A 56391-nucleotide genomic window follows, 5' to 3' on the forward strand; every position below is an offset into this window, starting at 1 on the left:
ACGCGCTTGACCGCTACCAGCACTTTCACGTTCTCTCTCCTTGCTTCGTTACGCCAGAACCGATCGCGCGATCACCGTGCGCTGAATCTCCGACGACCCTTCATAGATGCGCAGGATTCGCGCGTCGCGCACCAGCCGCTCGATCCGCAGCTCGCGGGTGAAGCCGTAGCCGCCGTGCATCTGCAGCGCGGCATCGGTGACGAACCCGACCATCTCCGACGCATAGAGCTTGGCGATCGAAGCGGCGTCCGTGAACGGCTCGCCTGCCGCACGCCGCGCGGCCGCCTGCAAGGTCAGGAGCCATGCCGCCTCGAGTTGCGTTTTCATGTCGGCGAATTTCCATTGCAAGCCCTGCCTGGCCGCGAGCGGCTCATTGCCGACCTGGCGCGTCTTCGCCCATTCCACCGCATCGGCCAGCGCGGCTTCGGCCAGACCGAGACTCGTCGCCGCCACGTCGAGGCGGCTGTTGTCGAGCACTTTCATGGCCGTGCGAAAACCCGTGCCCTCTTCGCCCAGGCGGTTCTCAGCGGGCACGAAGCAGTCGAGCGCGACTTCATGCGCCGGCGCGCCGCGAATCCCCATCAGCATTTCGGCGGACGACACCGACACACCGGGCGTATCGCGGTCCACCACGAAGGCGCTGATGCCGCGCGTCCCGAGTTCGGGCGCGGTCTTCGCATAGACCACGATGAATTGCGCAGCCGCCGCGTTCGAGATGAAATGCTTCACGCCACGCAGCCGATAGCCGTCGCCTTCGCGCACTGCCTGGGTCGTCATTCCCGCCGGGTTCGAGCCGGCTTGCGGTTCCGTTAGCGCGAATGCGCCGAGTTTCGCGCCGGCTGCCGCGTCAGGCAGATAGCGCGATCGCAGCGCGTCGTCGCCGCCGATCAGGATCGAATCGGTCGCGAGATAGTGGGCGCCGATCATCGACGAAGTCGACGCGCACGCGGCCGCAATCTCGGCCAGCGCAAGAATGATGGCGGCAGGCGACGCGCCGATGCCCCCCCAACGCTCCGGCAGATTCATGCCCATCACACCCAGCTCCGCGAGCGCCGGAAGATAGCGTGTCGTGGAAATTTCCTCGCGGTCGGTTTGTGCCGCGTGCGGGGCCAGCTCCGCTTGCGCGTAGCGCCGGATGGCTTCCGCGATCTCGACATCGGCGTCGGTAACACCCATTCGTTTAAGCATGCTTCGTCTCCTCAATCAGTGTGTTTCGCGTGGCGCGGCTTCGTGCTCGCCCAGCACGCCGCCCGCACGCAGCTCGGCGATGCGCGCGACATCCAGCCCGGCGAGTTTTTGCAGCACGCTCTGCGTATGTTCGCCAAGCGCGGGCGCACGCGTGGTTCGCGTGGCGGGCCACGCCGAGAACCGAACCGGCTGCCTTGGCAGGCGCACGGTGCTGCCGTCTGCGGCAGGCGTTTCGACCAGCAGGCCACGCTCGCGCGCCTGCTCGCTCTCCAGCGCTTCGCCGATGTTCCGGATCGGCGCGACCGGAATTCCCGCGTCGCTCAAGCGCGTATTGACTTCTGAAACGCTAAGCATGACTGACCATGATTCGATGCGGGCGCGCAACGCGGCTTCATGCTCGCTGCGCGTCGCGTCGTCGGTAAAGCGCGGGTCGTCGACGAGTTCGGGCTGGCCGATTGTCTGCGCGAAGCGCTCGAACAGGCGGTTGTTGAGCACGGCTAGCACGAAATGGCCGTCCTTCGCCCGAAACGCCCCGAATGGCGCCGACGACGCATGCCGGTTGCCCACGCGCCGCGGCGCGACGCCACTCGTGGCATAGCGCGCGACCAGACCCGCGGTGAGGCTGAGCGTGGCGTCGAACATCGCCACGTCCACGTGCGTACCCTTGCCGGTGCGCTCGCGCGCGAGCAGCGCGGCCAGCACGCCCCACGAGGCGAAAAGGCCGCTGACCGCGTCCGAGATCGAATCGCCCACCAGCGTCGGCGCGCCATCGGGCGATCCCGTTGCATCCATGAGACCGCACATGGCTTGCAGGATGATGTCGTACGCGGGCCGATGCGATTCGGGGCCGGTCTGGCCGAAACCCGACACGCTCGCGTAGACGAGCTCCGGATGCTGCGCGGAGAGTTGCGCGTAGCCGATGCCAAGACGCTCGGCAACGCCTGGCCGGAAGTTCTCCACGACCACATCCGCCTGCGCGCAGAGCGCCTGCGCGAGCGCACGGCCTTCGTCGCGCTTCAGGTCGATCACGACGCTTTGCTTGTTGCGGTTCATCGCATTGAACAGTCCGCTTTCGCCTGCGGAAAACGGGCCGATTGCGCGATAGTCGTCGCCGCTGGGCGGTTCGATCTTGACTACCTCGGCGCCCAGGTCGCCGAGCAGCGCGGAGCACAGCGGCCCCGCGAGCACACGGGAAAAGTCGATCACACGAATGCCGTCGAGCGGCAGCGCGGGCAGTGTCACAGCGTTGTCCTCCAGAACAGCCAGCCCATTCGACTGGTGGACTGATTCTGGGCCGCTCAGCCAATAAGATAAAATACTGGAATAAATTAACTGTTATACGAAAATCCTATGGCTTTGTCGCTCAGGCTGCTGCGCTACTTCGTCACCGCGGCCGAAACGGGCAGCACGACCACCGCCGCGAAACAGCTCAACGTCTCGCAGCCTTCGATCTCCGTGGCCGTTCGCGAACTGGAAGCGCTATTCGACGCGCCGCTTTTCACGCGCGGCGCCGGCACGCGTATGACGCTCACGCAGTTCGGCCAGCGCAAGCTGAATGAGGCGCGCCACCTGCTCGCCTCGGCCTCCGCGTTCGCAACCGACGATGTCGGCGAAGGCGATGGCGGCCTCGTGCAGATCGGCATCTTTCACACGATCGCGCCCGTCTATTTGCCACGCGTGCTCAAGCTCGCGCAGACGCGCTTTCCCGGTCTCACCGTCCAGTTCCGCGAAGGCGATCTCGCGCAACTCGAAGCATGGCTGCGCAAGCGTCAGATCGATCTCGCCCTCATGTATGACGTCGGCCTGCCCGGCGATATCGAGCGCGAATGCCTCGCCGAACTCAAGCCCTATGCGCTCGTGCCCAGCGACTCGCCGCTCGCGAAGCGGCGACGCGCCGTCTCGCTGCACGAACTCGCCGCGCAGCCTTTTATCCAGATCGATCTGCCGCAGAGCCGCGACTTTCTGATGGCGCCGTTCTGGCAGCATGGCCTCTCGCCCGACGTGCGCTATCGGGCGGCCTCCATCGAACTCGTGCGTGCGATGGTAGCGAACGGGCTAGGCGTGTCGTTGCTGATCACGCAGAGTTCGACGGCGGCGCAGACCGCGCTCGTTGTCGAGCGGCCAATCCGTGAGGCCACCGTGATCCAGCCGCTCGTCATTGCGCGCCCGGCTCGCGTGCCGCATTCGCGCGCTTCGGAGTTGCTGACCGCGTGCGTGCGCGACGCCGTGGCCGAAGCGATGCGTGAGCGCGTGGGTAAGTGACGGGAATGTAGACGACGCGGCAGAGCGTCATCCGCTAGTCCGCGGCTCCATGAACGTATGGCGGAAATACTCGCGCACCGCGTGCATCGCGGGGCTCAGCTCCTTGTTCTTGTGCCACGCGAGGCCCACGCTCATCGCGGGCACCGGGTCAACGAGCATGATCGTTTCGATGCGCCGGCCTTCAAGAGACCACGGCCGGTAGACCATATCGGACAGAATCGCGACGCCGGAGCCATTGGCAACCATGCTGCGCACCGCTTCGACCGACGAGGTCCGCAGGATCACGTTAGGCTGCCAGGGTGTGTCGTTCCAGTAGCGCATCGCGGTTTGCGCGGCTTCGTCCACCGTCAACATGACGAACGGCTCCTGCGCGACTTCGGCGAAGGTCACGCGCTCGCGTTTGAGCAGCGGGTGATGCGCGCCGACCCATAGCCGCCGCACGGAATGAATCACAGGCTCCAGCGCGAGCTCGGGGTTCGAGACGTTCGACGTGAGCAGGACTGCCATGTCGTACTGTCCGCTGAGCAAACCTTCTTCGATCGCGTCCCGGTTCAACTCGTGCAATTGAATCGTGAGGCGTGGATACAGCGCATTCAGCCGCTGGATGTGATGCGGGAGGAAATACCCCAGCACGGTGTAGCTCGCCGCAATGGCGAGTGTGCCGGTAAGCGTGCTTTCCAGGTTGGGAATCCGCATCGCCTCGTCCACCGACGCGAGAATGGTGTAGGCGTGATTGAGGAACCGGCGCCCCGTGTCGGTCAGCGTGACGCCCGAGGCGGCACGCACGAAGAGCTGCGTGCCGAGGCTATCCTCCAGTTCCCGGATTGCGCTTGTCACCGCCGACTGCGAAATGGTCAGATGAATAGCGGCTTGTGAGAGCTGCCCGAGTTCGGCGGTCGCCACGAAGTACTTGAGCTGCCTGAGAGTCAGTGCCATTTCGATGAAGAACGGACGAGTGCAGCCCGTAGCGTACCGGGCAATATCGAAAAAATCGATATCAAGGCATATAAAAATAGAACTTTTTTGTTCACCCCCCTCCGTATAACCTCCGTTTCAACACTGGCTTGCGTGTGTTTTCAGACACGCAACCGCGCGAACCTGGAGGGGAACGGTATGAAGAAGCAGTGCGTGGACCTGAATTCCGATATGGGAGAAGGGTTCGGTCCGTGGCGGATCGGAGATGGCGTCGACGAGCAGATCATGCCGCTCATCAGTTCGGCCAATATTGCCACCGGATTTCATGCCGGCGATCCGAACATCATGGCGCGGACCGTTCAAGTTGCGAGGGAGGCCGGCGTTGGGATCGGTGCACATCCGGGTTTTCGCGATCTCGTCGGATTCGGCCGCCGCAACATCGCCGAAACGCCTCAGGCGCTGGTCAACGACATCCTCTATCAACTCGGCGCACTGCGTGAGTTCGCGCGACTGCACGGCATCAGGCTGCAGCACGTGAAGCCGCACGGCGCGCTCTATATGCACGCCGCGCGCGACGAAACGTTCTCGAGGCTGCTCGTCGAAACGCTGCAACAGATCGATCCCAACCTGCTGCTCTTCTGCATGGAGTCGTCCGCGACCTGCCGTATCGCGCGCGAGGTCGGGCAGCCGGTCGTGCGGGAGTTCTACGCCGATCGCGACTACGACCGCAGCGGCTCGATCGTATTCACCCGCCGCGTGGGTCGTCTCGATCCCGAACAGGTCGCCGAGAAGGTGCTGCGAGCGTGCGTCGATGGAAAGGTACGGACCGTCGATGGCGACGACATCGAGATCGGCTTCGACTCCGTCTGCATCCACAGCGACACGCCCGGCGCACTGGAGCTCGTGCAGCAGACGCGCGCTCGCCTCGTTCGGGAAGGGATACGCATTGCCGGGCCGCAGGCATCGACGACAAAGAACTGAATCCATTCAAGGAGAGACATGATGGCACTACACGATATCGTCAGCCCCCTGCCGGGCACGTTCTACCGGCGTCCCTCGCCCGAGGCGGAGTTTTATGTCGGCATCGACTCTGCCGTTCAGATCGGCGCAATCATCGGCCTCGTCGAAGTGATGAAGCAATTCACCGAAATCGAGGCCAGCGTGTCGGGCCGCGTGACGGAGCTCCTCGTCGAGGATGGGGAACCCGTGGATGCAGGCCAGGTGCTGCTGCGTATCGAGGAGTGAAGCGATGAACGTGGAAAATTCAGCAGCGGCGTTCTACCGCCCGGCGCGCATTCGAACCGTGCTCGTCGCGAATCGCGGCGAAATCGCGGTGCGCGTGATTCGCGCGGCGCAGGAGCTCGGCATGCGCGCCGCGGTGGTGGTGAGCGACGCGGACCGCGACAGCCTGGCCGCCCGCATGGCGGACGAAGTCGTGCATATCGGTTCGTCGCACGCGGTGAAGAGCTATTTGAATCCCGCGGCCGTTCTCGCGGCCGCACGGCAATGCGGTGCGGACGCGGTTCATCCCGGCTATGGCTTCCTGTCCGAAAACGCGGATTTCGCGGCACAGGTGGAAGCGGCGGGCTTGATTTTCGTCGGGCCCACGTCGCAGGTGATTGCGACGATGGGCGACAAGGCGCGGGCCCGCGAGACGGCGCAGCGCGCCGACGTGCCCACTGTGCCGGGCAGCACCGGCATCGTGAGTTCGCTCGACGAAGCAAGGGAGGTTGCCGCGCGCATCGGCTACCCAATCATGATCAAGGCGGCCGCGGGCGGTGGCGGACGCGGCATTCGCGTTGCGCACGATGCCGCCCAGCTCGACACCGAACTCCCGCTGGCCCAGCGTGAAGCCCAGGCGGCGTTCGGCGATGGCGGCGTCTATCTCGAGCGCTTCATCGCACGCGCACGGCACATCGAGGTCCAGGTCCTGGGCGACGGCAACGACGTCGTCCACCTGTTCGAGCGCGAGTGCTCCCTGCAGCGGCGACGTCAAAAGATTCTGGAAGAAGCGCCCTCGCCGTCGCTCACGCCGAAGCTGCGTGCAGAGCTGTGCGCGTCGGCCGCGCGCCTGGCGAGGCAAGTTGGGTATCGCAGCGCCGGCACGCTGGAGTATCTCTTCGACGAAACGCGTGGCGAGTTTTACTTCATCGAAATGAACACGCGCATTCAGGTCGAGCACCCCGTTACCGAGGCGATCACCGGCGTCGATCTCGTGCGCGAAATGCTGCGCATTGCTGATGGCGAGCCGTTGCGCTTCAGCCAGAGCGACATCGTGCTGCGCGGCGCGGCGCTCGAATGCCGCATCAACGCGGAAGATCCGATGCAGGATTTCCGCCCGAATCCGGGGCGCGTAGGCGAACTGGTCTGGCCGACAGGCCCCGGTGTGCGGGTCGATTCGCTGCTGTACCCCGGCTACGTCGTGCCGCCGTTCTACGATTCGCTGCTCGCCAAGCTGATCGTGCACGACGAAAGCCGCGCGGCGGGCATCGAACGCCTCGCACGCGCGCTGAAGGAGTTGCATATTGGCGGCCTGAAGACCACCGCGCCGCTGCACCGCGCGCTCGTTGCCGACGACGACGTGCGCGCGGGCCGCTATCACACTAATTATCTCGAGACCTGGATGACGGCGTGGCGCGCAAGCAGCGAAGCCGCATCGACCGCGGCGCGCGGGCACGCGGTGGCGGGTTTGGCGAACGCTCGGGAGGCATCGTGAGCATACGTTATACCTTTGGCGGCGACGAATTCATCTTCGCCGAGATCAGCGAGGAGATGTCGCTCGACGCGTTCTTCAAGGGCACGGCGATCACGCGCGAACTCCAGCGGCGCAACGTGGCTGGGGTGACGGAGATCTGCCCGGCGAACGCATCGTACCAGGTGCGCTATGACCCGGACGTCATCGCCCCGGACGCGCTCGTTGCGTTACTCCGGAGCATCGAGGCCGAAGCGGGCGAAACGGCGCTCAACATCGACACGCGCATTGTCGAAGTCCCGGTGCTCTACAACGATCCCTGGACGCACGAGACGCTCATGCGTTTTCGCGAGCGTCACCAGGACCCCTCTTCGACGGACCTCGAGTACGCGGCGCGCATCAACGGCAAGCGTGACGTCGACGAATTCATTGCAGCCCATGCGGGCTCGCCGTGGTTCGTTTCGATGGTGGGGTTTGTCGCCGGGTTGCCGTTCATGTACCAGATGGTCGAGCGCGGCCGCCAGCTTCAGGTGCCCAAGTACCTGCGGCCACGCACCGACACGCCGAAATTGACGGTCGGCCATGGCGGGTGTTTCGGCTGCATCTATTCGGTGCGTGGCGCGGGTGGGTACCAGATGTTCGGCGTGACGCCCGCGCCGATTTTCGACCCCGCGCAGCGGCTCGACTATTTGCGCGATTTCATGGTGTTTTTCCAGCCCGGCGACATCGTGAAGTTCAAACCCATCGACCGTGCAACCTACGACGAGGCCGTCGCCGCCGTCGAAGCGGGCACCTTCTCGCTACGCGTACGGCCCGTGAAATTCTCGCTCGATGACTTCCTTCGCAATCCAGACGAATATAATCGTTCCCTCGTCGAGGTGCTGTATGCCAACTGATACGCTCAATCTGATCGAGGTCCTGAAGCCGGGACTGGCCACCTCGGTGCAGGACACGGGACGTCAGGGCTACTACCACGTCGGCATTCCGCCTTCTGGATCGCTCGACCAATATTCGTCCCGTGCGGCAAACCTGCTCGTGGGCAATGCCGAAGACGCGGCCGTGCTCGAATTCACGCTGCTGGGCCCCGAGTTGCTATTCCACTCGGATGCGCTTATCGCACTGACCGGTGCCGAAATGACGCCGAAAATCGACGGCGTCGGCTATTCATGCAATACGGCGCTGCGCATTCGCGCCGGGAGCAAATTGACGTTCGACTATGTGAAGCGTGGCGCACGCGCGTATCTGGCGATCGCTGGCGGGATCGACGTGCCGGCGGTGCTGGGAAGCCGGTCGACCTACACGCTCGGCGCGATTGGCGGCTTCGGGGGGCGTCGGCTGCAAAAGGGAGACCGCATCGCGACGGGCGCGCCCCGCGCAAAGCCGCGTGAGGGTGTCGAACTGCCGGCGGCCTTGTGTGCAAAGCTCGACACGACGGTCGAACTGCGCGTGCTGACGGGCCTTTATCACTACCGCCTCACCAGCGAGTCGGCGCAAACGTTCTTCGAGGACGAATGGACCGTCGCGCCCGAAGCGGACCGCATCGGCTATAGATACAAGAACGGGCGTCCGTTGCACTTCAAGGATCGCGAACAACCTTTCGGTGCGGGCGCGGATCCGTCGAATATCGTCGATGCCTGCTATCCGATCGGCTCGATTCAGGTGCCGGCCGGGCTGGAGCCGATCATACTGCATCGCGATGCGGTGTCGGGCGGCGGATACGCCACGATCGGCACGGTGATCAGCGCGGATATGGATCTCATCGGGCAGATGCAGCCCAACCATCGCGCACGCTTCGTGAGCGTCACGATGAACGAGGCACTCGCGGCACGCCGCGAATATCAGCATCGCCTCGCCCTGCTGCGTGAAGCCCTGACGTACTAGCCCCCCTCTTTCTTCGCAACATTGGCTGCCCGTAACGGCGTCGAGGCAGCCCCGCGGCCATATTGCGCCGCGGCTCGGACGCCGTTAGCCAAACGCAGACTCGAGGAGCACGATCATGGCCAATCTGGCTCAGGAAAGCACGGAGGCAGACGTCGATCTTTCGACAGCCGCCATCCCCGATAGCGCGCGAATGCCTCCCTTTGCGCTGACGATGGCGTGGTGGGCGGTATGCAGCGCGGTGTTCTACATCGTGGTCGGCGCGACGCTTGCGCTGAACTATGGTGCGCGCAACGCGTTGATCGGCATGGCGCTATCGGTCGTTTCCTATGGTGCCGTCAACACGATCATCAGCCGATACGCCATACGCACGGGTTTATCCGTAGCGCTCTTCTCGCGTGTGCTGTTTGGCAGCGCGGGCGCTGCGCTCGCCACGCTGATCTTCTTCGCGACAGCGATTTACTACGCGGTGTTCGAGGGCTCGGTCATCGCGGTCGCGGCCAATCATCTGTTTCCCGCGCTCGCGTACAAGTGGGCCGCGCTGATCGTGGTTTGCTATAGCGTGCCGCTCGTATTCGGCAGCGTGCAGCACTGGCTGGACAAGTTCAACGGCGTGCTGCTGCCTTTCTATCTGCTGGGACTGCTGGCCGCCGTGGGACTCGCGACCTGGGAATATGGCTACAACGCATCGTGGCTGGATTTCGGCCCCAAGGGCGCGGTACCGGCCGACGGCTGGTGGCACTGCTTCGTCTATTACATGGGCGTGTGGGTGCTGATGATGTTCACGTTCGACTATGCCCGCTTCGGGCGCAAGGAAAACGCGCGATATCACGGCCGGTACAATTTCGGCATGCCGTTCTATCTCGTCACGTTCCTGGTCAACGGCGCAGCGGGCATTTACCTCGTCAGCACGATCCCCGGACTCGGTACGTTATCCGAAGTTTCTGTCGTGCTCGCATTGCTCAAGTTGATGGGCATCTGGGGGCTGATGTTCGTCTGGGTCACGCAGTCACGCATCAATACGGCGAACTACTATCTCGCGACCATCAACATGCAGGCGTTCTTTCAGAAGGTCGCGGGGCTGCGCGCGCCAAAGTTTGTCTGGGCACTGGTGGTCGGTGCTGTCGTCTACGCGCTGATGATGGCCGACATCTTCTCGAAGATCCTGCTGGCGCTCGCCTGGCAGGGGATCTTCGTTGTCGCGTGGGTGGGCGTCGCGCTTGCGCACATCATGTCGGCGCGCTATGTCGAGCTGATTGGCAACGATATCGAATGCCGCGATACCCACGTGCCGCAGTTCAATCCAGGCGGCTTGATGGCCTGGTTCGCCGGTGCATTCGTGGGGCTCGCGCTGAACAATGCCTCGGGTTTTCTCGCTTCGCTTTCCGCTCCGGCCACCCTCGTCATTTCATGGCTCGTTTATAGCGGCCTGCTGGCCAGTGCGAAGCGGACATGGTTCGTGCGGAACAACATCAGCGGATCGATCGAGTGACGGCTGGCCTCATGCCGGGCCGGCATGCCGTGACGACCTGAACGGCCGGGCTCCGGTGCAAACCGGAGCCGCCGGCCGGTCAATTTTGGTGTAGTGAACGGGTTCGGCACGAACGCAGCCACAAGAACTGCAACATCGATCCCAACACAAAAATACCTAGCCACGCGGCGAGTGAGCTGCGCACGATTGGGGATTCAGGGCCATTCGCGAGCGGATGACCCGCCGGCAGGCGTGTCAGCGTTTCGTTGATCCCTGGGACCAACAGCAGAAAGAAGCTGAGCGTGAATGCGAACTGGGTCAGGGACAGCCGCGCACGCCCCAAGACTTCGATTCGCGGGATGAATACGCCGCCCAAGGTTGCGAGCAACGCCACGATGCCGAGTGCGTGGCCAACATTGAAGCCGCCGGTGCTGGACAAACCAAACGATGTGAGCACCGATGCTACCATCCCTGCCAGGTAAATCCTGGCGGACCGGGTAGTGCTATCGATCTTTTGATATCGGGCGAAGCTATAGAGACCTGCGGCGACCGTCAGCAAACTGATAACGGTGTGAGCCGCGCCCAAAGAGGAAATGGGATGAGGCATAGGACGATAACTCCTTCTGAAGGTGGGGCGCCGGTCTGCAGCGGACTGGCTCGCGGCTAGCTGGCGAACACCAGCACATTCGACAAAATCTTCGGTCATCCCGTCTCCGGGTGATCGAGGAATGTCGTCGTAGCGCAGAGACGCAGGCCGGTCCGCGTCAGGAAGTGATCATAGGCAGGGGGACATGACCGCGCGGCTCTTTGGAACGAAAAGTACATTCCGCACAGCGATCGACGGCGAACATTGAACTCAAGTTGCTGTTTAATATGATGCACGGTGACCAGACAAGAACGCCATGGACAAGATTTCCGCAATGAAGGTGTACGTGAAGGTAGTCGAAGCGACAAGCTTCACCGGGGCCGCCGAAGTCCTGCATACATCAACCACTCACGTGACCCGTATGGTTCAGGCGCTTGAGCAGGACCTCGGCGTGAAACTGCTTAACCGCACCACTCGTCGAAGCAGGCCGACCGATGCGGGCCTTCGCTACTACGAGCGGTGCGTCGCGCTTCTTCGGGATCTGGACGAAATGGATGCCGATGTTCAGGCTTCCAGGGGAAGCCAGAGCGGAATAGTCCGCGTCAGCATGCCAGCGCTAATCGCGAAGTCGAGCGTTATTCCGGAGCTACCGAAATTCTTCGCCAGCCATCCAGATATTCGACTGGACATCAGCATTGCCGATCAGCACCCCGATCTGCTTGAAGAAGGACTGGACTGCGCGCTACGTGTGGGACCCGTGAGCGAGCCTGGACTGGTCGCGAAAACGGTGGGGTCTTACAAAACGCTCACGTTCGCATCGCCCGACTATATCCTGCAACATGGCGAGCCCGTCACGCTGGAGGACCTCAGCGATCACATCGGCGTCAGCTATGTCACGAAGTCGGGCCGCATCCGAAGTTGGGAGTTTCTCGAGGGCAATGTGGTCCGTTCAGTTTCGCTGAAGAGCACGGTCCTGGTGAACGACCAGGATACGTATGTGGCATGCGGACTTGCGGGTATCGGTTTAATACAGGGAAGCACCTTGATACTCGACGCTCATGTGCGAGCCGGCCGATTGCGCAAAGTTCTGAGAGACTATCCATTGAGTCCCCGCAGTCTGTCCGTCGTGTATTTGCCGAATCGGAGCAAGCCGAAGCGAGTAGACATTTTTATCGACTGGTTGGCCAGTTTGTATTCGGTTCAGCTGTCCGACTGAAGCGGGCTCGCGCGAGCCGCCCGATGTCCTGTAAACGAAAATCGGCTCCGCAATGGAGCCGGTCATGCGGGCGCAGCGCGTTTCGTCAGTCCTTGCCGGACTGCCTCGCGGCCTGCTCAATCAGCTTCGCCACTTCGGCCGGATGCGACATATAAGCCACGTGGCTCGAATCGATCTCAACCGTCTTGCTGCCTGCGCGCTGGGTCATGAAGCGCTCCAGATCGGGATTGATCGCGCGGTCCGCCGTCGCCACGACCGCCCAGCTCGGCTTCGTCCGCCACGCGGCATGTGTGATTGGCACACCGAATGATTGCGCGGCGGGCGTCACCTGCGAGATGGCCATGAAGCGCGTCTCGGCCGCGGGCAAGTCGGCGGCGAAATCCTCATGGAAATTGGCCTGATCGATATACAGGTGGCCGTCGGCGGTCGCCTTGATGGCCTTGGTGGCGGGCGGCATCTTCTTGGTCAGCTCGAGCGGGCTTTCTCCCGTGTCCGGCTGGAACGCGGCCACGTAGACGAGCCCCGCGACCTTGTCGTCGTTGCCGGCCTCGGTCACCACTGCGCCGCCGTAGCTGTGGCCGACGAGGATGCTCGGGCCGTCCTGTGCATCGATCACGCGGGTGGTGGCCTGCACGTCGTCGCCGAACGAGGTTTCCGGCTCCTGCACGACGGCGACCTTGTAGCCGTCGTGCGCGAGGATCTTCGACACGGCCTGCCAGCCCGAGCCGTCGGCGAAATAGCCGTGTACGAGAACGATGTTCTTCACGGGCGCAGCGATGGCCGCGTGTGTCCCGAGAGCGGCGACAAAAAAGGCGACTGCTGCTGCGGCACGGCTTATCTGCGAGGGTTTCTTCATTTTCATGCTCCTCAGGGTGGGTAGTGCGAAAGCATCGTCCTGTGTCTGCGGCGCTTCGGGCCGAGGCGGTCGACGGCCACGGCTCAGGTCCGCTCAAAATAACCGCACAGGCGGCCGCGCGCGATGATCTTCCCGTCGAGCGCCGGCACCATCTCCTCGCGCTTCGCACCGGGCCGAATGCCGGAGGGCTGAGCCAGCGCGTAGAGTTGAAACAGGTAACGATGCGGACCATGCGCCACCAACGCGCGCGGACCGCTATAGCCAGGCTTGCGGAATGTGGAGAGCCCGTAGGTGATGCCAGGCGCGCCCCCTTCCGCCGACAGCGCCCCTTCGCCCAGGCCGCCGGGGACGGGCTGCGGGATCGACGCGATCAAATGGACGAATGGGCGGCGCAGAGGCGCATCGGGGTCTTCCATCACCATGACCAGCTCGGCCGCATGAGCGGGAACGCCGCTCCATGAAAAGGCCGGCGACACGTTATCCCCCACGCCTTTGCCAGCAAATCTGCGGGGCATCGGCATGCCGTCCTCGAACGCCGGGCTCGCCAGCCGAAGCGTGGCTTCACCGGGAGACGGCGGCAACTCATTCCATAGAAGATGTCGATCACCTGCGCGGCGACCGCGCAATAGCTTGCCAATGATGCGGGAGATCATTATTCGTCACTCGCGACAGCGTCCGAACCTGTCCGGCACGGGGGCGTGCCGTCCCAAACGATAAAACCGGCCTCAATGCCTGCTCAGCCGTCGATACTGCGCACCCGCAGGTCGTTTTTCACCGACGTAACGCCTTCAACACCGTTCGCTACCCGGCCAGCCAGATCGACCTGCTGGGCATCCGGCACGGCCCCTTGAAGCGTCACGACGCCGCCGCGCGCACGAACCGTGACATTGGTGATGTCGAGACCTTTGGCCTTCGCGAGTACGCGGCGCACCTTCTTTTGCAGCGCGCGGTCGGCTGCCTTGACGGTCTTCGCACTGGCCGGGGCTTCCGGTACCTGCGCAGCGACGGTCCCGTCCTGCGCGAACGCGCCCAGCATTGCCGACAACAGCAAAAAGGTGCAGGCGATCTTCGCAACGGCAAATGGCTTCATTGATACCTCCTTGCATACGATGTTGTCATGTCATTATATCAACTAAATCCTGTTTGCCAACACCGTCTTCAGCATTGCCAGGGGCTTCGGGCAGCCTCCGCGTAAACCCCGCTGATCACGTCATGTTGTCATGGTAATAATACAACTGAAGACGGGGTCGCGCGGTGTCGCTGGGTGGGGCTCGCTGTTCAGCCAGCGACTTCCGGATCGATTCATCCTTTCAGATTAATTCGTATAACTAATCAGGAGGCAGGAATGAGAATCCGTGTGGTGAAGTCCAGCTTGAAGACGATTGCAACAGCGCTGATGCTGGCTTCGGCCAACGCAAGCTGGGCGCAGAGCAGCGTCACGTTGTATGGAACGGTCGATGGCGGATTGCTGTATCTGAACAAAACCGGGAGCGAGGCCAATCAGCGCAACAACGGCAGCCTCTTCGGCTTTACCAGCAGCGGGCTGTCGCCCAGCATATTCGGGCTGCTGGGACACGAGGACCTGGGCGGCGGCTACAAGGCCAACTTCAATCTCGTGAGCGGGATCAGCATCGCCAATGGCGGATTCGACAACACGAACGGCAACCTCTTCGGCCGCCAGGCGTGGGTGTCGATATCCAGCCCGTACGGCGAGGCCGCGTTCGGCCTGCAATACTCGCCCTTCGAGGTCGCCCTGTTCGAATCCGACCCGCGCAGCTTCTCCCAATTCGGCAGCTCGATCGTCGTCTATGCGGACAATGTGGGCACCGGCACGTTCGTCTCGAATGCCATTACCTGGTCCAGTCCGACGGTTGCCGGATTCACAGCCCGGGCGCTGGTCGCGCTCGGTGGCGTGGCCGGCGATTTCCGCGCGGGCTTTCAGTATTCCGGCAGCCTCAAGTATCAGTTCGGCGGACTCATGCTGAACGCCGCCATCCTGGACGAATCGCAAAGCGACGACAAGGCGCTGAACCTTTCCGCCTTCACGATGCCGGTCGTAGCGAAGACGTTCGGCGCGGCGTACAACTTCTCCAGCGTCACCGTGAAGGCATCGTTCACGACTTACGACGCCCCGCGTCTGCTCGTGGGCGGCGCGCGCTTTGGCGGCGCCAACCATGTCTACAACGCGGGGCTGATCTGGCACGCGCTCCCGCAACTCGATGTCGACGCCGGCGCCTGGTACATTCGTGACCCGCACGAATCCGCCAATCACGCGATCACGTCCACGCTGGGAACGACCTACTACCTCTCCAAAAACACCAGCCTCTACGCCCAGTTCGGCGTAACCGACAATCACGGCAACGAAAGCATCGGACTCACGGTCGAAAACGGCGGCCTCGTTGGCGCCAAGGGAACCACGGTGGGCTTGAACACCGGCATCAAGCATACGTTCTGAGGCGCGCGAGAGCGGCCGTCCCGGTGGCAGACGTTTTCTTGTAATATCTACATGACGCCTGCGCCGGTGTGCGGCGCGCCCCAGACCAACCCCCGCTCCTTTCCCGATGCCCACTACCGACCAGGCCCTCCCTCGTGCACGCGGCACGCCCCTCCATCGGCAGATGTTTCTCGTCTTGCGCGAGCGGATCATTGCTGGCGAGTATCCGGCCGGCAGCCTGATCCCCAAGGAAGAAGACCTCTGCACGATGTTCGGTGTCTCGCGCATCACCGTGCGCCGCACGCTGGCCGACCTCGAAGCCCAAGGCTTCGTGCAGCGCCGCCAGGGGCTGGGAACTTTCGTGCCCGCGGATCTGCCGGTGCCGCGCCAGGCCGCCACGCTCGGTTATGTGGACGCCCTGCACAAGACGGCGCTGGAAACCCGCGTCGAAGTCATCGGCGTCAAGCTCGAAGCCGTCCCCGCCCTCGTCGCCGCGCAATTGCAGCTCGAGCCGCAGGCGCAGGCCATCCACGCAGTCCGTCTGCGCAAAAGCGGCAACACGGTGTTGATGGTGTCCGACGCGTGGGTGCCCGAGCGCTACAGCAAGTGGATCACGGCAGCCAGCCTGAAGAAGCAGGCGCTCTACGAGATTCTGATGAGCCAGGGTGTGGCCTTCGGCCGGGTGATCCAGGAAGTCACGGCCGTCTCCGCCACGCCCATGCTGGCACAGTGGCTCGACGTGGAGGTCGGCATGCCGCTCATGCGCGTCACGCGGATCGTCTACGACACCGACCAGACGCCGGTCCAGCATCTGACGATTACCGTCTCGCCCGAGCGCAGCCGCATCGTGACCGACATGGCGGCCGACGCCATGAATACGCTGCGCACCGGGCAGATCGTGCACGATGTCGCGCATGGGAATGCCAAGCCGGCTGCCAGCGGCAGCCGGCGGCGCGGCGCGGGCTGAGCACGGGCGCAGCGCGTCGCCGGCAGCGTCCGCGCACGGCCGCTAGGGCGCGAGCGACTCGAGCGAGCGACCCTTCGTGGCGGGACCGAGCAGTGCGATCACGCAGGCGTCGATGATCATGCACGATGCGATCAGCCACAACGCCGCGGCGACGCCGCCGTGGCCCAGCGCCCAGGCCACCAGAAAGCCGCTGAAGACGCCCGAGAGCCGGCTCCACGAGTAGACGAAGCGACGGCGCGCGCCCGGATGCGCGTGGGGTAGAGCTCGGACTGATAGGCGTGGAATCCATACGAAAGCGTCGTGGCGCCCAGCGTGACACACGCGCCCGCAAGCACGATCATGAGCGGTTCGCGCGCCTGCGCAAAGCATAGCCCCGCGCCCGCGACGAACAGTGACGAGACGACGATCTGCCATTTGCGCTCGAAGCGGTCCCCGTATGCCATCGCGAGCAGCGGCCCAAGCGGCATCACAAGCGTCATGCCGAGCGTGTAGCCCAGGCTCGCTGCCACCTCCATGCCGCGATGGATCAGGAACGTCGGCACCCAGTTCGAAAATCCGTACAGCCCCACGGTCTGGAAAAGATGGAACACGCACAGCATCAAGGTTCTGGACCGATAAGCAGGACTGAATATTTCCCGGAACCGCCCTGCTTCAACGCGTTCGCCCTCCTGCGCCTCCGGTTCCGGCAACGCGCCGCCCGCTTCGCGCGCCACGCGCGCCTCGAACGCGGCCAGAACGGCCTCGGCCTCCTCGTGGCGGCCATGCGCGGCGAGCCAGCGAGGACTCTCGGGCAAACGCCGGCGGATGACCCAGATAAACAACGCACCGACCGAACCGGACAGCACGACCCAGCGCCAGCCGTCGAGGCCGAACGGTGCGCGCGGCACGAGCTGCCAAGAAAGGCCGGCGATCACAGGCACCGCGAGATAGGTAATGAGCTGATTCAGCGCGAAGGCGCGGCCGCGAATCCGTCTGGGCACGATCTCGCCCAGATAGCTGTCGATCGTCACCAGCTCTACGCCAAGGCCGATCCCGACCATCAACCGCCAGAAGTTCAGCCCGGCAGCGCCATGCTGAAACGCCATGATCGCCGCCGACACGGTGTACCACAGCAGCGCGAACGTGAACACCGCGCGCCGCCCCAGCCGGTCCGCCACCGTACCGAACAGCAAGGTGCCGATGAGCAGCCCGGCGAATGCCGCGGCGATGAAACTGGCGAGTCCGTCGAAGCTGAAGAAACCGCTCGTCGTCGCGCGCAGCACACCCGAGCGGATGATGCCCGGCGCGATATAGGCAGTCGAGAACAGTTCGTAGAACTCAAAAAATCCGCCCGTTGAAAGCAGCACCACGGTCCACCAGACCGAACGCGTGGCAGGCAGTCGGTCCAGCCGCGCGCCGATGCGGCCCGTCGTTTCCTGCACGGCGGCAAGGTCCAGCACGGCGGCGTCTCGCAACGCGCCCGATGTCGAAGCCATCGTCTCCTCCAGTCTTTTATCGTTTGGCCAGCGTGCTTCAGGCAAGGGCGTTCGCGACCGGCTGCGCGAGCAGCGCCAGCAGTTCGCGGGCGTCGTCGAGCCGCTCGAGGTTCAGCACCATCGATTCGATCTGCTTCTGGCGCGCCGTGTCGATCACGCCACCGGTCAACGCCCGGAACTTCGCCACGATCGCCTCGTTCGTCATCGGTTCGAGCGGTTCGCCGCGCGGATGCCGCAGCAGCATTTGCTCGTGGCTTCCATCGCTGAACGTCACACGCATGCGGACGGCGCCGCGCGCCAGCGGACCATCCTGGTCGAACGACGCATCGTGCGTCACCGTGATCTTGCGCATGAAGGCCCAGACGTCGTCGGCATCGATACGCGCCGGGCTGAACTGCTGCATCAGCGCGGCGCCGTCGAGTGCGGCCACTGCCACCGCATAGGCCATGTTCATCTGCGCGCCGATGGGCGTGAGCGGGCGCTCGGCCTGCCAGCCGCCATGATGAAAGGCTGCACTTGCGCACTCGAGCTCGATCGCCTCGATGTCATCTGCCGTCACGCCGCGGCGCGTCCGGATGTCGAGCATCGCGCCTATGGGGGCAAGCAGCGCGCCCATGGCGGAGAACGGCTTGATGACGTAGCGCGGCGTTTCCCACCGCGCGCCCAGTTCGGCCGCGATCTGCGACGCGTCCGGGGCATGCCCTTCGCCGAAGGTCGAAAGAAAGCCGCCGTATTCGCGCTCGAACACGCGCTTGATGCCCGTGTAGCCGCTGGCCGCCAGCGCGGCGGCGTAGAGGCCCGCGCGCGCCGCAAAGCCGTGGTGCATGCGCTTCGACATGGCCTCGAACTGCGCGGCCATGAGCCCGCCCGACTGCGTGGCGGCCAGCCCGAGCGCATCTTCGAATTGCGACGCGTCGAGGCCGCGCAGCTTGGCCGCCGCCGCGGCGCTCGCGTGCGTGCCGAACACGGCGCCCGAATGCCATCCCCGCGTCAACATCTCCGAGCCGTGGAGCGCCAGTCCCACGCGCGGCCCGACTTCGTAGCCCGCGATCGCCGCGAGCAGGAAGCGCTCGCCGCTCACGCCGCCCAACAGTTCGGTCGTTGCAAAGAGCGATGGCAGGACGACCGAAGCCGCGTGCAACGGCGCAAGCGGGTGGAAATCGTCGAGTTCGAATCCCTGAATGAAGGTGCCGTTGAGCAGCGCGGCGGCCGGCGCGGGCGCGCTGCGTCCCCGGCCGATCAGCACGGATGCGCCGCTGCCTTCCATCTCGCACACGCTGTCGACCGCGCGCGTGGACCACGGCAGTTGCGCGCCCACCAGCGCACAGCCGATGCCGTCGAGTGTCAGGTGCTTTGCGCGTTCGCTGACCGCCGGCGGGATGTCACCCGCCTGCAGCCCTGCCAGCCAGCTTGCGAGCGCGCCGGTCGGGCCCTGGGGATCGGTGGGGCCCGCAGTCTCGTTCACCGTATGCTCCACTTGATCTGCTACTCTCATTTGTCTCACTCCATTTGCGACGGTGCGCGTTCGACTATGTTCGTCATCCTGAGTATTGATTCATGCACGAGGCAAGGTCCCCGTCCGGGCCGTTTCCATCGTGCTCCAGATCCATGGACGCGCCTCACGATCGGCGCGCTGCCACGCGCGAATCGCCTCGCGCAATTGCAGCGTCTGGCTGATCTCATCGAGGCCCTGAAGCAGTGCGTCGCGCCGCAGCCCTTCGATCTCGAACGGCATGGTCAGATCGTCTGCGGTGATCTGCTGCGCGACCAGATCGACCTTCACGCTCGCGCCCGTCTGCGCCAGATCCGCCAGCGTCTGAAGCTGCGCTTTCGCGAGCCGCACCGGTAACAGCCCGTTCTGGAAGCAGTTGTTGTAGAAGATTTCGCCGAAGCTCTCGGCAATCACACAGCGAATCCCCATGCTCATCAGCGCCCACACGGCCCCTTCGCGCGATGAACCGCAGCCGAAATTCGCGCCGGCGAGCAACACGGGCGCCCCTCGCCACGGCGCGCGGTTCAGGACGAACGCCGGATTTTCGGTGCCGTCCTCGTGGTAACGCCAAGCTTCGAACGCGTAGTGCCCGAGCGCCTCGCGCGTCTGCTGGGTGAGTCGCTCGATCCTGATCACGATGTCCGTATCGACGTTGTCGCGCAACAGGGGCGCGACGATGCCAGCGACCGCCGTCACCTTATCCATGTACGAGACTCCTGATATCCGTTATGACGCCGGTGACAGCGGCAGCCGCGGCGCTTTGCGGACTGGCCAGATGCGTGCGTGCGCCCGGGCCTTGCCGCCCCACGAAATTGCGGTTCGAGGTGGAAATCGCCCGCTTGCCCGGCGGCACGACCTCGCCGTTTGCCGCCACGCACATGCTGCAGCCTGGCTCGCGCCATTCGAAACCCGCTTCGAGAAAGACGCGGTCGAGCCCTTCCGCCTGCGCTTCGCGCTTCACGTTTTCCGACCCGGGTACGACCCATGCCTTGACACCCGCCGCCACGCGGCGGCCGCGTACGATCTGCGCCGCGTCGCGCAGATCGGAAAGACGCGAGTTCGTGCACGAGCCGATAAACACCCAGTCGACTGCCGTACCGAGCAGCGGCTTGCCGGGCTCGAGCCCCATGTAGTCGAGCGCGCTGCGCCAGGCTTCGCGACGGGCCGCGTCCGGCGCCGCTTCCGGCGAGGGAATCACGCCATCGACCGGAATCACGTGCTCCGGGCTCGTGCCCCACGTCATCATCGGGGTAACACGGCTCGCGTCGAAGCGATGCTCGAGATCGAATCGCGCCGCCACGTCGGTCGCAAGCGTTCGCCAGTCGGCCAGCGCCAATGCCCACTGGTCGCCCTCTGGCGCGAACGGCCTGCCCTCGATCCACGCAAATGTCGTCTCGTCCGGTGCAACCATGCCGATCTTCGCGCCCAGCTCGATGGACAGATTGCAGAGCGTCATGCGGGCCTCGACGGACAAGGCCTCGACGGCCTCGCCCGCATATTCGACGGCGTAGCCCCCTGCGCCATGGGCGCCGAGCTGTCCGATCAGATAGAGGATCAGATCCTTCGCGCTGCTGCCGGCCGGCAGGCGGCCGTCGAAGCTGACGCGCAGGGTTTTCGGCCGCTGCTGCCAAAGCGTCTGGGTGGCCAGCACATGCGCAACTTCGGAAGAGCCGATGCCGAACGCGAGCGCACCCAGGCCCCCGTTGGTGCAGGTATGGCTGTCGCCGCAAACGAGCGTGCTGCCCGGCAGCGTGACACCCAGCTCCGGCGCGGCCACATGCACGATGCCCTGCCCCGGCTCGCCGAGATCGAAGAACTGAATGCCGCTCTGCGCGGCAAGCCCCTTCAGGCCCGCGTAGAGCTTCGCGCCGCCTGCGTAGCTGAGTCCGGTGCGCCCCGGCGCGCTCGACACGGCGTGATCGGGCGTCGCGAAGGCCAGTTCGGGGCTCGCCACGGCGAGGCCGCGCTGGGTCAACGCATAGAGGCCCTGCGTGCCGGACAGGTCATGCAACAGGTGCCGGTCGATATGCAACAGCGCCCAATCTTCCCCGAGCGTGGTGATCACATGACGCGCCCAGACCTTTTCGAAGAGCGAGGCCGCGCTCACGATGCGTTCCCTTCCGTCGAGACCGCGTCCGCGCGGAAGCGGGTGCGCAACGCATCCCACTCGTCCGCGCCGAGCCGGCGGAACCGCTCGCGCACTGGAGCATCACCGGCCGACGGCGGTGGCTCGCGACTCTCGCGCAGCGACACGAGCGCCGTTTCGCAGGCCTGGGCAACCGCGCCGATCAGCAGGCTCGGCAGGATCGCGATGCGGTAGCCCATCTGCTCCACGTCGCGCAGGTTTACGTCGGGCGTCTTGCCGCCGCGCACGATGTTGAGCAGACATGGCCCCTGAACGAGGCGCGGCACCGCTTCGACCTCGCTCAATCCCTGCGGCGCCTCCACGAACGCGACGTCGGCGCCCGCTTCGAGCGCTGCATTCGCGCGCCAGATGGCCTCATCGAAGCCCTCGACGGCGCGCGCGTCCGTGCGGGCAATGATCACAAAATCCCTGTCGCTGCGCGCAGCCGCCGCCGCGCGGATCTTCGCGACGAAGTCCTCGCGCGGCACCAGCTCCTTGCCATCGAGATGACCGCACTTCTTGGGCATCAGCTGGTCTTCGATATGGATCGAGGCGACGCCACGCTGCTCGTATTCGCGCACGGTGCGCGTGACGTTGAGCTCGTTGCCGAAGCCGGTATCCGCGTCGGCGATCAAGGGGACCGATGCGCTGCGCGCGATCACGCTGGCGTTCTCGACCATTTCGCTCATCGTGAGCAGGCCGTAGTCGGGAAAGCCTTTGGCCGCAGCCGTGCCAGCGCCCGTCATATAGAGCGCCGAAAAGCCGGCGTGCTGGGCGATGCGCGCAGTCAATCCATCGTAGACGCCCGGGGCGACGATCAGCCCGGCTTCGTTCAGCAGCGCGCGTAGCGCCTGAGTCTGCTTCATTCCAATGCTCCAGGTTGTGCGGTGCGAATGACGTTGAGACGGTATGGCAGCGGCGCACCCGAAGGCGTGCCGTCCATTGGTCATCATGTTATATCTATATAACATCAAAGCGCAACTACAACCTCCGCGTCCATCGGCGGCGGGGGAGCAGGAAGGGATCGGGGTTCGGATGCAACGCCCCGCGCGCCAGGGTCGTCGAAGCGACCCCGGGCCGGGGCGCGGGCGGGCGTTACATCGTTACAGCGTCAGGCCACGGCCGGGAAATCGAGCGTCGTATCGTTCACGCGATTCACGAGATTCGTGAACGTGATCGACGTGATCGCGAGCGCGATCTCCACGACCTGGCGCTCCGTGTAACCGGCCTCGCGAATCGCATTCACCTCGGCTTCGGGCACCGTGCCGTGCGTGCGCACCAGCACGCGCACGAAACGCACGAGCGCGTCGCGCTTCGCGTCGCCGGTTGCGTCGCCCGCGCGAAGCTGCTTCATCGCTTCGGGCGCGAGGCCCGCGGCCTTGCCCGCCAGCGTGTGGGCGGCGACACAGTAGTCACAGCCCGCCGCTTCGCTCACCGCGAGCTTGATGGCTTCGATATCGGGCCTGGCGAGCGAGCCGCCGGCCAGCACGGCGTCCACGGCCAGCATCGCGCCCAGCGCTTCGGGGCTGTGCGTGCCGATGGTGGCGTAAGCGTTCGGCACCTTGCCGATGGCCTTGCGGATCTTCGTGAAGATTTCAGCGGCGGCGCCGGTGGCGGCTTCGGGGCGGATAGCGGAAAGACGGGACATGATCGACTCCTTGAATTGAATGGCACTGACTGCTTTGCGTAGCCATCGTCGATGGCATGGCGCCAGTGTAGCCACCCAAAAGCCGGCGCTTTTAATGCCAGAATGGCGCGACTTCATGCTCGTTCGTCTCACTCATTTCGTCTGCCGATACCACCGAGCCGCCGCCCATGGACATCCTCAGCCGCCTTCTGACACTCATGCCCGTTGCGGGCCGACTCGACGTGCGCTGCCATTTCGGCGCGCCGTGGCGCATCGAGCAGCCTGCCGCCGAGGCGCGCGAGATCCACTATCACGTGCTGGTGAGCGGCACGGCCATCGTCGAGGATGCGCACGGCGCGCCCACGGCCCTGCATGCGGGCGACATCGTGCTGTTTCCCACCGGCGCGGCCCACCAGCTGCACGACGGCAGCGGCGCGCCGCCGGGCCGCCGTGCAAAAGCGCATCGAGCAGGGTCATACGGTCGAAACGAATCTCTCCGAAAGCCACGCCGCCGATGTGCTCTGCGGCCGCTTCCTGCTGCCCGCCGTGCCGCAGCGCCTGTTGCGCGAGAACCTGCCCGCGCGGCTCGTGGTGCATAGCGCGAGCGCCGGCGGCAACCCGCCCGAGCGCCTCGTGCGCCTGATCGGGCTGCTGCGCGACGAGGCGCTCGATGCGCAGCCCGGCAGCGAGTCGCTCGTCAACCATCTTTCGGGCGCGCTGTTCGCGCTGACGCTGCGCTACGCGAGCCATGCCGATGCGCGCCGCCGCGCGGCCTGCTCGCGCTCGCGCAGCAACCGCGCCTGCAGCCCGCCATCGACGCCATGTTCGACGCCCCCGGCAAGCCGTGGACGCTGCCGGAGCTCGCCGCGCTATGCCACATGTCACGCGCGACGTTCGCGCGCCATTTCGACGAAGCGATCGGGCGCAGCGCCGCCGACGTGCTGACCGATATCCGCATGACACTCGCGGGCCGCCTGCTCGCGCAGGGCAGCCAGCCGGTCGCCGAGATCGGCGAATTCGTGGGGTATCAGTCCGATGCCGCGTTTCAGCGCAGCTTCAAGCGCCATGTGGGGGTGACGCCCGCGCAATGGCGCGCCGCGGCGCGCACGGCCACGTGATTGGCATAACCGCCCTGGTCGCGTAATCGTTCGCGAGTGCACTTGTTCTCGCGCCGCAAGACTCTTTGTCCACATTGTCAGCATCACGACCACGCTCGCCGACCAGGCGAATCACAACGTGCCTTCGGTGCTCGCTTCGCTCACCAAGGGCGGCATCAATGCAGCGACGAAGTCGCTCGCCATCGAGTACGCGAAGGCCGGCATCCGCGCCAACGCCGTTGCGCCGGGCGTCATCAAGTCGCCGATGCATGCGCCGGAAACCCACGCGGCGCTCGCCACGCTGCATCCGGTGGGCCGCATGGGCGAGGTGAGCGATATCGTCGATGCGATCCTCTATCTCGACTCGGCGCCGTTCGTCACGGGCGAGATCCTGCATGTCGATGGCGGCCAGAGCGCGGGCCACTGAGCCCGGCAGCGGGCAGCGAAGCCCGCGCGCGGTTCAGCGCGCGGGCTTCTGGCGCGCGGCGGTGTTGAGCTGTTCCACCAGAAAGTCGACGAAGGTGCGGACGCGCGACGTCAGAAAGCGCGCATGCGGATAAAGCAGGATGAACGGCCGCGTGCGGTTGCCCACATCGCGCAGCACCTCGACGAGCTTGCCTTCGCGCAGATCGTCCTCCACCACGAAACGATACGTCTGAAATAGACCCGCGCCGGCACGCGCCAGTGTGGCGCCCGCAAGCGCGTCGCCCGAGGTGCCGTAGCCGCCGTTGGTCAGCACGTCGCCGTCTTCGGACGATCCCTCGAAGCTCCACGCGAGGTTGCGCCCACTGCTTGGCAGTTCGAACTGTATGCATTCATGGGCCTGCAGGTCCTCGATCGTCTTCGGCACGCCCGCGCGCTTGAGGTAAGCGGGCGTGGCCACGACAACCAGCTCCGCATCTTCGAGCTTGCGCGCCACCAGACTGGAGTCGGCCGGCGCGCGCCCGCGTATCGCGAGATCGAAGCCTTCGTCGGCAAAGTCGATGTTGCGGTTGCTCAGATGCGTCTCGACCTTGACCTGCGGATAGCGCTCGCGAAACGCGGGCAGCAGCGGCAGCACGCGATAGTGTCCATACGGCGTCGGCATGCTGATGCGCAGCACGCCGGCCGGCGTGGTCTGTTCGCCCGTCACCTCGCGCTCGGCATCCACGAGCTGCGCGAGGGCCTGACGGCATTGCTCGAAGTAGCGCCGCCCGGCGTCGGTGAGGCGAATCTGGCGCGTGGTGCGCACGAAAAGCCGCACGCCGAGCCGCTCTTCGAGCCGCGCCACGGAACGGCTCACCGCGGCGGGCGTCACGCTCGCGGCGTTGGCCGCCAGCGTGAAGCTGCCCAGCTCGGCGGCATGGCAGAACAGTTCAATGCTGCCCAGCAGCAGGTCGTCGAATTTGCGTTGCATGCCTGGTTGTCCGAGTTATTCGGTTCCGCTTGTGCGGCCGCTAATGAACCATCGGCATGCGCGTCAAGCGCGCGTGCACGACGGTCCCGTGCGCGCTCAGGCCCAGCCGGTTTGCAAGGATTGCAATCGTTCGATGCTCTCGCGCGTTTCGCGCTCCAGCTGCGCCATCAGCTCCGCGGCGGGCAGCGCGCGCGCGAGCGGCGCAGCCTGGCCCGCCCATTGCGCGCCATAGCCGAACTCGCCCTTGGCCTTCGCGGCCGCATTGAGCGCCTTGCCCGCGTCATAGGTAATCGGATAGGACGGCGTGCGCGGCGCCTGCGGGTCCTCGCCGAGCGTGGTGAAGCGATTGACGATGCTGCGCGCGAGGCGCCCCGAAATGGCCGACGTGAACGTGGTATGGCGCGCCGCGTCGCCCAGCAGCGCACGGCGATAGGCCTCGTCGATCGACGTTTCAGGGCAGGCGACGAACGCCGTGCCCAGTTGCGCCGCCTGCGCGCCGAGCGCGAGTGCCGCCGCAATGCCCGCGCCATCCATGATGCCGCCGGCCGCGATCACGGGCAGGTCGAACTCGCTCGCCAGCAGGCGCGTGAGCGCGAACGTGCCAAGCCGCTCGTCGCGCGTGGTCGCATCGAAGATGCCGCGATGGCCGCCTGCTTCGATACCTTGCGCGACGATGGCATCGACGCCCGCTTCGACGGCCGCGGCCGCTTCGTCGAGATTCGTTGCGCTCGCAAGCAAACGGACGCCCGCGTGCTTGAGCCCGGCAATCACCGCATCGGGCGGCAGCCCGAAATGGAAGCTCACGACCGCGGGCTTCTCTTCCAGCAGCATTGCCTGCATCGACGCGTCCGCGACGAAGCTCGTGTAGATCTCCGAGAGCGACTGCGGCGGCGCCGCGCCGTATTCGCGGAAGACCGGCTCGAGCCAGTCGAGCCACGCGCGCTCGACAGCCGCATCGGCCGTGGCCGGGCGATGGCAGAACACGTTGATGTTGAAGGGCCTCGCCGTCAGTTCGCGCGTCTGATGGATCGCCTTGCGCGCGCTCTCCGCGCTCATCGCGGCCACGCCCAGCGAGCCAAGCCCGCCAGCGTTCGAGACCGCGGCGGCCAGCGCCGGCGTCGTGACGCCCGCCATCGGCGCCTGAATGATCGGCTTGCGGATGCCGAGCGTGCGCAGCAACGCGTGCCCGTCTGCTTGAGTGCTCATGGTCTGTTCCCTCCGGTTGCGTACGAGTTTCGGCGTGCCTGCCAGCGTATCAGGCCTCGGCGCGACTCCGCGCCCAGTTCGCGAGGCCACCGCAGGCGATCAGGAGCGCGCCGGTCGCGAAGAACACGGCATGCAGGCCGAAGTGAACGCCGATCACGCCGCCGATCACCGGCCCCACCACCTGGCCGCTGAATTGCGCCGATTGCAGATAGCCGAGCAGGGTGCCCGTTCGGCTTTCGTCTACCGATTGCCGTGCGAGCTTGCCGATGGACGGCAAGAGCCCTGCGAGCGTCATGCCCATCACCGCGCGCAGCGCAGCGAGCTGCCACCAGTGCGTGACGAACGCTTGCGGCACCATCGCAAGGCCCGTGAGCACGAGACAGGCGATGATCACACGCCAGCTGCCGAAGCGGTCGGCCAGCGCGCCGAGACGCGCCGCCGTGAGCATGCTGCCGAGCGCCGAGCACGCCATGACCACGCCCGCCACGCGTGCGAGGTGCCCCGCGCTTGCGCCCAGGCTGCCGACATAGACCGTGATGATGGGCTCGATCGACATGTTGGCGAGCAGCACCATCATCGCGGTCACGAGCAGCGCCGCCACCACCGCGTAGTCGGGACGGCGCACGCTCGCGGCGGACGCCCCTCGCGCATGGGCTTTTGCATCGCTCGCCGGGTGAAACTCCTCCTTGACCAGGAAGATCGTCAGCAGCGCCGCCACGCCAATCATCGCGCCGCCCGCGAAGAACGTGCCGCGTATGCCGAGCCAGTCCGGCAGCACGCCGCCCACCAGCGGGCCGACGAGATTGCCGGCCAGCGCGCCCGTGGAAAGGATGCCGAGCGCCCAGCCCGCGCGCTCGCGCGGCGCCTGGGTGCCGACCATCACCGTGGAAGCCGAGGCGTAGCCGCCCACGAGGCCAGCGACCAGCCGCAACGCGACGAGTTCGTACACGTTGTGCGCCATGCCGATCAACGACATCACCACGGCCATGCCGATCGCCGCGCGCACGAGCATGGGCTTGCGGCCGAAGCGGTCGGCGAGGCGCCCCCACAGCGGCGCGGTCAGCGCCGTGCCGAGGAAGGTCGCGCCGAACGCGACGCCCGACCACTGGATCACGGCCGACTGCGAGGTCACGCCGAGCTGCCGCACATAGAGCGGCAGGAACGGCAGCAGCATGCTGAGACTGACGAGCGTCGTGAACGAGCCGAACACGCAGACGACGAGATTGCGCCGCCAGTACTGGACGTTGCGCTCAGCGTAGCTGCGCGGATGCGGCTCTGCGAAGGCACGCGGCGCGGACAGGCTCGAAACCGCTTGTGGCATGGCTGACTCCCGTAACGGGTGCTTTGCAGCACGCAATGAACATGGAGACCAGTCTAGATTAGGTCACACCGCGAGAGAATCGACACGGCGTGGAAGTCATTCTTCCGTGCGACGGTTGACTGATGGCTCAATCCGCGTCCGTGATCCGCCGTGCCTGATCGAAATACTCGCGCAGCCGCGGCGCGGCGAAGTCGACGAAACTGCGCACCTTCGGCACCGAAAGCCGCCCGTGCGGCATCACCAGATTCACGGGCAGCGGCGCGTGCTCGTTGTCGCGCAGGACGATCTTGAGCGCCCCGGCCTTCACCTGCTCCGCCACGTGATAGGAAAAGAGCCGGGTCACGCCGTGCCCCGCCACGGCGGAGGCCAGCGCCGCCCGGATCGTATTGACGATGAAGCGCGGCGAGAGCTGCACGACCTGTGGCAGCGCCATCTGCCGCGCCGCCGGAAAGCTCCATGAGTCGAGCCCGAAATGCGTCATCGAAACGATCGCGTGGCTGGCGAGATCGGCGGGCGCCTCGATAACCGGATGCGTGGCGAGATACCCGGGCGACGCGACCACCACGCGCCTCACCTCGCCCACCGGGATGGCGACCAGCGTCGAGTCCTGCAGATGCGCGATGCGCAGCGCCACATCGATGCCCTCGTCGATGAGGCTCACGGGCCGGTCCAGCAGATGCAGGCGGATCGAGACGTCCGGGTGGCGCTCGAGAAACGCGTCGATCATCGGGCGCAGCACGTCCTCGCCCACGGCCACGGCCGCCGTCACCCCCAGCAGGCCGCGCGGCATCGAGCGCTCGTCGGCGGCCAGCAGGTCTGCCTCCTCGAGGTCGGCGAGAATGCGCCGGCACGCCAGCGCATAGCGCTCGCCCGCGTCGCTGAGCCGGATCGTGCGCGTGGTGCGGTGCAAGAGCGGCGTGCCCGTGTGCGCTTCCAGGAACGCGATGGCCCGGCTCACCGCCGCGGGCGAGCGGCCGAGCCGGCGGCCCGCGCCCGCGAGGCTCCCCTCATCGAGGGTAGCGACGAATACCTTCATGGCGTCGATACGGTCCATGGCGCGTTTTGCTTTTTAGTCGCTTCGGTCGGTGAATGGCGCGTCGATCTTAGAAGAATACGGCGCAGCGGGAAGGTGCATGCGCGAGAAGCCCTGCCGTTCGCCGGCCACCACGTCAAGCCGGGACCAGCTACCAGTCCGGCGCCCCGGCCGGCGTCGTCTTGCCGATCTCCCCGGTCGCAAGCGCAAGCGACGCGGCAGCGGACAGCGCCGCGCTGTAGCTGTCCGCATACGCATTCTGCGCGGCGATCAACTGATTCTGCGCGAGCAGCGCATCGGTGATCGAGCCCACGCCGTGCCGGTAGGCAGTGAATGCCGCGTCATAGGTCGTCTGCGCGGCGCCGACCAGCTCCTTCGCGGCATCGTTCGATGCGAGGCTCGTGGAGAGCGCGTTCTGCTCGACCACGACCTGCCGGACCGCCTCCTGCTTCGTGCGGGTCAACTGCGCGGCTGCACTGTCGGCATCGTTGCGCGCCTGCATCAGCACGGCGGAGCGCAGCCCGCCGTCGTAGAGCGGAATCGTCACGCCGACGAACACGCTGCCGCTGCGGCGGCTGCCGCTCAGGTTCACCGTGGCCGCCTGATCGCCCACCGCGGGAATCGCCGTGATCGCCGTCGAGCCGGTGCCGTAGGCGGCCGTCGCGGCGACGAACACCTTCGGCATGAACGCCGCCTCGGCCGCGCGGATCTTCGCCTGGTTCGCCTGCTCGAGCGCATAGGCGCCCTGCACGTCCGGCCGCCGCGCGATCGCGTCGGCCACGATCTCGTCGACCGACTGGTGCAGCCCCGGCGCGAGCGCGCGCGCCGGCAACGGGGCAATCGCCGGTTTCGACAACGGCGAGATGCCGAGCGCGGACACGAGGCTCAGGTAGCTGTCGCTCAGGGCGCCATCCGCCTGCACCTTCGCGAGATTCGCCTGCGCGCGGTTCTGGGTGGCCTGCGCAACCTCGACGACCGTGCCCACGCCTTGCTTATAGCGCGCACGCGCGGCGGCGAGAATGCCGTCCGCGTTGTCGAGCGCCTGCTGTGCGGTGCGCGAGCGCGCGCCCGCGGCTTCGTAGGCGTAGTACGCGATGCTCACGTCGTGGATCACGTGCTGGTGCACCGAGGTGAACGCGACGTTCGCGGCAACCGAGAGCTGCGTGGCGGCATCGACCCGCGCGCGGCGGCCGCCGAAGTCGAACAGCAGCCATTGCAGTGCGAGCACCGACACTGTGCCGTGGATGTCCGCGCTGCTCGACGTGTTGCCGAGCAGCGTGGAAGCCGAGCCGCTCGATGCCTGATAGCCCCCCATCGCAGTGGCGGTGAGTTGCGGCAGATACGCGGTCTTCGCAATGCCCGCCGCGAGCGCCGCATTGCGCGCGTCGTTCCAGGCGATGCGCGTGAGCGGATTCGTCGATTCCGCGAGATCGATCAGCTCGGGCAGCGTGTACGCGTGGTTCGCATCGAGCGCCGCGGCGGGTTCTATGGAGGTGAGCCCGGCGCTGTTCGGCAGGACGTACCCGCCCTGTCCCGCACTGGCGCCCTTGCCCGGTGGGCCGGGCACGATGTCGCCGGCGGCGTTCGTCTGCGGATTCCAGGGGCGATCGGGCGCGGGTGGCGCGAGATCGAGCGAGGACGTCGCGCACCCGGCAAGTCCGGCGAGCGCGGCGAACGCCAGGGCAATCAGCCGGGGCGTCGGCTCAAGGGCGCGCATCGGCCCCCCTCGCTTGAGGTTCGGCCAGGCGCGCGGCTTCGGCAATCTCGCCGAAGCGCGCGTCGATGACGTCCAGCAGCGCGTTGACGCCAGGGTCCGCGGCGTCTTGGGCGGCGGCAGCGGCGCGCGGCGCTGGCGTGTCGTCACGATGTGCTTGCGTGTCGGCACGCGGCGCTGACGTGTCGTCATGATGTGCTTGCGCGTCTGCGCGCTCTGCCTGCGCGTCGTCGGCGCGCGAGCCGCCAGCGTCCTCCTCGCCCTCACCGGGCGCGATGCGCCGTACGAGTTCGCCCAATCGCGCTTGCGTTGCCGTGCCCGCACAGCCAGCCGCGAGGAACAGCGGTCCCTCCAATGCGCCGAGCTCGGCGAGCGCGCGCCGCCGGCTCGCGATCCATGCCGGAGCGGGACGCACCCACGACGGCTCGTAGTGGACCAGGCCCAGATTCTGGCGCAGCACGCCGTACTGCGCGAGCGCCCCCGCCACGAGCGCACGGCGCCCGCTGGCATCGGCGACCTTCGCGATGCGGGTCCACTGCGCCATCAGCGCATCGAACGCCGTGTCGATCCGGCTGGCAATGCTGACGGGCCAGACGCGCGTGAAGATCAGATAGACCACCACATTGCCGATCAGGATGCCGATCGCGCGGTCGCGTGCGAGCGTCAGGTCGAATGCGGGCGCGGCGCCCTGGATCACGCACAGGAAGAACGCGAACGCGATCTGCAGGCCCGCGTACGCGATCCGTGGCGACCCCACGCCCACCCACGCGGCCAGCCACGCGCCCGCGAAAACCAGCGCCATCAGTTCGCCGACCGAAGTCAGCGCGGGTGTCACGAACACGATCGCGGCCGTGCCGAGCAGCGCGCCCATCAGGCATCCGGCAATCCGCAGGGTCAGCTTCTCGACGGTCTCGGCCGTCGTGCCGAGCGACACCATGTAGCAAGTGATGAAGCACGTGTGAATGCCCTGCCAGTCGAGCTGCTGGTACAACAGGTAGCAGAACATGGCCGCCGCCGTGGTCTTCAGCGCGTAGCGCACGTGATCGCGATTCGTGAAGGCGTCCGCGTCGAAGAAGCCCGCGCGCGCGGGCGCATGCCCGGCGGATGCTTCGGCTTCGGCCGGGGCCGGGGAAGCCGGGGCCGGGGCCGGCGACGCCTCGCTCGCCGCAGGCGGCTGCGCGAAGTGCTCCAGCGCCTCGCGCAGGTCGTCAAACACGAGCGCGGCAAGCGCAGGCGATGCGGCCGCCGTGCCGGCAATAGCGGGCACAGCGGGAATAGCGGACATAGCGGGCACGTCGACCGTGATGTCGACGGGATAGCCGCCCGCGTCGAGCATCGCCGCCATCTGCTCCATCGTTTCGGCCAGCCGCGCCGTGCACGCAGCGCTCAACTGCGCGCCGGGTTCGCTCGCGGCGAGATCCACCGCCAGCAGGATCGCCGTCGTGGACGCCACCGCCTGACGCAGCGCCACGCAATCGGCGTCCGTCGACGTCCCTTCGAGCTTCGAGAACTTGAGCCACGCCAGGAGCTGGTGCTCCCCCTCGCGCAGGCACGCGTCGAATGCCTCGCGCTCCGCTTCGGTCGCGCTGCCCGTGAGGCGCCGCGCAGCGAGCCGCAGGCGCCTCGCGAGCTGCGCACAAGCGAGCCGCCGCGGCGACGGCGCGCAGAGCACGTTCACGACAATCGACACGCCAATCGGAATCGCCACCATCAACCACGCGTACAGCAGGCCGCGCGTCGCCGCTTCGCCGATCGGCGCGAGGCCCAGCTCGTCGAGGCCAAAGCCGACGATCATGGCCACGATCGCGCCTACGGGACGCAGCTTGCTCGCCGACGTGACGAACAGTAGCCCGAACGACAGCAGCGCCATGCTCGCCACGCGCAGCGCCGGCTCGTTGATGCAGAAGATCGCGACGGCCATCACGGTCCCGATGATCGCGGTCACGAGCAGCAGCAATGCCACACAGGTCACGACGCTCGTCACCCGGTCGGGCCGGTTCAGGAAGAACACGATGTACACCGCCGTCGAGGCCCCGGGTGTGCCGTACGCGCTCGTGACGAGCACCGTCAACGCGCAGATCAGCGCAATGCGCGTGACGATCGACGCGCGCCCCGGAAACGGCGCGAGCAGCGCCGCGATCTCCCGCAGGCCGGGTACGGTGATGTCACCGGCAAGACTGGCCATGCCGGACCTCGACGATCGCACTCGCGCCAACCCGCACCAGCCGCCCGACCGGCGCGTCGATGCGCACGCGAACCGGGAAGCGCTGCGAGACCCGCACCCAGTTCACCGACTGCTGCACATAGGGCAGCCCGTGCGGCACGTTTACGCGGTCCGTGTCCGCGATGCCGGCGCCGATGCCGATGACCTTGCCGCTCATCGGCTGCTTGCGGTCGATCATCGAGTACACGGTCGCGCAGTCGCCCGGCTCGATTGCGCCGAGCGCCGTTTCGCGGAAATTCGCGACGGCGAACCATTCGCCTGCATGAATCAGCGTGAAGATGGACTGGTTGGGCGCGACCGTCTCGCCCGCGAGGACCGAGAGCCCCGTTACGTAGCCGTCGAACGGCGCGCGCACCACGGTGTCGTCGAGCGCGTGCTGCGCGATCGCCAGCGCGGCCTCGCGCGCGTGCAGCGTCGCGATCGCATCGGCGTCGTCGCCGATCGTCTGTGCGCTCGAGCGCTGCTGCAAGTTGGCCTGCGACAGCGAAACGCTCGCGTCCCGTTGCGCGACTTGCGCCTGGTCGAACTGTTGCGCGGACACGTAGCCCTGCGCCGCGAGCGGCCGCAGCCGCTCGACGCTGCGCGTCGCGAGGTCGTAGTTGTGGGTCGCGCGGCGGGTCTGGTCGGCGGCGATCGCCGCGTTCGACGTTTCGCCAATCAGCGTACGGCGGCGCGTCGCGAGCGCCGCGCGCGCCAGCTCGACTTCGGCCTGTGCTTGCGCCACCGCGAGCCGGTACGGCACGGGATCGATCTCGAACAGCACGTCGCCCTTCGCGACGCGCGCGTTCTCCTCGACGGGAACGCGCACGATCCTGCCGCCCACCGGCGACGCGACGTGCACGACGTCCGCGTCGATCGACGCGTCATCGGTCGAGGGAAAGCGCGACGACCGGTCGTAGGCGTACCACAAAGCCGCGGCGCCAAGGAGGATGATGGCCGCCGCAATGGCGCGGCCTTTCCATAGGGGTTTTGCGTTCGCGCCGGCCATCTTCATCTCAGAGTTGCCCCGTTCCCGATAGCCAGACGATTACCCCGACGACGATGCCGATCGATGTGCAGACGGAAAGCTGGTACGGCACCGTGCGCACCCAGCCGGTCGCGACGAACGCCCGGTGTGCGACGAGCGCGCCCACGATGCCGAGCACCGAGCTCAGGAGCCAATATGGAAAGTACGCGCCGAACAGCACCCACGAAGGGGCGCCACGGAGCGAGCAGCCCGCGAGCGTCAGGCTGGCGAGGAGCGAACACGCGGCGGCGGATCTGGGCCATGTACGTTGTTTCATCGCTTTCGTGACTGGAACAAAGACTGGTCTACCACGGGTACGCACCATCCGTGCGTGCGGCGCCGGATGCCCTCCCTCTCTCCTTCGTGCCGTCCCTCCGCGGCAGGCCGGCCTGCACGGGGTGACCCGTGCAACGCGCTTACAGTTCGCTTGATACGCTCGTCGTGCCCCGGCGCCGGGTCTCCCCGGCAATGCGATGCATCATAGCGCGGTTCACTATTCAATCAGGCGTAGCCTGGATGCGTCCCGCCTTGACCGCCGCTTTCAGCACCGTCCAGTCCGCCTCATTCTGTTCCGCATAGGCCAGCGCGAACCGTTCGATGGCCTCGTCGAAGGCGCTCGATTTACCGACGTAGCCGTTGATCAGCGCCGGATCGCCCGCCTTCGCCATCGAGTGCGCCAGTGCGTATGCACACGACACCGCATATTCGCCGAGGTCTTCAACGTCGAAAGAGGCGAAGTCGAATGCCCCCTTCATGTCGCGCAACTGCCGGACATAGAAGTCGTTCTCTGTGTGGTGCATCCTCGACCAGCCCAGAAAGATGTCGCTGGCCGATTGCAGCAGACGCTGCCCGGTCACCACGCGCTGGCCATGATTGGAAAAGCGGCTGGGCGGCAGATACCCCTCCAGGACCGAAGCGCGGGCCTCCTTGAGCTGCAGGAACAGCGGGCACTCGCCGTCGGCCATGAAAAGCGCCTCGTAGCAGCGCGTCCCTACCGACCCGACGCCCACGACGCGAATCGCCACATCCACCAGCTCATAACGATCGAACAGTGCGCGCCGGTCGTCGGGCAGGGTCAACCGGTAGTCGGCGAAGAAGCGCCGGACCAGCCCTTCGTATTGTTTCCGATCGTGCGGGCTCGCGAGCGGCACGTGGTACACGAGCGGCGGCATGTCCTTGATGCGCAGCTTGCCGTTGACGAGCTCGGTCTTGTGACTCATCAGCGAGCGCGACGACTGCTGTCTCGCCTTCTCGATCACGGCCAGTTCTTTTCTGCGTTCCTCCGGCGAATCGGCAATCGCCAGCATGCCCGCCGCCTTGAACTGGTAGTACCAGATGTCGAGCGTGTCCATGCGGCTGAAGTCGGCGATCCGTTCGCGGAACGTCTCGCACAGCCGGCGCACCAGGGCGCGCTGGTCGCGCGTGGCGAAACCACGCTCGCGCGCGGCAATCACGAACGAAGCGGCCAGCCTGCGCACGTCCCAGTCGAACGGGCCGGGCAGCGTTTCGTCGAAGTCGTTGGGCCCGAAAAGCACGCGCCGCTCCGGGCTCGCGAACAGGCCGAAATTCGCCAGGTGGGCATCGCCGCCCAGTTGCACGTTCACATCCGAATGCGGCAGTTTCGACAGGTCGTGCGCCATCAACGGCGCGGCGCCGCGATAGAACGCGAACGGGTTCGCCACCATGCGCCCGTAGCGAATCGGTATCAGCTCCGGCACCCGGCCCACGTTGGACGCCTCGAGCAGCGCGAGAGGGTCGCGCTTCTCGATCTTGCAGTCCGCGAGCCTCGCGCGCGGCACCTTCGCGCGGGCCGCCTTGCCGCGCTGGGCGCGTGCCGCCGATGCGCCCCGCCCGGCGAACAGCATCGACGGGTCTTCGTGCGTTTCCGGCGTCTTCGGATCAGGACCTGGCGCAGCCGATGCGTTGCGCTTTGCAGCAGCGAGTTCAGACACGTTTCACCCCTCTTATGGATTCGATTTCGAAGTGGCTTTGCTCGATGGCCCGCGCATCATTCCGATTTGGCATCGGGCGCGGCCGTGGGCGGCGCAAGATCGCGCAGTGTCTCGATGGCGGCATCCACTGTCGCAAAGATCTCGCGATGCGTGCCGCGCGTACGCAGCGCCCGGTACCGGTCGAGCTGCCGCAGCACCCCGGACGGCAGCGCGACCGCGGCAACGCCCACGCCGCGTCCGGCCAGTTCCCCACTCAGCTGGACCAGCGTCTTGCCCGCCGTGTAGTCGATATTGTTGATCTCCGAGGCGTCGATCACCACCCAGCGCAACGGCGAACTCGCCTCGTTCACGACCTGGAGGACTTCTTGCGTAAAGCGGCCCGCATTCGCATAGAACAAATCGGCTTCGAACCGGTAGACGACGATGCCGGGCGACGCGAGCACATTCGGCTCGACCGGCTGCGAGACCCAGCGGCCTGCCGGGCTGCGCGTCATCACGCGCGTGCGCAGGCGGTAACTGTGCCGCGCATGCGCAATCAGCGAGAGCACGACGGCGGCGAGAATGCCGTGCATCACGTCGACGAACACGACCACGCACGCCGCGAGCAACGCCACCACGAATTCGTCCTTCTGCATGCGATAGAGCTCTTTCATGCCCTTCACATCGATGAGCTTCACACCGATCATGAAGACGATGGCCGAGAGCACGGGCGCAGGCAGCAGACTGAGCGGCTTCGTGAGGAACAGCAGCACCAGCAGGACGATAAAGGCCGTGGTGAGATGGACAAACTGGGTGCGCCCGCCCGCATCGTCGACCATCTCGGTCTTGGTCGGACTACCGTTCACGACGAAGGTGCCCGTGAACGCAGCCGCCGCGTTCGCGGCCGCGAGACCGATGATGTCGGCATTGTCGTCGCCCTTCTCGTTGTAGCGGGTCGCGTAGGCGCGCGCCGTCGCCGCGCTCTGCGCGATGATGACGATAAAGCACGAGGCGGCGGTGGCCAGCACCTGGTTGACCTCGTTCATATGCAACGGCGGGAGGAACAGTGACGGCAGCCCGCCCGGCACCTCGCCCGTTACCGCAATGCCGCGCGCCGCGAAATTGAACACGCCGCTCGCCACGATGGCGCCGATCACGGCAATCAGCGCACCGGGCGCACGCGGCGCCACGCGCTTGCAGCCGACGATCACCACGAGCACCGCGATCGAGAGCGCGGTCGTTGGCAGACTGGCCGCGCCCACGCGCTGCAACACGGACACGATTTGCATGATAGGCCCATGCCCTTCTTTGGCGAGGCCGAACAGTCCCGCGAGTTCACCGGCGGCGACCTGCACCCCCACGCCGGTCAGAAAGCCAATGAGCGCGCTGCGGGAAAGAAAGTCGGCGAGAAAACCGAGGCGGAAAATCCGTGCAATCACGAGCATCACGGCGACGGTCAGCGCCACGGTGCTCGTCAAGCCGACATATTCCTTGCTGCCCAATGCGGCAACCGCGGTCAGCGTACCCGCCAGGATGGCGGCCGTAGCGGAATCCGCGGCGACGACCAGTTGACGCGACGCACCAAAGATCGCGAAAGCGATCAGCGGCAGCAAGATCGTATAGAGCCCCGTGACGGTGGGCGTGCCGGAGATTTTCGTGTAGCCCATCACCTCGGGGATACCCAGGGCGGCCAGCGTGATCCCGGCGATGATGTCGTGCGGGAGCTGCGCGGCATTGAACGGCAATAGCCCCTGCAGAAACGGCAGGCGATGCGGTTGAGGCTGCGTGGAGACTGCAGGCTTCATGGTGTTGTCTCCAGTTGGGTGGTCAGCTTGCCTACCAGCGCATCCGCAACGATATCATCGGCAATGATCACGGCGGACGCCCCTGCGCTCTCGAGCAGCCCCTTTCTCAAGGGATTTTCGCCGGGGACGACGATTGCAAGCGTTGCGTTCAATGTGTGCGCCAACAAGGTGATCGCCAGATTGTTGTTGCTGTCGGGCGTCGTCACGACCAGCGCCCGCGCGGTGTCCAGCCGCGCATGCCTGAGCACGTCGTCGAACACGTCCGGCGAACCCAGCACGACCATATGGCCGCAATCCGCGGCACGGTTCGCCTGATCCTGATCGCCGACGAGCACGAGCACCGTCTGCCCCGCTGCGCTCAAGCGGTTGGCGACCAGTTCACCGAGCGTATGAAATCCCACCACGACGACATGCCTGGCGAGATGGTCGAGCTTGCGTTCCATGATCCTGTTCTCCCGGTAAGCCATCACATCGTCACCTGAAAGCATGCCCGTCAGCCTTGAAACCGCGAATCCCCCGATCACCAGCGTGGCGAACATGGCCAGCAGCATGAAGACCTTCTGAAACTGATTGAACTCGGAGAAGTCCCCGACGGTCGTGACGAGATTGACCCCGTCCCAGAGCCCCGTGAACACCTTGTCGAAGAAAGACGCAGGGGACCGGTCGAGCACGACCAGCCCGGTGGTGGCCACGACAAGCAGCAGAACGAGCAGGCCAATGGTATGGTGGGCGCGGCGCCGCCATTCGCGAATGCGAACGACGCCGAGACGCGGCTCAGCGACGCGATAGATCCACATCGTTACCTCGTGCAAACAGCCTGGTCATGGCCTTGGACGGATGAGTGCGATGCGTGGAATGGACGAAATGCGAGACCCCCTATTCTGCCCCTTTCTTCTGCGGGAGGAAACGATAGAAACGCAGCGTCGCAATCCGCGCGCGCCCGCTTCCCGAATATTGCGCCGCAGCGAACAGGCCCGGATCGCCAGAATGAACGTAAATTGAACGCCAATGCAAGTCTGCATACGTTCGCGAGTCAGCGCCCTTCAATCGTCCATTGTGGCGCACGTTTGCCGACCCACGCGGCGACGACGAAAGGACAAGCCGGCCGCTTACGGCGTCGTGCGAGCCATCGCCTCCAGGAATCGTTTTTTCAACTCGCCTTCGAAGAAACGCCGTGCCATGTCGCGTACACCGTTTGCGACAGCATCGATGGGTCGACAAGAAAAATAGTAAGAAACCAGAATCTTTAACATTGCAAGCCCCTCTCATCTCTGTCGCGATGCGGGTGATGAGCCATGATCAAGCAAGCCGGCAAATCGCGCTGACGCTTTTCCGCCGCAGACAACAGAGGAAACGAGCACTTGCACGGTCATGCATGTGCCCGCCCTCTGGAATCGCTTTTTAACTCGCCTTCAACGAGGCGTTGCGCGACGTCGTCCGTCCGTCAAGGCTGAACGCGCCTGCACCAAAGTACGTCACTTGAAGAAGACCACCGGCGATCATCAGATTTTTCAGGAAATGAATCATCTGATTTTGATCTGCAAAATTTCTGTGGAAATAACTCGCCGCGACCACGGAGAAGACCGCCAGAACGAATGAGACGAGGCGAGCCCGGTATCCGGCGATCAGCAAAGCTCCACCACCTACCTCGATACAGACTGCGAAGATAAATGCCAGTGGCGGCACCGGCATGCCAACTGCCTTGATAAAGGCGACGGTGGTGCCGTACGCGGCGAGCTTGCCTAGCCCGCTCATCAGGAACGGTGCGCCGAGCAAAATGCGGCCCACGAGCGGAAAGAACCTGGAACTGTCCATAGCGATAACATCCTTTGAGAACGATTAAGTGGAAAAAGAAAATGAGTCGGCCGGTGTCCACCTTCACCCTCTCCGAATTTTGAATATCAAGTTACTGACGCGTGCTCAACGCTTTGCGGAAATTCCCTCACCACCGACTTTTTCGGTCTTTCCACAAAAAGCGATCGGTGTCTTCCGAAACATAGTCTGGATCGAGGTAGATCGAGACGCGTTCGATTAGCCCGCCCCGAATCTCGAACACATTGCAAAAGCGCCCGCCGGCTGTCATCCCACCATGCCATTCTTTGCCGGATCTCAATCGTCCTGACGAGATCCCCTCGACGACCACCTTGTCGCCGGCTTCTATGACTGTCGTTCGGTCGATATAGTGTGTCAGCCTCTCGACTTGACTTTGCAGACCTGTCAGGCAGGCAACAAAATCGTCCCGCCCCTTGCCGATGCCGAATTTTGGAAAGTAGAACTCGAAGCCGTCGGCGAAGAGCTCCAGAAGATCGGGGGCGCCGCGGTCGAGCCTGTCGAAATAAGCGATGGCGACATCAACCGGGGCAAGTATCACGTTGCCTGTCATGTCTTTCTCCTATAAAAGAGGATTTTCGGCTTCCATGTGAAGCCTTGTCTTGCGATGCGCACTCAGAATTTTTTCGTGTAGGTGAAGGACACGAGATTTTCATTGGCATAGGGATTGGCACCCGCACTCACCCCAGCGCCGTTCACTTGCACGCGTGGCGAGACCGCATACGCGAACGATATTTCCGACATCTTTCCTGTCTTATAAGTCGCGCCGATCGTATAGGTTCGATTGGGCGTGACGGGAACGAGAAATGTGAACGCCGTGTTTTGCGGCGTCAAGATTTGATCGGTATATTCAAATCCACCGCGAATCGTCAGCTTGTCGTTAACCTCGTATTGCACGCCAATGCGATAAGCATTGGTATTGCCAAGACCGAACCCGGTCCCGTTGACGTCACCCAGGGGCACCGAGAAGTTGATGGGATTTCCGAGCACGTGCGTGCTGCCGTACATGAACCGGATCCAGTCGAATCCGAGCAGCAACTTGGGAATGGGTCGAACCGCGATACCGACGCCATACTGTGCCGGTTCATCGAATCGCCCGCCGTCTGCAAAAATATGACTGTATTTGTGCCACGGAGCATATGAGATTTTTGAGGCATAGAACGCCCCGATCGAAATCTGTGACGTGATCTCACTCATCCAGCCAATTTTGAATCCGATACCAGGCGTCCAGTCTCGCCCCTGGTTCGGCAAACCCGATTGAGCCTGAACACCTTCGATATCAACGGTCGACAGCGCGCCGACCACAGACAGCGAGAGCGCATTGTTTTTATTTCCATCAAAGCCAAAACGATAGGCAACCGTGGGTGCAAGGTGCATGAAGATACCCTGCGAAAACGTGTGCGAATTTCCCGGAACGCCGCCGTACGCGTCGTGGTAACTGACCTGCGCACCCGATGCCCACGACGTCAGACCGAATACAAGCGAAGGCGATATCGACTTGACATAACCGAGCTCCGGCAGCGCCGTGACACCCCCCCTCGTGTGATAGTCCGTGCCGTCAAGCTGTTGCCCCGCCTGGAGGAAGAGCAGGCCTAAACCGAGATCCAGGCGGTCGCCGGTGAACGCGATACCTGCTGGATTGGTCGCGGGCGCGAGCGCAGATTCGCCGGTCGCGATGCCTACGCCGCCCATCCCTTCCTCACGCGTCCCGTACCCGGTGGTATAGATGCCGGTGCCTGCATAACTAACATTCGCCATACCGGCTGCAATTGCCACGGCTAGCGATATGACTCTGCGCGGGTCCATCTCGTCTCCTTTACTATCCTGTTGATTGAATTCTTGCGTCACAACGAATCGTCCTGATCTCTTCTCACGCAGCCATCATGGGATTCAGCCGACCCTGATTAATATGGATTCCTTACCATCCATTCGATGACCGGATAGCGAATTCATTGTGACCCAGGCCAATCACGCAATGTCCAGCGACCCACGCACTACAAGACTTCCGCTCCCGTCGCGAACGATCGTGGCGGCCCACTCACAGCTAGCTGGCGACTTCGACAACTTACGCCACGGCTCTTCGAGTCCGTCACTGATCAGGAGCGCGCCTTCTTGCGGACTAGTCAGGATGACTATTCTTTTGCCGCAGTCGCCAACAACAATTTTTGGCACCCGGGTACGTCGCGAAAGACGCCTGCCATGGCCGACTTGGCTGGCTGATGGGAGGCAGTATAGTTCTCCACGGTCGTGGAGTTTATAGGGGACGTCCCTACCCTGGACAGGTAGTCAAGCGAGCCAGCTTATGGGGCCACAAGCAGGCGCCAGCCACTCAACCAAATAATCTCCACGATCGTGGTATTTTTCAAAAAGACGTGCTAACCTGAATTCGTCAGTTGCAGTACCCATCAGAGACGCCCGCCAGGGCCAGAACATGAAGGAGATAGATCTTGATCGACGTACCTGTCCTCGTTGTGGGTGCGGGCCCGGTCGGGCTCGCTACGGCTTTGGAGCTTCAGTCACGGGGCATCCGGGCACTCGTAGTCGAACGCAACCCCGCTACCACGCGCCATCCCAAGATGGATGTCACCAACGGCCGCAGCATGGAGCACTTCCGCCGCCTCGGCGTTGCCGAGCGCATTCGCAGCGTCGCCGTGCCGCCCGAGAACTGCATGGATGTGGCCTGGGTCACCCGCCTTAACGAGTGGGAACTGACCCGCTTCCCCTACCCCGATGTCCATACCTGGCGGGAACATATCCGCAGCCACAATGACGGCTCCCAGCCGCTCGAGCCCAACATGCGCCTCAGCCAGGTCGTGCTCGAGCCCACCCTGCGCGACATTCTCAGCGAGTCGCCGCTGGTCGAGCTTCGCTTTGGCTGGGCCGTGCAGCGCTTTGTTCAGGATGCCGATGGCGTCACCGCAACGATTCGCGAGACGGCAACCGGCAAGACCGAAGAGGTCCGCTGCACCCTGCTCGCCGGATGCGATGGCGGTGGCAGCATCGTGCGCGAATCGCTGGGCTTCTCCTGGGAAGGCCAGTTCGCGGTCGCGCGCTTCTACATGGTCCACTTCCGCTCGCAGGCAACCGATCTGCTTCGGCGTTTCGGCGTTGCCTGGCACTACCAATCACCTGTCGGCGGAACCCTGATCGGGCAGGACGACAACGACACCTTCACGCTGCATAACATCCTTGCCGAGGGCGTGGATCCGTCGACCATCGATCCGCGGCAACTCGTCTATCAGTCCATCGGCACCGAATTCCCGCTGGAAGTCCTCCAGGCCAACCCGTGGACCCCGCACCTCGTGCTCTCGACCGGTTACGGCCAGGATCGCGTCTGGCTGGCAGGCGACGCCGTCCATCAATACATCCCGACCGGCGGCTACGGCATGAACACCGGCATCTGCGATGCGGTCGATCTGGGCTGGAAGTTCGCCGCCGTCCTCCAGGGCTGGGGCGGCCCGAAGCTGCTCGAGAGCATCGAGGCGGAACGGCGACCGGTCGGCGCCCGCAATCTCGAGGCGTCCGGTGCGCACATGGGCGTGCGCTTGCGCATCGCGCAAGCCTATGATCCGAAAATCCATGAAGACAGCCCCGAAGGCGCTGCCGCGCGCGAGGCCTACGCCAGCCTCATCAAGGAGCTCGGCAACGCGGAAAACGAAGCGATCGGCATCGAGCTCGGGTTCCGCTATCGCGGCTCGCCGATCATTTGCGGCGAGGACAACGAGCCGGAATGGGACCTGCTCAGGTACGTGCCGAGCACGTGGCCCGGGGTTCGCGCGCCGCACCTCTTCCTTCAGGACGGCCGCGCCATCTTCGATCTCTTCGGTCAGTGGTTCACGCTGCTTCGCTTCAACGACGCCAGTGCCGAACCGATGATCGAAGCCGCCCGCGCACGCGGCGTGCCGCTCACTGTGGTGGACATCCGCGACGAGCACGCACGGGCCATCTATGAGCGCGACTTCGTGCTGATTCGCCCGGACCAGCATGTGGCATGGCGTGGCGATGCCATGCCCTCGGATCCGTATGCCGTCATCGATCGAGTTCGCGGAGCGTGATCATGGAAGACCACGCCAGCTCAGACGAGAAAGGGGACCTCCGGCCGATCGAACGTCCGGAGCCGATCGTGCGCGCCAATGCCGTCGCTCATGTCGTCTTTGAACGAAGCGACGTGAACAAAATGGGCCAGTTCCTCGAGGATTTTGGCTTCAAGCCCTGCGAAGGAACATCGGGCGCAACGCGGTTTTTCCGGGGCTACGGCACGTTTCCCTATTGTGTCGAGCTTATTCCCGGTGAGCGCGATGCGTTCGTTGGATTTGCGCTTGCTGCCAGCCGTGCCGAAGACCTCCAGACGCTTGCCGATGCAGAAGGGGTTGAGATCGAGCCGTGCGACGGTCCAGGCGGTGGCAAGCGGGTTCGCTTGACCGATCCGGACGGACGGCGTGTCGACTTCATTCACGGATTTTCCGCCGCACAGCGAATGGAAACGCGCGCCGATCTGGTTGCCATCAATACGCCAATGGACAAGCGGCGCATCGATGCACCGATTCGCACGCCGGTGCAGCCGGCGCCGGTCTTCCGTATCGGCCATGTCGTCCTCCAGACACCTGACTTCGACGCAACCGCCGGATGGTACATGCGGCGCTTCGGTTTCATTCCGTCCGACGTTCAGTTGCTTCCGGACGGCAGTCCGGTGCTGGGATTTTTCCGCTTCAATCGTGGCGCGGAACCTGCCGACCATCACAGCCTCGCGATCCTCGAGGGGCCGGCACCGGCGCTGCTGCATATCTCGACAGAAACCTTCGATATCGAAGCGGTCGGCCAGGGGCATCAGTATCTGCGCGCACAGGGATGGACGCCTCATTGGGGCATCGGCAGGCACAAGCTGGGTAGCCAGGTCTTTGACTACTGGAAAGACTCTGTCGGCGACGAGTGGGAGCACTACGCGGATGGCGACGTGATGACCGATCAATACCCCACGGGCTATCACCCGCTCGAGAGAGGCAGCCTGTGGTCATGGGGTGACGACCTCCCTGACTCGATGCGACCGAGCCAGCCTGCTCCCGCGGATGCTCCACCGAGGGTCAAGGCATTCCTCGAAGCGCTGCTCAAGCAGCCCCGCCCGTGGCTGCGTTGAGACCCAGCCCGCAAGACTCTACTCAATCATTCAGGTAAGCGAAGAGGTAACTCGACATGGCCGTACTAATCCTTCGATATCGCGACGACAATGGCGCATCCCGCTGGGCCAAGCTGTTGTCTGCACCGCCCACAACGCCCGATGACGTCATCGATATCATCGACATCCCCATCACGCCCAATTCCACGACCGAGGCCGTCATTGCCGTCTATGGACGCAATCCGGAGCTCTTCGACGATGGCGACGCCGTCAAGATCAAGGCTGCGCAATTGCAGAGTCCGGTGACCAGCGACGCCACCCTCCTCTGCCAGGGACTGAATTACGCGAGCCACGCCGCCGAAGCGGGCCATCACGTACGCAAGCAGAACCTCCTGTTCGCCAAGTCGAGCAGCTCCCTTTGCGGCCCGTACGACGACATCGTCCGGCCAGCGGGCGTGGAGCTGCTCGATTACGAGCTGGAAATTGGCATTGTGCTGCGCTCGAAAGTGACGGCCGGCACCGTCGTGGACAACACGAACGTAGGCGACTACGTCGCCGGCGTGGTGCTCTGCAACGACGTATCCGCGCGCGATGTCATGTTTGGCGCGTCGTTCTTGCAGTGGTATCAGGGAAAGAGCTACCGGACCTTCTGCCCTGCAGGACCGCTCCTTTACCTCCTGGCGCCCGACGAAGTCGCCACCGCGCTCATGAACCTGGAGATCTCCCTGACCTATCAGGATGTCGAGCGACAGCGCGCTGTGAGCTCGGATCTGATTTACAAGCCCGCCGAGACGCTTACACAGATCGCGGCGATCATGGACCTGAAGGCAGGCGACCTGATCCTCACCGGTACACCAGGCGGCGTCCTTGTTCAAGGCACCCCGAAATTTGTCGACACCGTCAAGACACAACTTTTCGACGACGCACGCCGTCGAGAGGAGATGGTCGTCGAGATGAAGACGCTCGCTGACTTCCTGCAGCCTGGCGAAACGCTCGCATTGACGATGCGCGACCTGCATAGCGGCCTCAGCCTGGGGGGCCAACTTAGCACCATCGCGGAGGGCGCCTCTGGCGGCGCGCCAGCAGCATGATGAACCGTCGTGTGATCGTCAAAGAGCGACCGCAAGGCATACCGCTTGCCGAGCACTTCGAGCTGGACTCCGCGCCGCTCCCGGCGCTCGCCGAAGGCCAGATACTGATACGCAACCATTACCTGTCAGTCGACCCGGCGATGCGCGGCTGGCTGGCCGATGCCCAAAGCTACGGCGCCCGGATCGAGATTGGCGATGTCATGCGCGCGTTCGCAGTCGGTGAAGTCATCGACTCCCGCAACCACGCCTTCGCCCCCGGTGACAGGGTCATGGGCCTGTTCGGCTGGCAGGAACACGCGGTCGTCGACCCGGGCTCAGTCCTCTTGCGCATCAGTGACCACGACTTTCCGATGTCGCTGTCGCTCGGCGTGCTGGGGCTCAACGGCGTAACGGCCTACTTCGGCTTGATGGACGTGTGCGCCCCCAAGGCAGGAGAAACCGTGGTGGTGTCGACCGCCGCCGGCGCGGTCGGCTCATGCGTGGGTCAAATGGCCCGGATTCTCGGCTGCCGCGTCGTAGGCATTGCAGGTGGGCCCGAGAAACGCAGGCTCTGCATCGACGAGTTCGGCTATGACGAAGTGCTCGACTACAAGCATGAAGCGGACCTCGAAGCCGCCATCGCGCGCGCATGCCCGAACGGCGTCGACGTCTATTTCGACAACACCGCCGGTCCAATTAGCGACGCCGTGATCCGGCATATTTCGGTGGGCGCGCGTATCGCCGTATGCGGCACCGCGTCCATTTCGAGTTGGGATCCGTGGCCGTCCGGTCCTCGCTACGAACGGCAACTGCTGGTCAAGCGTGCGACCGTGCGAGGCTTCATTGCGCTCGACTACGTTGATCGCTATCCGGAGGGCGTCGCCCAGCTAGGACGCTGGATCAAAGAAGGCCGGCTGCATTATCGCGAAGAAATCCTGGAAGGGATTGAACAGGCGCCCGCTGCGATATCGCGCCTCTATAGCGGCGAGAACCAGGGCAAGTTGCTGATTCGCCTTCCTGCATCGAAAGGATAAGACCATGTCAAAAGTGATTATTAGTTGCGCCATCACGGGCTCCGTCCATACCCCGACCATGAGCCCTCACCTGCCCGTGACACCCGATGAAATTGCGGCGCAGGCTATCGAGGCGGCTGAAGCGGGTGCCTCCGTGCTGCACCTGCATGCCCGCGATCCGCACAATGGCAAGCCCACCCCGGATCCGGAAGTCTTCATGCGCTTTCTCCCACGTATCAAGGAAGCGACCGACGCTGTCGTCAACATCACGACGGGCGGCGGTCAGGGGATGTCGCTCGAAGATCGGATCGCAGCGGCAGAACGCGCATCGCCGGAACTTTGCTCGCTCAATATGGGCTCGATGAATTTCGGCATGTACCCGATGCTCGCGCGCTATCAGGAGTTCAAGCACGACTGGGAACGCCCCTATCTCGAGGGGTCCCGTGACTGGATCTTCCGTAACACGTTCGGCGATATCGAGAACATCGTTGAGCGACTCGGGAAAGGTCACGGAACCCGGTTCGAGTTCGAGTGCTACGACATCAGCCACCTCTACACGCTCGCGCACTTTCTCGATCGCAAGCTGGTCACCCCGCCGCTGTTCGTTCAATCGATTTTTGGCATTCTCGGCGGCCAGGGGGCCGATACCGAAAACTTGCTCCATGCCAAACGTCTCGCCGACAAGCTTTTCGGCGACGACTACCGCTGGTCCGTGATGGCGAGCGGCAAGTATCAGATGCCATTCATCACAATGGGCGCAATTAACGGCTCGAACGTGCGTGTGGGCCTGGAAGACTCCCTTTACGCACGCAGGGGCAAGCTCGCGACCTCCAATGCGGAACAAGTTCGACTGATCCGTTCGATTCTCGAGCCCCTTTCACTCGAGGTCGCTACACCGGACGAAGCGCGCAAAATCCTGGATCTCAAAGGCGCCGACAACGTCACATTCTGAGCGTGGTGGGGAACGTGACACCTGCGCTGTATATGCAGCTCATGGCAGTAACCAACGCGATACGGGACGACGCACAAAACTCCATCAAGCCGTTCCCGTATCGCCCGCCATTCATGACGGCGCTGGGCAACCACGCCAGCGACCGCTTCATGAAACGCGCCGACAGCGAACAGTTCTGGCGCCGCTTCACGAACCGCTCGCTCGTGTACGAGACGCCACACGCTGCGCGCGACTGGACCTGTTCCGCCACTACGGTTCCTGTCGATTGAAAATCAGTGTCTCTACCGTTCGCCAATGCGCTTCGGCCACATTTGGGTCGGACGCCGAAATATTGGCCGTTGTCAGCATCTCCGTCCCAAAGCTGGACAGCGTGGCGGTCAGACTGATCAGCAGGTAGTGAAACATGATGGGCTCGACTTTCGGTAGAGCCCCTTCATCCTGCGCCTCTCGTATCTGTGGAAGCAGCCAGCCGATGAGCGGCTTCAGCACCGTGTCGGCGAACAACTGCAGCCTGGGACTATATCCAAGGGATTCCTGAAGCAGGAAACGATGGCACTCCGGATGTTCGATCGTGAACTGGAAAATGGTGCGGTACACGATGCGCAGCCGCTCCAACGTGCATGCGGGCGGCGTGTCCTTTAAACACTTCTCCCATTCGTGCTGGATCTGTTCGAAGACGAATTCCGCCGCCGCTTGCCACAGAATCTCCTTGGACCGAAAATGATAGGTAATGCGCGGGTGCTGCATCCCGGCACGATCGGCGATGTTGCGAATACTCGCGGCTTCGAAGCCCTTTGCGGCAAATTCCGCGATCGCCGCACTCAGAATGGAGGCCCGCGTTTCTTGCGCGCGTTGCTGCTCGGCCCGCAGGCGGTCGTCTGGCCGACCGCTTCTGGGACGCTCCTTCTTCAGTGCGGTGCGGGGTGGCATTTGATCGCTCGAGTGACAGGCGGACAAGACTCCTGACTGGCGAGTTTGCTCATCGGCGCTCATCATCGTTCAGCCCCTCGGCTCATGATGACTTCGGATACATGTTCTCGTCGAAGTCATCGAGACTGGGAAACGCGAGTGGTGTCTCTTCTTCCAGGGACGAAAGACGCTGGCGCCACGCCTTCAGCAACGCCAATCGCTCCTCGTTGCTCACATAGGGCACATGCCACCCGACAAATGGCGCAAGTACGTCAAGTCCGGTATAACCCAACGTGCCCTGCAAGAGATGTCTCAACATGCCCTCGATTGGGCCGTGGACGCCGTCGTTGCCAAACATGTGCGCCTGTCCGCCCAACGTCACGCTCACAATGGCACGCTTGCCGCGGAGCCCTCCCCGGTCATAGAAGCGTGTGCCGCCGTAGACCGTGCCGGACACGAGGACACGGTCGAGCCATCCCTTCAGGATGGCGGGCGTCGAAAACCAGAACACCGGAAAGTTCAATACAAGCAGATCGCATTGCATGAGCTTGTCCAGCTCCCGCTGAATATCGGGGCTTATCGTTCCATTGGAGACGCCGTGGCGCTGCTCCAGGGCATAGACGCAATAATCAGGATTTGCCCGGTTGCCGAAGTCGTCGACGGATGCGACCGGATTAAACCCCATTGCATAGAGATCCGAGACTTGCACATCGTGCCCGCCTTCCCGGAACACTTCGATTGCGGTGTCTTTCAGCGCCGAGCTGAATGATTTCGGCTCCGGGTGAGCGTGAACAATTAGAACTTTCATCGGGAGATCACTCCAATCAAGAGAAGCGCGATACAGGCCAGCGCTGCCGTCACGGCGACATAAGCCCCTGCCGTGGTATAGCCCAGATGGAACTCCTTCATTCCATGAGCCCATTCTTCAGCAGAAGGCCCGATTGATTCATCAACATTACTTTGCATAACTGACTCCAATCGATGAGATTGACTCGACCTATCCCCAACTTCTGCGCGACTGCGCTTAAGTTGGCGAACATCGCAACGCGCTCAATCGCTCGGAGTACCGCTTGCGAATGAATCAAGTTTCCGCGCTAGCCGACTTGCTGTACATTGTCTAGACTGACATTTAATGTGCGAAATCAGACATGCACCGCGCCGCCATTCTCGTGTATGACAATTGTTACGCTTCCAGCGCCGGAGGCTTTGCAGACATACTCCAGATCGCGAACTCGCACTTGCGCCGGCAGCAAAGCGAGGCGGGCGCGCTGTTCGACTGGAAATTCGTGTCGCCTGCGGGAGAGCCTGTTAGAGCAAGCAATGGCCTCGTGCTGAGCACACAGCCGATCCGCCCGCGGGAGCGGTTCGATCTGATCTTCATCCCCAGCGCACACTATGGAGGCAGCACTGCATTGGACCGGCTATTGGCGAGCCAATCTGCGGCGTGCGACTGGCTGGTCAGTCAGTGGAACGCCGGAGCCTGGCTCGCGGCGAACTGCACGGGGACCTTTGTCCTCGCCCAAACCGGCCTCCTGGACGATCGGCCCGCCACGACGACCTGGTGGTTGGCCGAGCAGTTTCGCAGCAAATTCCCGCGCGTCAATCTCCAGCTGGAACCCGTTATCACCGAAGCCGACCGGTTAATTTGCGCCGGCGCCTCTGCGTCGTATCTTCTGCAGACCATTCATATCATCGAGCGCTTCGCCGGGCCGACGATTGCCTCGCAATGTGCCAAGACGATGCTCATCGATGTCAGCCAGACCAGGCAAACACCTTACCTGCCCCTGCTCACCGACAAGGCGCATGCAGACTCGCTGGTCCATCGCGCGCAGCATTGGCTGCAGAAAAACATGGCGAAAGAAGTCAAGATGTCGGAAATGGCAAACAAGTTGGGGGTCAGCGAACGCACCATCATTCGCCGGTTTCAAGCGGCGCTCAATCTGGCGCCGCTGCGCTACTTGCAGAGCCTGCGTATCGAGGCGGCGCGCGGCCTGCTGGAGGCGGGCGATCTCAACGTCGAGGCGATTGCGGCAAAGGTCGGTTACAACGACGCAAGCTCCTTTTGCCGGTTGTTCAAAGAGAAGGTTGGGCTCAGCCCAGGCGCCTATCGCAGTCGCTTTCGTCCATCGACCACGGCCGACGAATAGTATTTTCCGTGCATAGGAACTTTGAAATGCGCGAGGCGGACCTGGCACGCTGCGAGAACGTCCTCTGCGGCGGGTTCGCGAGACGGCAACCAGCAAGACCGGGGAGGTACGCTGCGCCCTGCTCGCCGGATGCGATGGCGGCGGCAGTATCGTGCGCGAATCGCTGGGCTTCTCCTGGGAAGGCTTGCGAGCCGTCGGCTCGACATGAGACGGTTGACTTGCACCCGGCTGCTTGGCCGCACAGGCGCTCGTGGCCGCATTGATCGGCTGGGCGCCTGGATCCGGCCCCTTTCATCCGGTCCGGCAGCGTGACATTACTTCCCCAGCCACTTACCTTGCCGCAAACGCGGCACGCCTTCACGCTCAGATCCCTCTGAAAAGGGCTCATACTTGCAAACCCGAGCAGCCAGCGTATATCCTGCCCCTTACGGATGGCCCTTCTGAAATGATATGAGTCGCACACTGAACACTGACAAGACAACCAAGACCGCTCTTGAATCGCCATCACTCGGACGTCGGCATGACGCGAATCGGCGTGAGCAATCTCGCTCCATCGAGACTCGCCGGGCAATCATGGACGCTGCGCTACAAGAATTCGCCGAGCGCGGCTACGATGGCGCAAGCATGCGTCGTATCGGCGAACGGGCTGAGCTTGAGTACACGCTTATTACGTATCATTTCCGTAATAAAGAAACGCTCTGGCGTGCCGTTGCTGAAGATGCCTTCGCGCAAATCGAGGCTAAGTGGAACGAGGCAATCCCGGTCGATTCGGACATGTCTCCTGCCGACCGGGTGCGAGAGGAATTTCATAATTTCCTCAAATATACGATTGAGCATAATGCCTTCCATCACTTCATGCTCCGCGAGAATGTGGGCGATAGTCCAAGGCTGACCTGGTTAGTGGAAAATGTTGTCTCGAAGACAATGAACCGCATCTTGCCGCAGATTCGCGCGGCACAGGCCGAGGGAACACTCATCAAGGGCGACCCCAACCTGATTTGCTACATGCTCATCGGCATGACCTCTGTCCTTTCCTCCCTGAAGGGTGAAATGAGAGAGATGATAGGTTTTTCGATCGACGACCCTAAATCGGTGAACCAGTACTGGAAGTTGATTGAGAAAGCCGTGTTTCGCTAGCGGCATCAGCGCGGGTCCAGGACCCGCGCTCACACGAAGTTTCGAACTGAACGAGACACGCGGTCAAAGGAAGTTTTCACGCACCATTTCCAGCACATCCGCGCCACGGCCGTTGAGGACGGCGCGCACGGAGTACAGGGCCATGCCGATCACCGGCTTGACTTCGAAAAACGGCGGTTTGACCAATTCCAGCGGGTTCACGACGACATTGAGAAGCGCGGGACCGGGTTGTGCCAACCAGTCCTGCACGGCGCCCGGAAGCTCGGAGGCCGACCGAACCGTTTTCCCCCAAAGGCCAACGGCCTCCGCCACTTTGCCGAAGTCCGGGTTTTTCAGGTGCGTGAACGTATCGAGCATGCCCTCGGACTTTTGTTCGATTTCCACAAAGCCCAGCTTGCTGTTGTCGAACACGGCAATCTTGATGGGCACCTCTTCCTGGATCGTGGTGAGGAGTTCGCCAAACAGCATGGCAATCCCGCCATCCCCACACAGGGCAATGACCTGACGATCAGGTGACGCCTTTTGCAGACCGATTGCGCTCGGTAACGCGGTCGCCATGGTGCCATGCAGAAGGCTGCCGAAAATCTCGCGTTTGCCGTTGGCCTCGAACAGGCGCAGCGCCCACACGATCGGCGATCCATCGTCTGCGCATATGAGCGCATCGTCGGCGGCATACTGATCGATCACCGATGCCAGATACGAGCCGGGAATGGTGTTGTTGCGTCCGGGTACGAGCTGCTTTCTGGCTGACGCCATGGACTCGGCGTAGCGTTTTACGTACTTCTGCTGAAACGACGCATCGCCGTTCAGTTTCAGATGCGGCAGCAACGCCGCCAGGGTGGGCTGGATGTCGCCGACCGCGCCCAGCGTGATGTGATGGCGCCGTCCCAGATGCATGGGGTTGATGTCGATCTGGACGATCGTGGCCGCGTCGGGATAGAACTGACGCCACGCAAAATCGGCGCCCAGCAACAGCAGGGTGTCGCATTCGAGCAGGGCGTTGTACCCGGCTTCATTCCCCAGGATGCCTGTCATGCCGATGTTGTACGGATTGCCAGGCTCGAGAAAGCACTTTGCGCGAGACGTGTGGGCAACGGGCGCCTTGAGCCGCTCCGCCACCGCCATGATCTCGTCTAGCGCCCCCTCGCAGCCGGAGCCCGCATAAATGGCGATCTTTCTGCCTTCGTTGAGGGTCCGCGCGATCTCCTTGATCTCTTCGTCAGACGGCCGGATAGTCGGGCGACTTTGATGAACGCGATAAGGAAAGTCTTCTTTCACTTCACCGTGAGAGACATCGACGGGCACGATCAACACGGCAACGCCGCGTCTGGACAATGCGGCCTGGCATGCCATTACCGCCTTCTTCCTTGCCTGCTCGGGCGTCAGGATCATGTCGCAGAATACCGAGCACTCCTTGAAGACGGTGTTGAAGTCCACCTCCTGAACGAATTCGAAACCCATCTCGCTCATCGCGACCTGACTCGCGATCAGGACGACAGGTGCACGATTACGATTGGCTTCATACAATCCGTTGATGAAATGCAGGCTGCCTGGACCGCAGCTCCCTGCGCACGCGGTCAGGTTGCCTGTGTGGAGCGCCTCTGTTCCCGCTGCAAAGGCGCCGGCCTCCTCGTGGCGCACGCTGACCCAATCAATGGAGCTACGCTCCAGATGCTCGGCGATCAGGTTGAGCGTATCGCCCACGATGCCGTAGCAGCGCTTGACACCCGCTTGTTCAAGGACTTCGACGATGACTTCCGCAACTTTCTTGCCCATATGAGGACTCCGAAAAATGATGTGACGCGCAGTAATGCCCTCGGGAATCAGCGCAGGACTCGGGTTCGCATGACGCTGCTCCAGGAGCTAGCGTGACACCGTTTCAACGTCGATGTTTCATGCCACGAACGGCAACGTTACGTTTCGCACGACAATTCCTCGGCTACCTGCGCGCGGTAGCGAGCCGGCGTCTCGCCTACGCGCTGCCTGAACACGGTCGTAAAATGCGCCTGCGAACGAAAGCCGGTTTCGAGCGCGATATCGAGCACGGACCGCCCCGAGGTCGCGAGCAGCAACTGAGCCAGTTCGACACGTCTTTGCAGCAGGTAATTGTGCGGGCTCATGCCGGTCGCTACGCGGAACTGCGCGGCAAAATGCATGCGCGTGAGACCCGTGCTTTGCGCGATATCTTCCAGCCCGATCGGATCGGACAAATGCGCATCGATGAATTCGATGGCCCGTTTCAGCCGCCAGCGTGGGAGTTCCGTGACCGTGCGCTGCGACTTTCGCCCGCCGTGGATCTCACGCGATAGCAGGCGCGTGACAATGGCAATGCCAACGCAGTCAGCAAACAGCTCGTTGACTGTCGAGCCCTCTGCGTGTGCCCACACGAGTGCACATGCAAGCCGGGACACGGCGACATCGGGCACGATCGCAGCGTTTCCCAGCATCACCTCTTGCGCGGGTGGCCGGCCGCAGACATGGGCATAGCACTCGTGCAGCAGTGCCTGCGGCACGTACAGATGCAGCACGTCGCAAGGCGCTCTGAACAGTGCGCTGACGCCCTGCCCGGTTTGCGTAATCTGCGTCACCCCTGGCGTGACCCGGCCGTCGTGAATCACACGGGCGCCATGACTGAACCTCAGGTCGGTCGACTGCAAGCTGACTGCAATCGTATGAAAGGCCCCTTCACCCTGATTGGCGACCGGCGCCGCGCAAGGCGCGCCAAGCGTCCAGCGCGAAAAGCCAAGCGAGCGGTCTTGCGACGACGAACGCGTGCCTTGCCGTCGTGCATCACAGCGCCACGACGTTTCCCTCACGATCAACGGTGGGGTCGAGCCCGCCTCCAACGGCGCCGTCAATATGGCGCTTCTTTCCGGCAGTGCTTTCACGTTGACACTCCCTGGCGTGACGTTTCACAACGCGCTCATCCGCCGAACCGGCGGGAGCAAGCCGGATGCGCGCATCCCGATTGCTCCCTCGCCGGCGCGCACGACCGCGCTCACGGGTGAGCGTAGATCGACGCTGTATCGTTCATCGCGAGCGCAGCACCCGCCTGCGAAGCACCGGACAGTGCCACGCCACCCGTGGCCTGGGCCGCGGGCGACCCGTCGTGAGCCGCCACTTTTGCTTCGGCAGCCTGAATGTCGGCGGGGTAGTACAGATCGGAGCTGGCCGGGTTATAGCCAGCCTGCTCGACGCGAATCAGATCCGCGCTGACTTCGGCGCGAGTGATCGGCGCATCGGTGGCCTGCGCACAGGCAAGCGTGGGCGCACCAAGAACGCAGGAGATCAGGACTGCGGGAAGAAGCATCTTCATGATGGTCACCTTGAGAGGGGTTAGCGGCCACATCCGCAAGAACACGGCCATTGAACTCTCCACATGGATTGGCGAAGAGTTGAGATGCATTCTGCGCACCCCCTACTTTCCCAAGTCTGACCCGCTGATTACAAGTTGGTTATCTGTTTCGCCCTTCGCATCGCCTGAGCCCGCCCGAATCGCGTGAGCACGCAAACAGCGTGCGATTCCTGAACTCGAGGGCAATTGCTCAAGCCCCGCGTCCCCTGAACGATCATGATTGAGTCCACTTTATCCAAGGAGACTCATGATGCTTGCTGACGCACTCCATCTCTCACGAACCCAGTTTGCGATGACCGCGATCTTCCACATTCTGTGGCCGATCCTGACCATCAGTCTTTCGGCATTCCTGCTGCTGGTCGAAGTGCTGTGGATCCGCACCGGAGACGTGTTGTACTACAGGCACGCCCGCTTCTGGGGCAAGCTGCTCGCGCTCAACTTCGCGGTCGGCGTAGTCAGCGGCATTCCGATGGAGTTTCAGTTCGGCACCAACTGGTCCGGCTTTGCTCAGTTCAGTGGTCAATTCTTCGGCAACATTCTGGGTTTCGAAGGCGCCATGGCGTTCATGCTCGAGGCCGGGTTCATCGGCGTGATGATGCTCGGCTGGGGACGTGTGCCGCGCGGTGTACATTGCTTCGCGACCGGCATGGTGGCGCTCGGGTCCACGCTTTCCGCATTCTGGATCATGGTTGCCAATTCGTGGATGCAAACCCCCGCCGGCGTCACCGTCGTCAACGGCAAGATCGTGGTGACGGACTATCTGGCGGCCATCTTCAACCCCGATATGGTGTGGGGCGTGCTGCACATGTGGATGGCGGCAATCGAAACGGGCATGTTCGTGATCGCGGGCCTCTCCGCGTACCACTTGTTGCGCGGCCGGCATGCCAGCTTCTTTGCGCGTTCGTTCAAGATTGCATTGACGGTGCTCGTCTTCGTCGCACCCGTTCA

General features: G+C 63.9%; 55 protein-coding genes and 3 pseudogenes (2 of these 58 running past the window's edge). 23 read left to right on the forward strand and 35 right to left on the reverse strand.

The genetic code is table 11. The features are described from left to right. The 3 genes in view from E1956_RS30690 to E1956_RS30700 are tightly spaced (at most 19 nt apart) and all read right to left on the reverse strand, a layout consistent with a single transcriptional unit that may run on beyond the window. Window positions 1-29, reverse strand: partial view of an electron transfer flavoprotein subunit beta/FixA family protein gene (locus tag E1956_RS30690; RefSeq protein ID WP_134756298.1) — the 5' portion only. The gene continues 721 nt to the left of window position 1, outside the view; only the first 29 of its 750 coding nucleotides appear in the window; it begins with the start codon at window positions 27-29; its stop codon lies beyond the left edge, outside the window. 19 nt (window positions 30-48) lie between these two features. Beyond that, the gene (locus tag E1956_RS30695) at window positions 49-1188 is read right to left on the reverse strand and encodes an acyl-CoA dehydrogenase family protein (RefSeq protein ID WP_134756320.1); all 1140 of its coding nucleotides are present in this window, start codon (window positions 1186-1188) and stop codon (window positions 49-51) included. A gap of 15 nt (window positions 1189-1203) precedes the next feature. Continuing rightward, the gene (locus tag E1956_RS30700; RefSeq protein WP_134756322.1) at window positions 1204-2430 is read right to left on the reverse strand and encodes a CaiB/BaiF CoA transferase family protein; all 1227 of its coding nucleotides are present in this window, start codon (window positions 2428-2430) and stop codon (window positions 1204-1206) included. 108 nt (window positions 2431-2538) lie between these two features. On the opposite strand from E1956_RS30700, the gene E1956_RS30705 reads away from it, so the two are divergent. Next, complete coding sequence (locus E1956_RS30705) at window positions 2539-3450, forward strand: LysR family transcriptional regulator (protein ID WP_134756324.1); 912 nt, start codon at window positions 2539-2541, stop codon at window positions 3448-3450. Window positions 3451-3477: 27 nt separating this feature from the next. Here E1956_RS30705 and E1956_RS30710 read toward each other — a convergent pair whose 3' ends face one another. Beyond that, the gene (locus E1956_RS30710; RefSeq protein WP_134756326.1) at window positions 3478-4386 is read right to left on the reverse strand and encodes a LysR family transcriptional regulator; all 909 of its coding nucleotides are present in this window, start codon (window positions 4384-4386) and stop codon (window positions 3478-3480) included. Window positions 4387-4563: 177 nt separating this feature from the next. Here E1956_RS30710 and E1956_RS30715 point away from each other — a divergent pair, with 177 nt between their 5' ends. The 6 genes from E1956_RS30715 to E1956_RS30740 all read left to right on the forward strand — a co-directional run bounded on the left by E1956_RS30715 (window position 4564) and on the right by E1956_RS30740 (window position 10427). Continuing rightward, complete coding sequence (locus E1956_RS30715) at window positions 4564-5346, forward strand: 5-oxoprolinase subunit PxpA (RefSeq protein WP_134756328.1); 783 nt, start codon at window positions 4564-4566, stop codon at window positions 5344-5346. A gap of 21 nt (window positions 5347-5367) precedes the next feature. Then, window positions 5368-5610, forward strand: coding sequence for an acetyl-CoA carboxylase (locus tag E1956_RS30720; RefSeq protein ID WP_134757906.1), 243 nt, complete (start codon window positions 5368-5370; stop codon window positions 5608-5610). Between the two features lie 4 nt (window positions 5611-5614). After that, window positions 5615-7081, forward strand: a complete 1467-nt coding sequence (locus E1956_RS30725; RefSeq protein ID WP_134756330.1) for an acetyl-CoA carboxylase biotin carboxylase subunit — start codon at window positions 5615-5617, stop codon at window positions 7079-7081. Beyond that, complete coding sequence (locus E1956_RS30730; protein WP_134756333.1) at window positions 7078-7953, forward strand: 5-oxoprolinase subunit B family protein; 876 nt, start codon at window positions 7078-7080, stop codon at window positions 7951-7953. Before E1956_RS30725 ends, E1956_RS30730 begins: the two co-directional genes overlap by 4 nt. Further along, the gene (locus tag E1956_RS30735) at window positions 7943-8938 is read left to right on the forward strand and encodes a 5-oxoprolinase subunit C family protein (protein ID WP_134756335.1); all 996 of its coding nucleotides are present in this window, start codon (window positions 7943-7945) and stop codon (window positions 8936-8938) included. The genes E1956_RS30730 and E1956_RS30735 overlap by 11 nt, the downstream gene beginning before the upstream one ends. A gap of 115 nt (window positions 8939-9053) precedes the next feature. Continuing rightward, the gene (locus E1956_RS30740) at window positions 9054-10427 is read left to right on the forward strand and encodes a purine-cytosine permease family protein (RefSeq protein ID WP_134756337.1); all 1374 of its coding nucleotides are present in this window, start codon (window positions 9054-9056) and stop codon (window positions 10425-10427) included. Between the two features lie 79 nt (window positions 10428-10506). Here E1956_RS30740 and E1956_RS30745 read toward each other — a convergent pair whose 3' ends face one another. After that, window positions 10507-11013 carry a hypothetical protein gene (locus E1956_RS30745; protein ID WP_134757907.1) on the reverse strand — a complete coding sequence of 169 codons (507 nt, stop codon included), beginning with the start codon at window positions 11011-11013 and terminating at the stop codon, window positions 10507-10509. A gap of 295 nt (window positions 11014-11308) precedes the next feature. Here E1956_RS30745 and E1956_RS30750 point away from each other — a divergent pair, with 295 nt between their 5' ends. Then, complete coding sequence (locus E1956_RS30750; RefSeq protein WP_134756339.1) at window positions 11309-12208, forward strand: LysR family transcriptional regulator; 900 nt, start codon at window positions 11309-11311, stop codon at window positions 12206-12208. Window positions 12209-12293: 85 nt separating this feature from the next. Here the strand turns inward: E1956_RS30750 and E1956_RS30755 are convergent, their stop codons facing one another. From E1956_RS30755 to E1956_RS30765, 3 genes are all read right to left on the reverse strand, one after another. Beyond that, on the reverse strand, window positions 12294-13064 hold the full coding sequence (locus E1956_RS30755; RefSeq protein WP_134756341.1) for an alpha/beta hydrolase: 771 nt from the start codon (window positions 13062-13064) through the stop codon (window positions 12294-12296). 83 nt (window positions 13065-13147) lie between these two features. Continuing rightward, complete coding sequence (locus E1956_RS30760; RefSeq protein ID WP_134756343.1) at window positions 13148-13717, reverse strand: YbhB/YbcL family Raf kinase inhibitor-like protein; 570 nt, start codon at window positions 13715-13717, stop codon at window positions 13148-13150. Window positions 13718-13800: 83 nt separating this feature from the next. Next, window positions 13801-14154 carry a BON domain-containing protein gene (locus E1956_RS30765; RefSeq protein WP_134756344.1) on the reverse strand — a complete coding sequence of 118 codons (354 nt, stop codon included), beginning with the start codon at window positions 14152-14154 and terminating at the stop codon, window positions 13801-13803. Between the two features lie 255 nt (window positions 14155-14409). Between E1956_RS30765 and E1956_RS30770 the strand changes: the two genes are divergently transcribed. Then, the gene (locus E1956_RS30770; RefSeq protein WP_134756346.1) at window positions 14410-15519 is read left to right on the forward strand and encodes a porin; all 1110 of its coding nucleotides are present in this window, start codon (window positions 14410-14412) and stop codon (window positions 15517-15519) included. A gap of 163 nt (window positions 15520-15682) precedes the next feature. Next, window positions 15683-16465 carry a GntR family transcriptional regulator gene (locus E1956_RS30775; RefSeq protein WP_232072119.1) on the forward strand — a complete coding sequence of 261 codons (783 nt, stop codon included), beginning with the start codon at window positions 15683-15685 and terminating at the stop codon, window positions 16463-16465. A 42-nt stretch (window positions 16466-16507) separates the two neighbouring features. Here E1956_RS30775 and E1956_RS30780 read toward each other — a convergent pair. The 6 genes and pseudogenes from E1956_RS30780 to E1956_RS30805 form a co-directional block, all read right to left on the reverse strand. Further along, window positions 16508-17940: pseudogene (locus tag E1956_RS30780) on the reverse strand (MFS transporter). 37 nt (window positions 17941-17977) lie between these two features. After that, window positions 17978-19435, reverse strand: coding sequence for an MmgE/PrpD family protein (locus E1956_RS30785; RefSeq protein ID WP_134756350.1), 1458 nt, complete (start codon window positions 19433-19435; stop codon window positions 17978-17980). Between the two features lie 60 nt (window positions 19436-19495). Next, window positions 19496-20137, reverse strand: a complete 642-nt coding sequence (leuD, locus tag E1956_RS30790) for a 3-isopropylmalate dehydratase small subunit (protein ID WP_134756352.1) — start codon at window positions 20135-20137, stop codon at window positions 19496-19498. Then, window positions 20130-21539: a 3-isopropylmalate dehydratase large subunit gene (gene leuC / locus E1956_RS30795; protein WP_134756354.1), complete on the reverse strand. Its 1410-nt coding sequence runs from the start codon at window positions 21537-21539 to the stop codon at window positions 20130-20132. Before leuC ends, leuD begins: the two co-directional genes overlap by 8 nt. Further along, window positions 21536-22423 (reverse strand): isocitrate lyase/PEP mutase family protein, encoded by an 888-nt coding sequence (locus E1956_RS30800; protein WP_134756356.1) that lies wholly within the window; start codon window positions 22421-22423, stop codon window positions 21536-21538. The genes leuC and E1956_RS30800 overlap by 4 nt, the downstream gene beginning before the upstream one ends. Before the next feature lie 245 nt (window positions 22424-22668). Next, window positions 22669-23205: a carboxymuconolactone decarboxylase family protein gene (locus tag E1956_RS30805; protein ID WP_134756359.1), complete on the reverse strand. Its 537-nt coding sequence runs from the start codon at window positions 23203-23205 to the stop codon at window positions 22669-22671. A 197-nt stretch (window positions 23206-23402) separates the two neighbouring features. On the opposite strand from E1956_RS30805, the pseudogene E1956_RS30810 reads away from it, so the two are divergent. The 3 genes and pseudogenes from E1956_RS30810 to E1956_RS30815 form a co-directional block, all read left to right on the forward strand. Beyond that, window positions 23403-24129, forward strand: a pseudogene (locus E1956_RS30810) (cupin domain-containing protein). Then, window positions 24063-24302 (forward strand): helix-turn-helix transcriptional regulator, encoded by a 240-nt coding sequence (locus tag E1956_RS47050; protein WP_232072122.1) that lies wholly within the window; start codon window positions 24063-24065, stop codon window positions 24300-24302. The pseudogene E1956_RS30810 and the gene E1956_RS47050 overlap by 67 nt, the downstream one beginning before the upstream one ends. A gap of 70 nt (window positions 24303-24372) precedes the next feature. Continuing rightward, window positions 24373-24708: pseudogene (locus E1956_RS30815) on the forward strand (SDR family NAD(P)-dependent oxidoreductase); the annotation flags it as partial. Window positions 24709-24741: 33 nt separating this feature from the next. Here the strand turns inward: E1956_RS30815 and E1956_RS30820 are convergent. From E1956_RS30820 to E1956_RS30885, 15 genes are all read right to left on the reverse strand, one after another. Next, the gene (locus tag E1956_RS30820) at window positions 24742-25677 is read right to left on the reverse strand and encodes a LysR family transcriptional regulator (protein ID WP_134756361.1); all 936 of its coding nucleotides are present in this window, start codon (window positions 25675-25677) and stop codon (window positions 24742-24744) included. A 96-nt stretch (window positions 25678-25773) separates the two neighbouring features. Continuing rightward, window positions 25774-26883 carry an NAD(P)H-dependent flavin oxidoreductase gene (locus E1956_RS30825; RefSeq protein ID WP_134756363.1) on the reverse strand — a complete coding sequence of 370 codons (1110 nt, stop codon included), beginning with the start codon at window positions 26881-26883 and terminating at the stop codon, window positions 25774-25776. Window positions 26884-26932: 49 nt separating this feature from the next. Next, entirely contained in the window at window positions 26933-28204 is a 1272-nt protein-coding gene (locus E1956_RS30830; protein ID WP_134756365.1) for an MFS transporter, read from the reverse strand. Window positions 28205-28331: 127 nt separating this feature from the next. After that, entirely contained in the window at window positions 28332-29258 is a 927-nt protein-coding gene (locus E1956_RS30835; RefSeq protein ID WP_134756367.1) for a LysR family transcriptional regulator, read from the reverse strand. Between the two features lie 130 nt (window positions 29259-29388). Further along, the gene (locus E1956_RS30840; protein WP_134756369.1) at window positions 29389-30954 is read right to left on the reverse strand and encodes a TolC family protein; all 1566 of its coding nucleotides are present in this window, start codon (window positions 30952-30954) and stop codon (window positions 29389-29391) included. Beyond that, window positions 30941-33136 (reverse strand): FUSC family protein, encoded by a 2196-nt coding sequence (locus E1956_RS30845; RefSeq protein WP_134756371.1) that lies wholly within the window; start codon window positions 33134-33136, stop codon window positions 30941-30943. Before E1956_RS30845 ends, E1956_RS30840 begins: the two co-directional genes overlap by 14 nt. Further along, complete coding sequence (gene mdtN, locus E1956_RS30850) at window positions 33117-34169, reverse strand: multidrug transporter subunit MdtN (RefSeq protein WP_134756372.1); 1053 nt, start codon at window positions 34167-34169, stop codon at window positions 33117-33119. Before mdtN ends, E1956_RS30845 begins: the two co-directional genes overlap by 20 nt. A gap of 1 nt (window position 34170) precedes the next feature. Beyond that, window positions 34171-34458 (reverse strand): hypothetical protein, encoded by a 288-nt coding sequence (locus E1956_RS30855; RefSeq protein ID WP_134756374.1) that lies wholly within the window; start codon window positions 34456-34458, stop codon window positions 34171-34173. 220 nt (window positions 34459-34678) lie between these two features. Continuing rightward, window positions 34679-36133 carry a DUF2252 domain-containing protein gene (locus E1956_RS30860; RefSeq protein ID WP_232071906.1) on the reverse strand — a complete coding sequence of 485 codons (1455 nt, stop codon included), beginning with the start codon at window positions 36131-36133 and terminating at the stop codon, window positions 34679-34681. A gap of 56 nt (window positions 36134-36189) precedes the next feature. Further along, on the reverse strand, window positions 36190-37917 hold the full coding sequence (locus tag E1956_RS30865; RefSeq protein WP_134756376.1) for a SulP family inorganic anion transporter: 1728 nt from the start codon (window positions 37915-37917) through the stop codon (window positions 36190-36192). After that, window positions 37914-38714 (reverse strand): potassium channel family protein, encoded by an 801-nt coding sequence (locus E1956_RS30870; RefSeq protein ID WP_197732920.1) that lies wholly within the window; start codon window positions 38712-38714, stop codon window positions 37914-37916. Before E1956_RS30870 ends, E1956_RS30865 begins: the two co-directional genes overlap by 4 nt. Window positions 38715-39026: 312 nt before the next feature. Continuing rightward, window positions 39027-39170, reverse strand: coding sequence for a hypothetical protein (locus E1956_RS46375; RefSeq protein WP_167760176.1), 144 nt, complete (start codon window positions 39168-39170; stop codon window positions 39027-39029). A 148-nt stretch (window positions 39171-39318) separates the two neighbouring features. Beyond that, the gene (locus E1956_RS30875) at window positions 39319-39732 is read right to left on the reverse strand and encodes a DoxX family protein (RefSeq protein WP_134756378.1); all 414 of its coding nucleotides are present in this window, start codon (window positions 39730-39732) and stop codon (window positions 39319-39321) included. 127 nt (window positions 39733-39859) lie between these two features. Further along, window positions 39860-40300, reverse strand: a complete 441-nt coding sequence (locus E1956_RS30880) for a nuclear transport factor 2 family protein (RefSeq protein WP_134756380.1) — start codon at window positions 40298-40300, stop codon at window positions 39860-39862. A 62-nt stretch (window positions 40301-40362) separates the two neighbouring features. Next, window positions 40363-41553: an OmpP1/FadL family transporter gene (locus E1956_RS30885; protein ID WP_134756382.1), complete on the reverse strand. Its 1191-nt coding sequence runs from the start codon at window positions 41551-41553 to the stop codon at window positions 40363-40365. A 641-nt stretch (window positions 41554-42194) separates the two neighbouring features. On the opposite strand from E1956_RS30885, the gene E1956_RS30890 reads away from it, so the two are divergent. From E1956_RS30890 to E1956_RS30915, 6 genes are read left to right on the forward strand one after another with little or no spacing between them, the layout of a single operon-like run. Beyond that, a complete protein-coding gene (locus E1956_RS30890; protein WP_197732921.1) occupies window positions 42195-43802 on the forward strand; it encodes an FAD-dependent monooxygenase in 1608 nt (535 codons plus the stop codon). A gap of 2 nt (window positions 43803-43804) precedes the next feature. Continuing rightward, a complete protein-coding gene (locus E1956_RS30895) occupies window positions 43805-44881 on the forward strand; it encodes a VOC family protein (protein ID WP_167760177.1) in 1077 nt (358 codons plus the stop codon). Window positions 44882-44937: 56 nt separating this feature from the next. Further along, window positions 44938-45951, forward strand: a complete 1014-nt coding sequence (locus tag E1956_RS30900) for a fumarylacetoacetate hydrolase family protein (RefSeq protein ID WP_134756386.1) — start codon at window positions 44938-44940, stop codon at window positions 45949-45951. Next, on the forward strand, window positions 45948-46964 hold the full coding sequence (locus tag E1956_RS30905; protein WP_134756388.1) for an NADP-dependent oxidoreductase: 1017 nt from the start codon (window positions 45948-45950) through the stop codon (window positions 46962-46964). The genes E1956_RS30900 and E1956_RS30905 overlap by 4 nt, the downstream gene beginning before the upstream one ends. A gap of 4 nt (window positions 46965-46968) precedes the next feature. Continuing rightward, a complete protein-coding gene (gene kce, locus E1956_RS30910) occupies window positions 46969-47895 on the forward strand; it encodes a 3,5-dioxohexanoate:acetyl-CoA acetone transferase (protein ID WP_134756390.1) in 927 nt (308 codons plus the stop codon). Window positions 47896-47936: 41 nt separating this feature from the next. Next, a complete protein-coding gene (locus tag E1956_RS30915) occupies window positions 47937-48164 on the forward strand; it encodes a hypothetical protein (protein ID WP_134756392.1) in 228 nt (75 codons plus the stop codon). Here the strand turns inward: E1956_RS30915 and E1956_RS30920 are convergent. From E1956_RS30920 to E1956_RS46380, 3 genes are read right to left on the reverse strand one after another with little or no spacing between them, the layout of a single operon-like run. Beyond that, on the reverse strand, window positions 48145-48891 hold the full coding sequence (locus E1956_RS30920; protein ID WP_134756394.1) for a TetR/AcrR family transcriptional regulator: 747 nt from the start codon (window positions 48889-48891) through the stop codon (window positions 48145-48147). The genes E1956_RS30915 and E1956_RS30920 overlap by 20 nt on opposite strands. Before the next feature lie 16 nt (window positions 48892-48907). Continuing rightward, entirely contained in the window at window positions 48908-49612 is a 705-nt protein-coding gene (locus tag E1956_RS30925; RefSeq protein WP_134756396.1) for an NAD(P)H-dependent oxidoreductase, read from the reverse strand. After that, window positions 49609-49770 (reverse strand): hypothetical protein, encoded by a 162-nt coding sequence (locus E1956_RS46380; protein WP_167760179.1) that lies wholly within the window; start codon window positions 49768-49770, stop codon window positions 49609-49611. Before E1956_RS46380 ends, E1956_RS30925 begins: the two co-directional genes overlap by 4 nt. Before the next feature lie 182 nt (window positions 49771-49952). Here E1956_RS46380 and E1956_RS30930 point away from each other — a divergent pair, with 182 nt between their 5' ends. From E1956_RS30930 to E1956_RS30940, 3 genes are all read left to right on the forward strand, one after another. Further along, window positions 49953-50951 (forward strand): GlxA family transcriptional regulator, encoded by a 999-nt coding sequence (locus E1956_RS30930; RefSeq protein ID WP_134756398.1) that lies wholly within the window; start codon window positions 49953-49955, stop codon window positions 50949-50951. Window positions 50952-51015: 64 nt separating this feature from the next. After that, on the forward strand, window positions 51016-51159 hold the full coding sequence (locus E1956_RS47745) for an FAD-dependent monooxygenase (RefSeq protein ID WP_418789327.1): 144 nt from the start codon (window positions 51016-51018) through the stop codon (window positions 51157-51159). 242 nt (window positions 51160-51401) lie between these two features. Next, complete coding sequence (locus E1956_RS30940) at window positions 51402-52088, forward strand: TetR/AcrR family transcriptional regulator (protein ID WP_134756400.1); 687 nt, start codon at window positions 51402-51404, stop codon at window positions 52086-52088. Window positions 52089-52151: 63 nt separating this feature from the next. On the opposite strand, the gene E1956_RS30945 is transcribed toward E1956_RS30940, so the two are convergent. The 3 genes from E1956_RS30945 to E1956_RS30955 form a co-directional block, all read right to left on the reverse strand. Then, entirely contained in the window at window positions 52152-53864 is a 1713-nt protein-coding gene (locus tag E1956_RS30945; RefSeq protein ID WP_134756402.1) for a thiamine pyrophosphate-dependent enzyme, read from the reverse strand. Window positions 53865-54001: 137 nt separating this feature from the next. Beyond that, on the reverse strand, window positions 54002-54976 hold the full coding sequence (locus tag E1956_RS30950) for a helix-turn-helix domain-containing protein (protein WP_134756404.1): 975 nt from the start codon (window positions 54974-54976) through the stop codon (window positions 54002-54004). 110 nt (window positions 54977-55086) lie between these two features. Beyond that, a complete protein-coding gene (locus tag E1956_RS30955; protein ID WP_134756406.1) occupies window positions 55087-55404 on the reverse strand; it encodes a DUF4148 domain-containing protein in 318 nt (105 codons plus the stop codon). 289 nt (window positions 55405-55693) lie between these two features. On the opposite strand from E1956_RS30955, the gene E1956_RS30960 reads away from it, so the two are divergent. Further along, a protein-coding gene (locus E1956_RS30960; RefSeq protein ID WP_134757912.1) for a cytochrome ubiquinol oxidase subunit I crosses the window boundary here: on the forward strand, window positions 55694-56391 show its 5' portion. 697 nt of this gene lie beyond the right edge of the window; the window shows 698 of its 1395 coding nt (coding positions 1-698); its start codon is at window positions 55694-55696; the stop codon falls past the right edge of the window.

The organism is Paraburkholderia pallida (assembly GCF_004524855.1).
In the GTDB taxonomy this organism is placed as follows: domain Bacteria; phylum Pseudomonadota; class Gammaproteobacteria; order Burkholderiales; family Burkholderiaceae; genus Paraburkholderia; species Paraburkholderia oxyphila.

Excerpts from the sequence above, each read along its gene's own strand:
- E1956_RS30695 (WP_134756320.1), bottom strand. The coding sequence starts at position 1,188 with ATGCTTAAACGAATGGGTGTTACCGACGCCGATGTCGAGATCGCGGAA.
- E1956_RS30705 (WP_134756324.1), top strand. The coding sequence starts at position 2,539 with ATGGCTTTGTCGCTCAGGCTGCTGCGCTACTTCGTCACCGCGGCCGAA.
- E1956_RS30710 (WP_134756326.1), bottom strand. The coding sequence starts at position 4,386 with ATGGCACTGACTCTCAGGCAGCTCAAGTACTTCGTGGCGACCGCCGAA.
- E1956_RS30715 (WP_134756328.1), top strand. The coding sequence starts at position 4,564 with ATGAAGAAGCAGTGCGTGGACCTGAATTCCGATATGGGAGAAGGGTTC.
- E1956_RS30720 (WP_134757906.1), top strand. The coding sequence starts at position 5,368 with ATGGCACTACACGATATCGTCAGCCCCCTGCCGGGCACGTTCTACCGG.
- E1956_RS30725 (WP_134756330.1), top strand. The coding sequence starts at position 5,615 with ATGAACGTGGAAAATTCAGCAGCGGCGTTCTACCGCCCGGCGCGCATT.
- E1956_RS30735 (WP_134756335.1), top strand. The coding sequence starts at position 7,943 with ATGCCAACTGATACGCTCAATCTGATCGAGGTCCTGAAGCCGGGACTG.
- E1956_RS30740 (WP_134756337.1), top strand. The coding sequence starts at position 9,054 with ATGGCCAATCTGGCTCAGGAAAGCACGGAGGCAGACGTCGATCTTTCG.
- E1956_RS30745 (WP_134757907.1), bottom strand. The coding sequence starts at position 11,013 with ATGCCTCATCCCATTTCCTCTTTGGGCGCGGCTCACACCGTTATCAGT.
- E1956_RS30750 (WP_134756339.1), top strand. The coding sequence starts at position 11,309 with ATGGACAAGATTTCCGCAATGAAGGTGTACGTGAAGGTAGTCGAAGCG.
- E1956_RS30755 (WP_134756341.1), bottom strand. The coding sequence starts at position 13,064 with ATGAAGAAACCCTCGCAGATAAGCCGTGCCGCAGCAGCAGTCGCCTTT.
- E1956_RS30760 (WP_134756343.1), bottom strand. The coding sequence starts at position 13,717 with ATGATCTCCCGCATCATTGGCAAGCTATTGCGCGGTCGCCGCGCAGGT.
- E1956_RS30765 (WP_134756344.1), bottom strand. The coding sequence starts at position 14,154 with ATGAAGCCATTTGCCGTTGCGAAGATCGCCTGCACCTTTTTGCTGTTG.
- E1956_RS30770 (WP_134756346.1), top strand. The coding sequence starts at position 14,410 with ATGAGAATCCGTGTGGTGAAGTCCAGCTTGAAGACGATTGCAACAGCG.
- E1956_RS30775 (WP_232072119.1), top strand. The coding sequence starts at position 15,683 with ATGTTTCTCGTCTTGCGCGAGCGGATCATTGCTGGCGAGTATCCGGCC.
- E1956_RS30785 (WP_134756350.1), bottom strand. The coding sequence starts at position 19,435 with ATGAGAGTAGCAGATCAAGTGGAGCATACGGTGAACGAGACTGCGGGC.
- leuD (WP_134756352.1), bottom strand. The coding sequence starts at position 20,137 with ATGGATAAGGTGACGGCGGTCGCTGGCATCGTCGCGCCCCTGTTGCGC.
- E1956_RS30800 (WP_134756356.1), bottom strand. The coding sequence starts at position 22,423 with ATGAAGCAGACTCAGGCGCTACGCGCGCTGCTGAACGAAGCCGGGCTG.
- E1956_RS30805 (WP_134756359.1), bottom strand. The coding sequence starts at position 23,205 with ATGTCCCGTCTTTCCGCTATCCGCCCCGAAGCCGCCACCGGCGCCGCC.
- E1956_RS47050 (WP_232072122.1), top strand. The coding sequence starts at position 24,063 with ATGTCACGCGCGACGTTCGCGCGCCATTTCGACGAAGCGATCGGGCGC.
- E1956_RS30820 (WP_134756361.1), bottom strand. The coding sequence starts at position 25,677 with ATGCAACGCAAATTCGACGACCTGCTGCTGGGCAGCATTGAACTGTTC.
- E1956_RS30825 (WP_134756363.1), bottom strand. The coding sequence starts at position 26,883 with ATGAGCACTCAAGCAGACGGGCACGCGTTGCTGCGCACGCTCGGCATC.
- E1956_RS30830 (WP_134756365.1), bottom strand. The coding sequence starts at position 28,204 with ATGCCACAAGCGGTTTCGAGCCTGTCCGCGCCGCGTGCCTTCGCAGAG.
- E1956_RS30835 (WP_134756367.1), bottom strand. The coding sequence starts at position 29,258 with ATGGACCGTATCGACGCCATGAAGGTATTCGTCGCTACCCTCGATGAG.
- E1956_RS30840 (WP_134756369.1), bottom strand. The coding sequence starts at position 30,954 with ATGCGCGCCCTTGAGCCGACGCCCCGGCTGATTGCCCTGGCGTTCGCC.
- E1956_RS30845 (WP_134756371.1), bottom strand. The coding sequence starts at position 33,136 with ATGGCCAGTCTTGCCGGTGACATCACCGTACCCGGCCTGCGGGAGATC.
- mdtN (WP_134756372.1), bottom strand. The coding sequence starts at position 34,169 with ATGAAGATGGCCGGCGCGAACGCAAAACCCCTATGGAAAGGCCGCGCC.
- E1956_RS30855 (WP_134756374.1), bottom strand. The coding sequence starts at position 34,458 with ATGAAACAACGTACATGGCCCAGATCCGCCGCCGCGTGTTCGCTCCTC.
- E1956_RS30865 (WP_134756376.1), bottom strand. The coding sequence starts at position 37,917 with ATGAAGCCTGCAGTCTCCACGCAGCCTCAACCGCATCGCCTGCCGTTT.
- E1956_RS30870 (WP_197732920.1), bottom strand. The coding sequence starts at position 38,714 with ATGTGGATCTATCGCGTCGCTGAGCCGCGTCTCGGCGTCGTTCGCATT.
- E1956_RS46375 (WP_167760176.1), bottom strand. The coding sequence starts at position 39,170 with ATGTTAAAGATTCTGGTTTCTTACTATTTTTCTTGTCGACCCATCGAT.
- E1956_RS30875 (WP_134756378.1), bottom strand. The coding sequence starts at position 39,732 with ATGGACAGTTCCAGGTTCTTTCCGCTCGTGGGCCGCATTTTGCTCGGC.
- E1956_RS30880 (WP_134756380.1), bottom strand. The coding sequence starts at position 40,300 with ATGACAGGCAACGTGATACTTGCCCCGGTTGATGTCGCCATCGCTTAT.
- E1956_RS30885 (WP_134756382.1), bottom strand. The coding sequence starts at position 41,553 with ATGGACCCGCGCAGAGTCATATCGCTAGCCGTGGCAATTGCAGCCGGT.
- E1956_RS30895 (WP_167760177.1), top strand. The coding sequence starts at position 43,805 with ATGGAAGACCACGCCAGCTCAGACGAGAAAGGGGACCTCCGGCCGATC.
- E1956_RS30900 (WP_134756386.1), top strand. The coding sequence starts at position 44,938 with ATGGCCGTACTAATCCTTCGATATCGCGACGACAATGGCGCATCCCGC.
- E1956_RS30905 (WP_134756388.1), top strand. The coding sequence starts at position 45,948 with ATGATGAACCGTCGTGTGATCGTCAAAGAGCGACCGCAAGGCATACCG.
- kce (WP_134756390.1), top strand. The coding sequence starts at position 46,969 with ATGTCAAAAGTGATTATTAGTTGCGCCATCACGGGCTCCGTCCATACC.
- E1956_RS30915 (WP_134756392.1), top strand. The coding sequence starts at position 47,937 with ATGGCAGTAACCAACGCGATACGGGACGACGCACAAAACTCCATCAAG.
- E1956_RS30920 (WP_134756394.1), bottom strand. The coding sequence starts at position 48,891 with ATGATGAGCGCCGATGAGCAAACTCGCCAGTCAGGAGTCTTGTCCGCC.
- E1956_RS30925 (WP_134756396.1), bottom strand. The coding sequence starts at position 49,612 with ATGAAAGTTCTAATTGTTCACGCTCACCCGGAGCCGAAATCATTCAGC.
- E1956_RS46380 (WP_167760179.1), bottom strand. The coding sequence starts at position 49,770 with ATGCAAAGTAATGTTGATGAATCAATCGGGCCTTCTGCTGAAGAATGG.
- E1956_RS30930 (WP_134756398.1), top strand. The coding sequence starts at position 49,953 with ATGCACCGCGCCGCCATTCTCGTGTATGACAATTGTTACGCTTCCAGC.
- E1956_RS30940 (WP_134756400.1), top strand. The coding sequence starts at position 51,402 with ATGAGTCGCACACTGAACACTGACAAGACAACCAAGACCGCTCTTGAA.
- E1956_RS30945 (WP_134756402.1), bottom strand. The coding sequence starts at position 53,864 with ATGGGCAAGAAAGTTGCGGAAGTCATCGTCGAAGTCCTTGAACAAGCG.
- E1956_RS30955 (WP_134756406.1), bottom strand. The coding sequence starts at position 55,404 with ATGAAGATGCTTCTTCCCGCAGTCCTGATCTCCTGCGTTCTTGGTGCG.